Source organism: Paenibacillus humicola, from assembly GCF_028826105.1.
Lineage (GTDB): Bacteria > Bacillota > Bacilli > Paenibacillales > Paenibacillaceae > Paenibacillus_Z > Paenibacillus_Z humicola.
The window spans coordinates 832,501-887,857 of sequence record NZ_JAQGPL010000001.1 but is presented as its reverse complement, the minus strand read 5'-3'; the positions used below and the strand labels follow the sequence as shown (position 1 = coordinate 887,857).

56 protein-coding genes, 9 tRNA genes and 1 rRNA gene (1 of these 66 cut by a window edge) are annotated in these 55,357 nt (G+C 59.1%); 20 read left to right on the top strand and 46 right to left on the bottom strand.

Annotated features, from left to right (window positions below; all coding sequences use genetic code 11):
• From alr to PD282_RS04155, 14 genes are all read right to left on the bottom strand, one after another.
• Positions 1-1,134 carry the 5' portion of an alanine racemase gene (gene alr, locus PD282_RS04220; protein ID WP_274649122.1) on the bottom strand. Its footprint begins 48 nt before the window's first position, so only the first 1,134 of its 1,182 coding nucleotides appear in the window; the start codon lies at positions 1,132-1,134; its stop codon lies beyond the left edge, outside the window.
• Positions 1,135-1,317: 183 nt separating this feature from the next.
• A complete protein-coding gene (locus tag PD282_RS04215) occupies positions 1,318-2,679 on the bottom strand; it encodes an outer membrane lipoprotein-sorting protein (protein WP_274649121.1) in 1,362 nt (453 codons plus the stop codon).
• A gap of 339 nt (positions 2,680-3,018) precedes the next feature.
• Positions 3,019-3,573, bottom strand: a complete 555-nt coding sequence (locus PD282_RS04210; protein WP_274649120.1) for a hypothetical protein — start codon at positions 3,571-3,573, stop codon at positions 3,019-3,021.
• 110 nt (positions 3,574-3,683) lie between these two features.
• Positions 3,684-4,748: a CobW family GTP-binding protein gene (locus PD282_RS04205; RefSeq protein WP_274649119.1), complete on the bottom strand. Its 1,065-nt coding sequence runs from the start codon at positions 4,746-4,748 to the stop codon at positions 3,684-3,686.
• 212 nt (positions 4,749-4,960) lie between these two features.
• A complete protein-coding gene (groL, locus tag PD282_RS04200) occupies positions 4,961-6,589 on the bottom strand; it encodes a chaperonin GroEL (RefSeq protein WP_274649118.1) in 1,629 nt (542 codons plus the stop codon).
• A 181-nt stretch (positions 6,590-6,770) separates the two neighbouring features.
• Complete coding sequence (groES, locus tag PD282_RS04195) at positions 6,771-7,055, bottom strand: co-chaperone GroES (RefSeq protein WP_274649117.1); 285 nt, start codon at positions 7,053-7,055, stop codon at positions 6,771-6,773.
• A gap of 240 nt (positions 7,056-7,295) precedes the next feature.
• Positions 7,296-7,796 carry a DinB family protein gene (locus tag PD282_RS04190; RefSeq protein ID WP_274649116.1) on the bottom strand — a complete coding sequence of 167 codons (501 nt, stop codon included), beginning with the start codon at positions 7,794-7,796 and terminating at the stop codon, positions 7,296-7,298.
• Between the two features lie 72 nt (positions 7,797-7,868).
• Positions 7,869-8,834, bottom strand: a complete 966-nt coding sequence (locus PD282_RS04185; protein ID WP_274649115.1) for a helix-turn-helix transcriptional regulator — start codon at positions 8,832-8,834, stop codon at positions 7,869-7,871.
• 128 nt (positions 8,835-8,962) lie between these two features.
• Positions 8,963-9,700 carry a twin-arginine translocase subunit TatC gene (gene tatC / locus PD282_RS04180; RefSeq protein ID WP_274655012.1) on the bottom strand — a complete coding sequence of 246 codons (738 nt, stop codon included), beginning with the start codon at positions 9,698-9,700 and terminating at the stop codon, positions 8,963-8,965.
• 115 nt (positions 9,701-9,815) lie between these two features.
• Positions 9,816-10,052, bottom strand: coding sequence for a twin-arginine translocase TatA/TatE family subunit (locus PD282_RS04175; RefSeq protein ID WP_274649114.1), 237 nt, complete (start codon positions 10,050-10,052; stop codon positions 9,816-9,818).
• 110 nt (positions 10,053-10,162) lie between these two features.
• Complete coding sequence (locus PD282_RS04170) at positions 10,163-11,188, bottom strand: molybdopterin-binding protein (RefSeq protein ID WP_274649113.1); 1,026 nt, start codon at positions 11,186-11,188, stop codon at positions 10,163-10,165.
• Positions 11,185-11,679 carry a MogA/MoaB family molybdenum cofactor biosynthesis protein gene (locus tag PD282_RS04165; protein WP_274649112.1) on the bottom strand — a complete coding sequence of 165 codons (495 nt, stop codon included), beginning with the start codon at positions 11,677-11,679 and terminating at the stop codon, positions 11,185-11,187. The genes PD282_RS04170 and PD282_RS04165 overlap by 4 nt, the downstream gene beginning before the upstream one ends.
• A 25-nt stretch (positions 11,680-11,704) precedes the next feature.
• The gene (gene moaC, locus PD282_RS04160) at positions 11,705-12,178 is read right to left on the bottom strand and encodes a cyclic pyranopterin monophosphate synthase MoaC (RefSeq protein ID WP_274649111.1); all 474 of its coding nucleotides are present in this window, start codon (positions 12,176-12,178) and stop codon (positions 11,705-11,707) included.
• A gap of 52 nt (positions 12,179-12,230) precedes the next feature.
• On the bottom strand, positions 12,231-12,890 hold the full coding sequence (locus PD282_RS04155) for a 5-formyltetrahydrofolate cyclo-ligase (protein WP_274649110.1): 660 nt from the start codon (positions 12,888-12,890) through the stop codon (positions 12,231-12,233).
• Positions 12,891-13,144: 254 nt separating this feature from the next.
• Here PD282_RS04155 and PD282_RS04150 point away from each other — a divergent pair, with 254 nt between their 5' ends.
• Positions 13,145-15,076 carry an ABC-F family ATP-binding cassette domain-containing protein gene (locus PD282_RS04150; protein WP_274649109.1) on the top strand — a complete coding sequence of 644 codons (1,932 nt, stop codon included), beginning with the start codon at positions 13,145-13,147 and terminating at the stop codon, positions 15,074-15,076.
• A 1,024-nt stretch (positions 15,077-16,100) separates the two neighbouring features.
• Here PD282_RS04150 and PD282_RS04145 read toward each other — a convergent pair.
• The 9 genes from PD282_RS04145 to PD282_RS04105 form a co-directional block, all read right to left on the bottom strand.
• The gene (locus PD282_RS04145) at positions 16,101-16,985 is read right to left on the bottom strand and encodes a pentapeptide repeat-containing protein (RefSeq protein ID WP_274649108.1); all 885 of its coding nucleotides are present in this window, start codon (positions 16,983-16,985) and stop codon (positions 16,101-16,103) included.
• A 194-nt stretch (positions 16,986-17,179) separates the two neighbouring features.
• Positions 17,180-18,208, bottom strand: coding sequence for a tRNA (adenosine(37)-N6)-threonylcarbamoyltransferase complex transferase subunit TsaD (gene tsaD, locus PD282_RS04140; RefSeq protein ID WP_274649107.1), 1,029 nt, complete (start codon positions 18,206-18,208; stop codon positions 17,180-17,182).
• Positions 18,177-18,692, bottom strand: a complete 516-nt coding sequence (rimI, locus tag PD282_RS04135) for a ribosomal protein S18-alanine N-acetyltransferase (protein ID WP_274649106.1) — start codon at positions 18,690-18,692, stop codon at positions 18,177-18,179. The genes tsaD and rimI overlap by 32 nt, the downstream gene beginning before the upstream one ends.
• A complete protein-coding gene (gene tsaB / locus PD282_RS04130) occupies positions 18,689-19,645 on the bottom strand; it encodes a tRNA (adenosine(37)-N6)-threonylcarbamoyltransferase complex dimerization subunit type 1 TsaB (RefSeq protein WP_274649105.1) in 957 nt (318 codons plus the stop codon). The genes rimI and tsaB overlap by 4 nt, the downstream gene beginning before the upstream one ends.
• A complete protein-coding gene (gene tsaE, locus PD282_RS04125; RefSeq protein ID WP_274649104.1) occupies positions 19,626-20,129 on the bottom strand; it encodes a tRNA (adenosine(37)-N6)-threonylcarbamoyltransferase complex ATPase subunit type 1 TsaE in 504 nt (167 codons plus the stop codon). Before tsaE ends, tsaB begins: the two co-directional genes overlap by 20 nt.
• A gap of 74 nt (positions 20,130-20,203) precedes the next feature.
• The gene (thiL, locus tag PD282_RS04120) at positions 20,204-21,358 is read right to left on the bottom strand and encodes a thiamine-phosphate kinase (RefSeq protein ID WP_274649103.1); all 1,155 of its coding nucleotides are present in this window, start codon (positions 21,356-21,358) and stop codon (positions 20,204-20,206) included.
• A gap of 270 nt (positions 21,359-21,628) precedes the next feature.
• Complete coding sequence (locus PD282_RS04115) at positions 21,629-22,495, bottom strand: YitT family protein (protein ID WP_274649102.1); 867 nt, start codon at positions 22,493-22,495, stop codon at positions 21,629-21,631.
• 341 nt (positions 22,496-22,836) lie between these two features.
• Positions 22,837-23,031, bottom strand: a complete 195-nt coding sequence (locus PD282_RS04110; protein WP_274649101.1) for an H-type small acid-soluble spore protein — start codon at positions 23,029-23,031, stop codon at positions 22,837-22,839.
• 27 nt (positions 23,032-23,058) lie between these two features.
• Complete coding sequence (locus PD282_RS04105) at positions 23,059-23,244, bottom strand: hypothetical protein (protein WP_274649100.1); 186 nt, start codon at positions 23,242-23,244, stop codon at positions 23,059-23,061.
• A gap of 172 nt (positions 23,245-23,416) precedes the next feature.
• Here PD282_RS04105 and ku point away from each other — a divergent pair, with 172 nt between their 5' ends.
• The 3 genes from ku to ligD are packed head-to-tail and all read left to right on the top strand — an operon-like array spanning position 23,417 to position 26,352.
• Positions 23,417-24,352: a non-homologous end joining protein Ku gene (gene ku, locus PD282_RS04100; RefSeq protein WP_274649099.1), complete on the top strand. Its 936-nt coding sequence runs from the start codon at positions 23,417-23,419 to the stop codon at positions 24,350-24,352.
• Between the two features lie 3 nt (positions 24,353-24,355).
• Positions 24,356-25,456, top strand: coding sequence for an ATP-dependent DNA ligase (locus PD282_RS04095; RefSeq protein ID WP_274649098.1), 1,101 nt, complete (start codon positions 24,356-24,358; stop codon positions 25,454-25,456).
• Positions 25,453-26,352, top strand: coding sequence for a non-homologous end-joining DNA ligase (ligD, locus tag PD282_RS04090; RefSeq protein WP_274649097.1), 900 nt, complete (start codon positions 25,453-25,455; stop codon positions 26,350-26,352). The genes PD282_RS04095 and ligD overlap by 4 nt, the downstream gene beginning before the upstream one ends.
• An 89-nt stretch (positions 26,353-26,441) precedes the next feature.
• Here ligD and PD282_RS04085 read toward each other — a convergent pair whose 3' ends face one another.
• Positions 26,442-26,990 carry a general stress protein gene (locus PD282_RS04085; RefSeq protein ID WP_274649096.1) on the bottom strand — a complete coding sequence of 183 codons (549 nt, stop codon included), beginning with the start codon at positions 26,988-26,990 and terminating at the stop codon, positions 26,442-26,444.
• Positions 26,991-27,275: 285 nt separating this feature from the next.
• On the opposite strand from PD282_RS04085, the gene PD282_RS04080 reads away from it, so the two are divergent.
• From PD282_RS04080 to PD282_RS04060, 5 genes are all read left to right on the top strand, one after another.
• Complete coding sequence (locus tag PD282_RS04080) at positions 27,276-27,599, top strand: STAS domain-containing protein (protein ID WP_274649095.1); 324 nt, start codon at positions 27,276-27,278, stop codon at positions 27,597-27,599.
• Between the two features lie 27 nt (positions 27,600-27,626).
• The gene (gene rsbW, locus PD282_RS04075; protein ID WP_274649094.1) at positions 27,627-28,106 is read left to right on the top strand and encodes an anti-sigma B factor RsbW; all 480 of its coding nucleotides are present in this window, start codon (positions 27,627-27,629) and stop codon (positions 28,104-28,106) included.
• The gene (locus tag PD282_RS04070; protein WP_274649093.1) at positions 28,103-28,888 is read left to right on the top strand and encodes a sigma-70 family RNA polymerase sigma factor; all 786 of its coding nucleotides are present in this window, start codon (positions 28,103-28,105) and stop codon (positions 28,886-28,888) included. The genes rsbW and PD282_RS04070 overlap by 4 nt, the downstream gene beginning before the upstream one ends.
• Positions 28,872-29,027, top strand: coding sequence for a hypothetical protein (locus tag PD282_RS04065; RefSeq protein WP_274649092.1), 156 nt, complete (start codon positions 28,872-28,874; stop codon positions 29,025-29,027). The genes PD282_RS04070 and PD282_RS04065 overlap by 17 nt, the downstream gene beginning before the upstream one ends.
• A 92-nt stretch (positions 29,028-29,119) precedes the next feature.
• On the top strand, positions 29,120-30,346 hold the full coding sequence (locus PD282_RS04060; RefSeq protein WP_274649091.1) for a magnesium transporter CorA family protein: 1,227 nt from the start codon (positions 29,120-29,122) through the stop codon (positions 30,344-30,346).
• A gap of 94 nt (positions 30,347-30,440) precedes the next feature.
• Here PD282_RS04060 and PD282_RS04055 read toward each other — a convergent pair whose 3' ends face one another.
• Both PD282_RS04055 and PD282_RS04050 read right to left on the bottom strand, forming a co-directional pair.
• Positions 30,441-31,598, bottom strand: coding sequence for a PP2C family protein-serine/threonine phosphatase (locus PD282_RS04055; RefSeq protein WP_274649090.1), 1,158 nt, complete (start codon positions 31,596-31,598; stop codon positions 30,441-30,443).
• Between the two features lie 86 nt (positions 31,599-31,684).
• Entirely contained in the window at positions 31,685-32,248 is a 564-nt protein-coding gene (locus PD282_RS04050; protein WP_274649089.1) for a DUF948 domain-containing protein, read from the bottom strand.
• A 242-nt stretch (positions 32,249-32,490) separates the two neighbouring features.
• On the opposite strand from PD282_RS04050, the gene PD282_RS04045 reads away from it, so the two are divergent.
• Positions 32,491-33,258, top strand: a complete 768-nt coding sequence (locus tag PD282_RS04045; RefSeq protein WP_274655010.1) for a lipase family protein — start codon at positions 32,491-32,493, stop codon at positions 33,256-33,258.
• Between the two features lie 47 nt (positions 33,259-33,305).
• On the opposite strand, the gene PD282_RS04040 is transcribed toward PD282_RS04045, so the two are convergent.
• A complete protein-coding gene (locus tag PD282_RS04040) occupies positions 33,306-33,653 on the bottom strand; it encodes an MmcQ/YjbR family DNA-binding protein (protein ID WP_274655008.1) in 348 nt (115 codons plus the stop codon).
• 400 nt (positions 33,654-34,053) lie between these two features.
• On the opposite strand from PD282_RS04040, the gene PD282_RS04035 reads away from it, so the two are divergent.
• A complete protein-coding gene (locus tag PD282_RS04035) occupies positions 34,054-34,380 on the top strand; it encodes a helix-turn-helix domain-containing protein (RefSeq protein WP_274649088.1) in 327 nt (108 codons plus the stop codon).
• A 183-nt stretch (positions 34,381-34,563) separates the two neighbouring features.
• Here the strand turns inward: PD282_RS04035 and PD282_RS04030 are convergent, their stop codons facing one another.
• From PD282_RS04030 to PD282_RS04020, 3 genes are all read right to left on the bottom strand, one after another.
• Positions 34,564-34,821, bottom strand: coding sequence for an MEKHLA domain-containing protein (locus PD282_RS04030; protein ID WP_274655006.1), 258 nt, complete (start codon positions 34,819-34,821; stop codon positions 34,564-34,566).
• Between the two features lie 123 nt (positions 34,822-34,944).
• The gene (locus PD282_RS04025; RefSeq protein ID WP_274649087.1) at positions 34,945-35,157 is read right to left on the bottom strand and encodes a hypothetical protein; all 213 of its coding nucleotides are present in this window, start codon (positions 35,155-35,157) and stop codon (positions 34,945-34,947) included.
• A gap of 103 nt (positions 35,158-35,260) precedes the next feature.
• Entirely contained in the window at positions 35,261-35,437 is a 177-nt protein-coding gene (locus PD282_RS04020; RefSeq protein ID WP_274649086.1) for a hypothetical protein, read from the bottom strand.
• Between the two features lie 179 nt (positions 35,438-35,616).
• Between PD282_RS04020 and PD282_RS04015 the strand changes: the two genes are divergently transcribed.
• Positions 35,617-36,402, top strand: coding sequence for a M15 family metallopeptidase (locus tag PD282_RS04015; protein WP_274649085.1), 786 nt, complete (start codon positions 35,617-35,619; stop codon positions 36,400-36,402).
• Here the strand turns inward: PD282_RS04015 and PD282_RS04010 are convergent, their stop codons facing one another.
• A complete protein-coding gene (locus PD282_RS04010) occupies positions 36,403-37,887 on the bottom strand; it encodes a nicotinate phosphoribosyltransferase (RefSeq protein WP_420832268.1) in 1,485 nt (494 codons plus the stop codon).
• A 183-nt stretch (positions 37,888-38,070) separates the two neighbouring features.
• Complete coding sequence (locus PD282_RS04005; protein WP_274649083.1) at positions 38,071-39,012, bottom strand: LysR family transcriptional regulator; 942 nt, start codon at positions 39,010-39,012, stop codon at positions 38,071-38,073.
• 266 nt (positions 39,013-39,278) lie between these two features.
• Here PD282_RS04005 and PD282_RS04000 point away from each other — a divergent pair, with 266 nt between their 5' ends.
• The 8 genes from PD282_RS04000 to PD282_RS03965 all read left to right on the top strand — a co-directional run bounded on the left by PD282_RS04000 (position 39,279) and on the right by PD282_RS03965 (position 47,901).
• Positions 39,279-40,865: an ABC transporter substrate-binding protein gene (locus PD282_RS04000; protein WP_274649082.1), complete on the top strand. Its 1,587-nt coding sequence runs from the start codon at positions 39,279-39,281 to the stop codon at positions 40,863-40,865.
• A gap of 15 nt (positions 40,866-40,880) precedes the next feature.
• Positions 40,881-41,825, top strand: a complete 945-nt coding sequence (locus PD282_RS03995; protein WP_274649081.1) for an ABC transporter permease — start codon at positions 40,881-40,883, stop codon at positions 41,823-41,825.
• Positions 41,826-41,841: 16 nt separating this feature from the next.
• Positions 41,842-42,741: an ABC transporter permease gene (locus tag PD282_RS03990; RefSeq protein ID WP_274649080.1), complete on the top strand. Its 900-nt coding sequence runs from the start codon at positions 41,842-41,844 to the stop codon at positions 42,739-42,741.
• A 36-nt stretch (positions 42,742-42,777) separates the two neighbouring features.
• Positions 42,778-43,560 carry a cysteine hydrolase family protein gene (locus PD282_RS03985; RefSeq protein WP_274649079.1) on the top strand — a complete coding sequence of 261 codons (783 nt, stop codon included), beginning with the start codon at positions 42,778-42,780 and terminating at the stop codon, positions 43,558-43,560.
• Positions 43,547-44,290 (top strand): cysteine hydrolase family protein, encoded by a 744-nt coding sequence (locus tag PD282_RS03980; protein WP_274649078.1) that lies wholly within the window; start codon positions 43,547-43,549, stop codon positions 44,288-44,290. The genes PD282_RS03985 and PD282_RS03980 overlap by 14 nt, the downstream gene beginning before the upstream one ends.
• Positions 44,291-44,343: 53 nt before the next feature.
• On the top strand, positions 44,344-45,315 hold the full coding sequence (locus PD282_RS03975; protein ID WP_274649077.1) for an ABC transporter ATP-binding protein: 972 nt from the start codon (positions 44,344-44,346) through the stop codon (positions 45,313-45,315).
• A 17-nt stretch (positions 45,316-45,332) separates the two neighbouring features.
• Positions 45,333-46,325, top strand: a complete 993-nt coding sequence (locus PD282_RS03970; protein WP_274649076.1) for an ABC transporter ATP-binding protein — start codon at positions 45,333-45,335, stop codon at positions 46,323-46,325.
• Between the two features lie 424 nt (positions 46,326-46,749).
• Entirely contained in the window at positions 46,750-47,901 is a 1,152-nt protein-coding gene (locus tag PD282_RS03965) for a S8 family peptidase (protein WP_274649075.1), read from the top strand.
• Between the two features lie 202 nt (positions 47,902-48,103).
• On the opposite strand, the gene PD282_RS03960 is transcribed toward PD282_RS03965, so the two are convergent.
• From PD282_RS03960 to PD282_RS03895, 14 genes are all read right to left on the bottom strand, one after another.
• Positions 48,104-48,847, bottom strand: a complete 744-nt coding sequence (locus PD282_RS03960) for a stalk domain-containing protein (RefSeq protein WP_274649074.1) — start codon at positions 48,845-48,847, stop codon at positions 48,104-48,106.
• 195 nt (positions 48,848-49,042) lie between these two features.
• Positions 49,043-50,077 (bottom strand): Leu/Phe/Val dehydrogenase, encoded by a 1,035-nt coding sequence (locus PD282_RS03955; protein ID WP_274649073.1) that lies wholly within the window; start codon positions 50,075-50,077, stop codon positions 49,043-49,045.
• A gap of 129 nt (positions 50,078-50,206) precedes the next feature.
• Positions 50,207-50,779, bottom strand: a complete 573-nt coding sequence (locus PD282_RS03950; RefSeq protein WP_274649072.1) for a ribonuclease H-like YkuK family protein — start codon at positions 50,777-50,779, stop codon at positions 50,207-50,209.
• A gap of 206 nt (positions 50,780-50,985) precedes the next feature.
• A complete protein-coding gene (locus tag PD282_RS03945) occupies positions 50,986-51,165 on the bottom strand; it encodes a small acid-soluble spore protein H (RefSeq protein ID WP_274649071.1) in 180 nt (59 codons plus the stop codon).
• A gap of 214 nt (positions 51,166-51,379) precedes the next feature.
• Positions 51,380-51,456: transfer RNA gene (locus tag PD282_RS03940), tRNA-Arg, on the bottom strand.
• Between the two features lie 5 nt (positions 51,457-51,461).
• A tRNA-Gly gene (locus PD282_RS03935) sits at positions 51,462-51,536 on the bottom strand.
• A gap of 4 nt (positions 51,537-51,540) precedes the next feature.
• Positions 51,541-51,627 (bottom strand) — tRNA-Leu (locus PD282_RS03930).
• An 8-nt stretch (positions 51,628-51,635) separates the two neighbouring features.
• Positions 51,636-51,721: transfer RNA gene (locus tag PD282_RS03925), tRNA-Leu, on the bottom strand.
• 9 nt (positions 51,722-51,730) lie between these two features.
• Positions 51,731-51,803 (bottom strand) — tRNA-Lys (locus PD282_RS03920).
• A 27-nt stretch (positions 51,804-51,830) separates the two neighbouring features.
• A tRNA-Asp gene (locus tag PD282_RS03915) sits at positions 51,831-51,907 on the bottom strand.
• 35 nt (positions 51,908-51,942) lie between these two features.
• A tRNA-Met gene (locus tag PD282_RS03910) sits at positions 51,943-52,019 on the bottom strand.
• 23 nt (positions 52,020-52,042) lie between these two features.
• Positions 52,043-52,118: transfer RNA gene (locus PD282_RS03905), tRNA-Val, on the bottom strand.
• A gap of 3 nt (positions 52,119-52,121) precedes the next feature.
• A tRNA-Glu gene (locus tag PD282_RS03900) sits at positions 52,122-52,196 on the bottom strand.
• Between the two features lie 131 nt (positions 52,197-52,327).
• Positions 52,328-55,256 (bottom strand): 23S ribosomal RNA (locus tag PD282_RS03895).
• Positions 55,257-55,357: the final 101 nt, after the last annotated feature.

The window sequence follows — 55,357 nt, the reverse complement described above, 5'->3', positions numbered from 1 at the left end:
GTAGACGCGCGGAACGCGCGCCGCAATCATGCAGGCCACTTCGTAGTTAATCGTGCCGAGCTTCGCCGCCACTTCATCGGCGGTGATCGTCTCTCCGCCCTGCGAGCCGATCAGGACGACCTGCTCGCCGTCTTCGACTTCGCCGAATTCCGCATCCGCGGCCGGGTCGAGCGCGATCATGCACTGATCCATGCAGATCGTGCCGAGCACCGGCACCCGGCGACCGCGCACGAGCGCCTCGGCTTTGCCCGTCAGCATCCGGCTGAAGCCGTCCGCATAGCCGACGGGAACGGTACCGATCCGCTCCTCGCACTGCGTCACATAGCGCGTCCCGTAGCTGATGCCCCAGTCCGCCGGCGCCCGTTTCGTCATCACGACTTCCGAGATCAGCGAAAGCACGGGCTCGAGCCGGATGCGGCGCTTGTTTACCTCTTCGGACGGATACAAGCCGTACATGCTGATGCCGAGCCGCAGCATGCCCCCGCCCCATTCCGGCGTGTCGATGCCGGCGGCGCTGTTGGCCGCGTGAATGATGGGAACGGCCATGCCGGCGCGTTTCACTTCCTCGACGACGGAGGCGAAGCGCTCGTGCTGCAGCCGCGTATAGCTTTTGTCGCCTTCGTCGGCCCGGGCGTAGTGCGTAAACAGCCCCTCGACCTCGAGGTTCGGCTCCATGGCCGCCCGGCCGATAAAACGAACCGCTTCCTCGCCGGGAAGCAAACCGAGCCTGCCCATGCCGGTATCGATTTTGACATGTACCTTCAGCCGCTTGCCGGTTGACGGGAGCGATGCGGCCGCCTGTAAAATGTCCTCGCGGAAAAGCGATATCGATATATTCCGATCGCGGGCGATGCCGAGCCCTTCGGGAGGCACATAGCCGAGCACCAGGATCGGCGCCGAAATGCCTGCTCTCCGCAGCTGCAGCGCTTCGTCCAGGAAGGCGACACCCAAATAATCGACGCCGCACGCGGCCGCCTCCCGGGCAATCTCCACCGCTCCGTGGCCATAGGCGTTAGCCTTGACGGAAGCCATCAGCTTCATGTCCTGCGGAATCGCCTTGCGAAACGAAAGCAAGTTGTGCCGCAGCGCGTCGAGCGAAATTTCCGCCCGCGTCGGACGGTAGTAATCGTTCAAACCTTCCACCTTCTTCTCATCCCAAACGTAAACGCCGCCCCCGGCGCCATGAGGGCGCACAGGGACGGGCGTTTGTCGTCTTAAACCCGTAACCTTTATGTTACCTGCTCGGGCTTGAGGCTGTCAATGAAACGGAAGGCGGAATCCGCCGGGTTGGCGGTGGAAAATATACCCTTATCTCGTCTATTTGCCCATTTCGTCGAGTACGGACTGCGCGACTTTCACCATCTCGGGCTCCGGCAGCGTACCGCTCGTCAGCCGGTATTCCATCCCGTTGTAGGTCCAAATGAGCGTCTTCTGATCGTCTCCGCTGATGGAGCCCATCGTAAAGCCGAGATCGACCATGGTGCCCGGTATAAGCGATGCGGCGGTATCGCCGGGCTGCGTTTCAATCAGCGTGTAATCGTAAGCGCCTGTATAACGGAACATGATGCCGGGATTGCCGCCAAAGGTGATGTCGTCGTAATCCTTCATCGACACGCCGTCCGGCAGATAAGACGGCTCCATCGCGGTGAACGTGCCGTCGGGCTGTCCGCCGCCGGCCGGCGCAAGGGTATCCTGGGCATTGTCATCGGACTGCGCGTTATTGTCGCCGCTTGTCTGGCTGCTGTTGTCGTCTGCCGAATTATTCGCGTTGCCGTTCGCCGACTGGTCCGGATCCGCTCCCGTATTGTCGTCGGACTGCGGCGCGTTGCCGTCGGCATTGTTGTCGGGCGCGCTCATATTCGAGTCGTCCTGCGCGTTCGCGTTTGAGTTATCGGCATTCATGTTATTCGTCGAACCGTCATTCGAATTGTCCGCCGCGTTGGCGTTGGCGTTGGCGTTGGCGTTGTCCGGCGCGTTCGCCGTCCCGTTGTCGGACGAGTCGTTCATGCTGTTATCCGGCTCGGCGATCGTCGGTTTGTCGCTCGCTCCGCCCATGTTGCGCTGCGTGTCGAAGACGCTTTTATCCAGCTTGGAATCGAATTCGAACTTGTCGAATTTCACCTCCACCATGACGGCGGCGTTGGCGTCGCTGACTTCCACCTGCTTCGGCGCGTAGTCGGCTTTGTTCAGCCAAATCTTTTGCCGCGCGAGCGAGCCGTTCTGGTAGTTGGCCATGACGTCGAAGACGTATGCGTCCTTGTCGGTCGTGAACTGGCGGGAATTATCTAGCAGGATGCTCTGCACGAGCGTCTGGTACAAATAAACCTGCCCCTGGTTGGCCGGCCAGTCGCTCTGGAAGCGGAACACCTTGTTGAGGCGCGGCGTCAGGACGAACACGCCCTCATCGTTGCGAAGCACGATTTGCGTAATGTCCTTCTTGGCGTTCGTAAGCTCGATCCGGTAATAGTTCGGCTTTTGGTAGGAGACATCGACATCGTACTGGAGCGGCTGCTGGCCGGTGTGCAAAATCATTTTGCCGCTGCCGTGGTAGCTTTCCATCGTGTTTACCGTTTTGTCCAAATCTTTGACGACCGAATTCGCGTCTTTGGTCCCGCACCCGGCGAGCACCGCCGCTGCGAGCAGCAGGAAGGCCGCGATGAAACCGACTCGACGACGCATGAGATCAACCCCTCATCACATGATTTAAACGTATCCGGTTTCGTACGGACCGCCGCGCGGCGGCATCGGCCTGGAGACCGGCTCCGCCTGCGGCGCGGCCCCGTACGGGACGTGGCCGTTTACGCTTGACTTGTACATGTCTATGAGGGGACTTGGACATTTATGCAGACTAGCCCCGGCTTGTTTGGAATCGATGTTTTCCAGCCGCAGTGAAGGAAAACAGGTGCTGCCAGGGAGCGAGCCTCATTGAATGGGCCGAGTCGTATAACGGCCTATATAGCGCAAAAAGAGGCTGCCCGAAGTCCGCATTGCCTTGCGGCTCGAGCACCTCTTATGCGATTACATATGCGAACCGCTCCCGCCGGCCGACTGTTCGGCCTTCTTTCCCGAGCGTTGATCCTGCTTTGTTTCCTCGCCGGACTTGCCGTCCCGCTTGGCCGCGTTCCGCTTCTCGCGGCAGACGGCGCGGATTTCCTCGCGCAGCTGCTTGGCCGATTTGCCCTCGGTCGAGATGCCGAGCTTTCTCGCGATTGTCTGAAGCCTCTCCAGCCGTTTCGCTTTATGCTCGGCTTTGAACCGTTCCCACTTCGCGGCATCCTTTTCTTTCGCGGCTTTCAGCTCGGTACGAAGCTGATCCGCCGTTTTGCCTTCGGTCGCAATGCCGAAATACTCGGCCGCTTCCTTCAAATGCTTCAGCTTGCGCGCTTCATGATGCTCGCGCCAATGGCCGCGGTCGTCCTTCCAATCGTGCCCGGCTTGTTCGTTCTGACCGGACTGGCCGCCGGGCGCCGCCTCTGGCGCACCGAACGCCGGCACCGGAACGGCCGCAAGGAGCAGCGCACCTGTCAGGAGGGCGGCGAGGGCGGCATTCCGCTTGATGTTCACCCATTTCATTCCAACTGTCATCTCCTTCGGTAGTGTGAAATCGATCAACAGTTGGATAGTTTACCCAATTGGGGTCCAATGTAATCCGAGCCCGGCGGCCGGCCGGTTTATCCTTCGTTTCACGCGCCGTTCCCGTTTCCCGCGCTTGCGCCGGCCTCTTCCAGCCGCTTCAGTTCCTCCAGCAGCCGGTCCTTCGCAAAATGCTCGCCGATAAACACCGCTACGTCGTTCACCTCGCCCTGCGGCGTAATCCGGATAAAATCGGACTCGCGGTAAGCGTATTGAAACAGAAACCGGCTGCGCGTGTCCGTCAACGTAACAATCCCTTTGGCACGGTACACGTCATTCGGCAGCCGTTTAAGCAGCGCCTCGAACGCTTCACTGTCGACAGGTCCGTTAAAATAATGCGTCAGGGTCATCACATGCTCGTGCGAGACGTAGTGTTCGCCGCTCTGCTCCTGACCGTCGCGATGAAGTCCGTGGCTGCAATTTGCGCCGCACAGATGCGCTTCGTGGACGTCCCGCCCGCCGCGGGCGGGAATGCGGCCTTCCGCCGCGTCCGGAGCGAAAATGCCGAGCTCCGTCATGCAGCGGACCGTAACGGTCATCGGTGCGTATTCGTTCAACTCCCGGACCAGCTGCTGCACTTCGATCAGCTCCTCGGAACCGAGCCGGTCCGCTTTATTGACGATTAAATCGGTCGCGCAGCGGATTTGATCCTGCATCAGCTTGAACGTTCGTCCGCCTTTTCGGCTGCGCGCAAGCAGCTCCGGGCCGTCGACGACCGTCGCCACCGTACGCAGCTCGACGCGCGCCAGCATCGAAGCTTCAGTGACCGCGTCCATCATTTCGATCGGATTGGCCGCTCCGGTCGCTTCAATCAGCACGACCTCCGGCCGATGCTCGTCCACGAGCCGCTTCAGCTCCGAGCCGAGATCGCCGCGAATCGTACAGCAAATGCAGCCGCCGAGCATCTCCGCCATCGGCACGTCCCCGGCGATCAGCTGGCCGTCCAGATTGACCTCGCCCAGCTCATTCATGACAACGGCCGCTCTCACGCCCGCCGCCTTATAATGATCGACAATCCGATTCAGAAGCGTCGTTTTGCCGCTGCCGAGAAATCCGCTCAGCAGGTGCACCGGGACCGTGCCCGGTTCTTGTTGCCGCATTTCTTTGTCCGTCATCAGCCGTTTACCTCCCAAATGAGCCATAAAGCCTGCCGGAAAAGCTTCGGATTACCCGATTATACCGCGTTAAGCGAGACGGGAAAAGCAAAGCGGACAGGCTTCCCCGTCTGCAGCCAGTATGAAGGGGCTTTTATGGGCTGCAGGCACAAAAAAACGGGACCCCGTAAGGTCCCATTTTCCTTGGTAATGCTTGGTATTGGGCTGATGGATTACATCATGCCGCCCATACCGCCCATGCCGCCCATGTCAGGCATAGCCGGTTTTTCTTTTTCCGGTTTATCGGCAACAACCGCTTCGGTCGTCAGGAACATGGCCGCAACGGAAGCCGCGTTTTGCAGTGCGGAACGCGTGACTTTCGCCGGGTCGACGATACCGGCGGAGAACATGTCAACCCATTCGCCCGTAGCGGCATTGTAGCCGATGCCGAGCTCTTCGCCTTTCAGGCGCTCGACGATGACGGAGCCTTCTTGGCCGGCATTCGCCGCGATCGTGCGAACCGGCTCTTCCAGCGCGCGCAGCACGATGTTGACGCCCGTTTGCTCGTCGCCGTCGGCTTGAACGGCTTTCACCGCGTTGAACACGTTCACGAGCGCCGTGCCGCCGCCGGAAACGATGCCTTCTTCAACGGCAGCGCGCGTCGAGTTCAATGCGTCTTCGATGCGCAGCTTGCGCTCTTTCAGCTCGGTTTCGGTCGCCGCGCCGACTTTGATGACGGCTACGCCGCCGGCCAGCTTCGCCAAACGCTCTTGCAGCTTCTCTTTGTCGAATTCGGAGGTCGTTTCTTCCAGCTGCGCGCGAATTTGGTTGACACGAGCGTCGATGTCGGACTTGTTGCCTGCGCCGTCGACGATGATCGTGTTTTCTTTCGTCACGCGGATTTGACGCGCGGAACCGAGCTGATCGATCGAAGCCGATTTCAGTTCGAGGCCGAGCTCTTCGGTGATGACTTGACCGCCGGTCAGAGCGGCGATATCCTGCAGCATCGCTTTGCGGCGGTCGCCGAAGCCCGGAGCTTTAACCGCTACGCAGGTGAACGTGCCGCGCAGCTTGTTGACGACGAGCGTCGCTTGCGCTTCGCCTTCGACGTCTTCTGCGATGATCAGCAGCTGCTTGCCGGATTGAACCACTTTCTCCAGCACCGGCAGGATTTCCTGAATGTTGGAAATCTTTTTGTCGGTGATGAGGACGTACGGATTTTCCAGCACAGCTTCCATTTTGTCCGTATCGGTAATCATGTAAGGCGACGTATACCCGCGGTCGAACTGCATCCCTTCGACAACTTCAAGCTCCGTTACGAAGCCTTTCGATTCTTCGACGGTAATGACGCCGTCGTTGCCGACTTTCTCCATCGCTTCCGCGATCAGTTGGCCCACTTCGTCGTCTGCGGAAGAAATCGCGGCCACCTGTGCGATCGATTGTTTGCCTTCGATCGGCTTGGCGATGTTTTTCAGCTCTTCAACAGCGGCGCGAACGGCTTTCTCGATGCCTTTGCGGATAACCATCGGGTTTGCGCCAGCCGTTACGTTTTTCAGCCCTTCGCGGATCATTGCCTGCGCGAGAACCGTAGCCGTCGTCGTACCGTCGCCGGCAACGTCGTTCGTTTTGGTCGCAACTTCTTTAACGAGCTGCGCGCCCATGTTTTCGAATGCGTCTTCCAGCTCGATTTCTTTCGCGATGGAAACGCCGTCGTTCGTAATCAGCGGGCTGCCGAATTTTTTCTCCAGCACCACGTTGCGGCCTTTCGGGCCGAGCGTTACTTTTACTGCATTTGCAAGCGCGTCAACCCCGCGCAGCATCGCGCGGCGGGCGTCTTCGCCGAATTTGATATCTTTTGCCATCGTTTTGACCTCCTAAAAGTTTTGTGTAGCTATGCTTCCTGAATAACTTCGCAACAAAACTCGCTTCGTAAGCATCCGCTATGTTTTCTGCGAACCTTCCAAACGTCCGTCTAACGGAAACCGCCGTAGAAGCATTCGCTCAAATCAAGAACGCACATGTATATTCGTATCCAATACGGGCTTAGCCCAAAATGGCGTGGATGTCGCTTTCTTTCATAATCAAGTACTCTTTGCCTTCGTATTTCACTTCGGTGCCGGCATACTTCGAGAACAGTACGCGGTCGCCTTCTTTCACTTCCAGGGCAATGCGAGAGCCGTCCTTGTTGAGCGCGCCGCTTCCGACTGCAACGATTTTGCCTTCTTGCGGCTTTTCTTTCGCCGTATCCGGCAGCACGATGCCGCTAGCGGTAGTTTCTTCTTTCGCGATCGGTTCGACCAATACGCGTTCACCCAAAGGTTTGATCATGAAAATAGCCTCCTTTTGATTGTAGTTGCCGAAAAAGTTTTTATTAGCACTCGCAACTGGTTAGTGCTAATAACCATTTTTAATAATACCGATTTTGCTATTGGATTTCAAGTAGGCGAAAGCAATTTGCGTGAATTTTACATCAGCCTGCGCAGCGCTTCGGACAGGTCCGCAGAATAAACTAAAGACGCCCTCCGCACGGCGGCGGAAGGGCGTCTTCATTCGATGTGCTGCAGGCGGTTAAACGAGCGGCTGCATGCCGCGCTCGAGCCAATCCTCGCGGGTCGGACCGTAAATGTCGGGCGCGCGCAGCCCGGCTTGTCGGAGCAGCACGGTCATCTGACCGCGATGGTGGATTTCGTGCTGGATCAGGATGCGCAGCGTCAGTCCGTTCGGCCAATCCTCGCCGTACATGTTGGTTACTTGACCAAGCGACGCATCGGTCCACTGCGTTTCGACCGCACGAAGCATATCGGCCGAGGCACGTTTATACGCATCCGTGACTGCGGCGGCCGATTCAGGCGCCTGCTCCCCGCCTTCGAGCGGAGGAAATTCAAGACCTGTACGGGACAGCATTTCGTGCATCGTTGTCGCCAAGTGCCAGCCCAGCTGGCCGAGCGTGCGGTGGTTCGGAGCAATTCGCTGGCCGAGAGACGCATCGGTCATCGCCTCCAGCACTCTTGCGGTCGATTTCGTCTCCATTTTCCATTCGGCTGCAAACTCCTGTACCGTTTTGAACATGTTCGGCGTCCTCCTCGATTTTCTTACGGATCACTAGCACATGTTCAGTATAGCGGCCTCCCCCTGACAGCCTTATGTCAGTGAAAAAAAAGCCGATTTCTCATATAACCGGACGATCTCTCCGGCGAGCGCCGTGACTTTGCGCGCAACGGATTCGGGCTCCAGCACCTTCACGTCGGGGCCATAGCCGAGCAGCATGCCGTAAAGCCAGTCTTCATCCGGCTGCTCCGCCGTCACGAGCAGCGAACCGTCCGCCTCCGTTTCGATCCGGCTAGGATCGAAGTAATCCCGGACCCTCGCTTTTGCCCGCGGGTGAAAACGAAGCACGAGCCGCACAAGCTCCGGAGGATCATCGGTGCGGTTCCACCGGTAATCGAGCTGCTCCAGCGTCTTCTCCCGCCTTGTGAACGTCTCCTCCAGCACCGTTAAGCGGTCGATGCGCGATAAGCGGAAAATCCGGTAATCCCGGCGAAGCAGGCAGTAGCCGTACAAATACCATCTATACCCTTTCAGCACGATGCCCATCGGCTCGCACATCCGCTCCGAATCTTCGCCTTGCGTCGTCGTATACGAGAAACGGATCAGCCTCGTGCTGCGAATCGCCGTTTTCAAATCGGCCAGCATTTCTTTGTCCTCCCGGCTGCCGGCATGCCACGGATTGATATCGACGATAAGCTGCCCGTGCGGATCGGTCACGGCGCCCGGTTCGGCTTTGGCTGTCAATGCGCCCACCTTGTCGAGCAGCGCGCCGATATCCTGCTCATCGTAGGACGACCGCATGCCCTGCAGGGCAATAATAATCGACTGCAGCTCATCCAGCGACAAATACTGGCGTTCGATGCGGTACTGGTCCATAATTTCATACCCGCCGTTCGCTCCCGCGTAGGAGACGATCGGAATACCGGCCTGATTGATCGTTTCTAGGTCGCGGTAGATGGTCCGCAGCGATACCTCGAAGCGGTCGGCCAGCTCCTTGGCGCCGACGCGGCGGCGGTTCAGCAGCAGCATCGTAATCGCGAGCAGCCGGTCAAGCTTCATGACGCATTCCTCCCCGAACGCTTTCCTGTCAAAAGGATACCACTGCAGCAGCCGCTCCGGCAAAAAATTCGGCTTCGGCAGTCACTGCTAAGCAAAAAACCGGCCCAGAAGGCCGGCATCCGAACGTTTTACGTGCTGTACTGCTCCTCCCAAGCCTCGTCGGCAGCAAGCTGCTTCCGGTATACGACGCCGGACAAAAACACGCTGAGCTCGTAGAGCAAAATAAGCGGAACCGCCACCAGCGAGTCCGAAATAAAATCGGGCGGGGTGACGACGACCCCGATGAAGATGAGAATAAAATAAGCGAGCCTGCGCATCTTGCGCAGCCGCATCGGCGTCAAAATCCGCAGCTTCGTCAAAAACATGATCGCGACCGGAAGCTCGAAGAGCAGCGAAATCGGGATCAGAATGTTGAACATAAACGAGAAATATTGGGTGATGCCGTACGTTTCCTCCAAATTCAAATGCCGCGCCACTTCCGTCGTGAAACGGAATGCCATCGGAAAGACGACGAAATACGAAAACGCGAGCCCGATGAGAAACATAAGGAACACGAACGGCACAAACATCAGCGCCGCGCGCTGCTCGTTCTCCTTCAGCGCCGGCTTGATGAACGCCCACAGCTGGAAGGCCGTGAACGGCAGCACGACGACCATCGCGATCACCAGCGCAAACTTCATATAAATGCCGATGCCGTCCCAGAGCGAAAATGCGTGCAGGGACATGCCTTTAACCGGCTCCTGATCCATCAAATAATTGTACAGCGGGAACGTCAGCAGCAGCCCGACGATCATGGCAAGCACCAGCACAATCAAAATATATACGATTCTGCGCCGGAGTTCGCCGAGATGTTCGAACAGCGTCATCAGCCCATCGCCGGGAGAAGGCGTGTTGGATTCGGACGGAGTCACCGTTTCCGCGCACCTCACTTTCGGTAATCCGAGTGGAATTTTCCAAGCCTTAAAAAAAAAGCGGGTTCCGTTATTCCGGAAGCCGCTTATCGTCCGCCTGTTCTCCAGGCTTGCGGTTCGTCTCGATCCGTGAAACCTCTTTGCGTTCCTGGCCGTCGTCGTCCATGAGGTCTTTCGCGCCCGCTTTAAATTCCTTGAGCGTCCGGCCGAAAGCGCGCCCGAGCTCCGGCAGCTTGTTCGGCCCGAACAGCAGGAGCGCGACAAGCACAAGAAGGATGAAGCCTGTAACGCCGATTCCGCTAAACATATCGTTCCCTCCTGTCATGATTCGTAAATCGTTCGTAAACGTAAATTCAATACGCAAAAGCGTTTAATGACCAAAAAACCGCCTGAAAAGCGGCCATACTGTTATTCGTTTCAGCGGACGTGAAGACCGCCATAGCCCATATGCACGATGTCCGCCTTCGTTATCGTATCCCCCGCCAAAATCCGGGGAAGCAGCACGTCGAAGGAGGTGTACGGGTCGTGCATGACGCAGCCCGGAAGCCCCATGACGGGGACGCCGGAAATATATCCGACCAGCAGCATCGAGCCGGGCAGCATCGGCGTTCCGTAGCTGACGATATCCGCGCCGGCCGCTTGAATCGCGCCGGGCGTGCGATCGTCGGGATCGACGGACATTCCGCCCGTTACCAGTATCATATCATACCGCTGCGCCAGCAAGTAGTGTATTTCCTTGACAATTGTTTGTCGGTCGTCCGGGGCGAAACGCTGCTCCGCCACCTCCGAGCCGAGCGACTCAACGATGCGCCGCACGGCCGGGCCGAATTTATCCTGGATGCGGCCGGAGAATACCTCGCCGCCGGTCGTCAACAGCCCGATCCGATGGCGGCGAAGCGGCTTCAACCGCAGCGGCCCCCGGCCGTCGTGAAGCTCGCGGTACCTCGCCGCAGCCGCCTCCGCCTGCTCCACCTTCGCTTCCGGCACAACCAGCGGAATGACGCGTGTCGCCGCCAGTTGGCCGCCTGCCTGGACGACGGTGTTCGTCCGCACCGTGGCCAGAGCGATTTCGCCGAGCGCATTGATTTCATGCACGAGCTCGGCATCGATTTGCGCAAGCGCCGGAGACTGCAGCGCCGATTTAATGGCGACCTTGCCCTCATGCGGCTCCGTCGCCGTGAGACCGTCGCCGCCGAGCGCCGCGGCAAGCCGGGCCGCCGCATCGTCTTCATGAAGCTCGCGTTCGCCGAGCTCCAGAATATAAATATGCTCCTTGCCGATGTCGAGCAGCTTCGGAATATCGCTTTCCGTCACAATATGGCCTTTTTTGAACAGCCGTCCCTTGAATTGTCCGGGAATGATTTGCGTCAAATCGTGTGCGAGCCGCAGGCCGACCGCTTCCTGAACCGGAATTTCCTTCAGCACCGTCTTGGTCGTTTTCATTCGCTGTGCTCTCCCGTCCGGCCGGACAAGATGCTGAGGGCATGCGGCAGCTGGTCCATAATGGCCATTAAATTCTCGTGTACGCCCTTCGGACTTCCCGGCAAATTGATAATAAGCGAACGTCCGCGGATCCCGCAGACGCCCCGTGAAAGCATTGCCCGCCGCGTGCGCTGCATCGCGCCGAGCCGCATCGCTTCAGCCAGGCCCGGAACGTTGCGGTCGATAATTCGGAGCGTCGCCTCCGGCGTCAAATCGCGCGGCGCGAGACCCGTTCCGCCCGTCGTGATGACGAGATCCGCCTGGTAATAATCGGTCATTTCAATGAGGGCGGCCATAATTTCATCCTGCTCGTCCGGCACGATGCGGTAGTCGACAATGTCGCCGCCCAGTTCTTCCTCCACCAGTTCCCGGATGACCTGTGCGCTCGTGTCTTCCCTTTCGCCGCGCGAGCCTTTGTCGCTGGCCGTCAGTAATGCCACTTTCCACCGCATGAGCTTCTTCCCCCGCTTTCGCCGATTATTCCTCGCGAATATAATCGCCGCTTTTGCCGCCGCTTTTGGCCAGCAGCATGGTCGGGCCGATGACCATATCCTTCTGAAGCGCCTTGCACATGTCGTACACGGTAAGCGCCGCCGCCGAAACCGCCGTCAGCGCCTCCATTTCGACGCCCGTTTTGCCCGTCGTCTTCACGGTTCCTTCTATATAAAGCTGATCTGCTCCGTTGTCGCCGAACGATAAATTCACGCCCGTGAGCGGAAGCGGATGGCACATCGGAATCCAGTCCGACGTCTTCTTGGCCGCCATGATGCCGGCGATTTGGGCAACCGCCAGCACGTCGCCTTTGCCGATCGTGCCCGCCTTGATGCGGGACAGCGTATCCGGCGCCATCGTCACCGTCGTCCGCGCCGTCGCGGACCGCGACGTAACCGCCTTCTCCGTCACGTCGACCATCTTTGCCCGGCCCTGCTCGTTAAAATGCGTCAGTTCCATACGCTGCTCCTTTCGGGATGCGGCCATCCATCCGCCTTTCGCGCCGACAGCATTAGTTCGCCGCGCTCCGGATTCGGCAGACGCCTTGCTCCGTAATCACCAAGTTCATCCTTGCGTCGTGCGCTTCCATCGGCACCGAATCCAATCGCTGCGCCTCGAAAGCGAGCCCGGCCCACAACGGAGGAACGCCGCCCGCTGCGGCGGCAATGCCGAGAGCCCGGCTTTGAAACCGGTCATAATACCCGCCGCCGTACCCCAGCCGGCCGCCTGCCGAATCGAAGGCCAGCCCCGGCACGAAGACGACAGCCGGGAGCTCGCGTTCCGCAAGGAGCCGCGCCTTCGCCGGTTCGGGCTCGCGAATGCCGTAAGCGCCAGCCGAGAGCTCGTTCCAGCTCCGGACGGCGTACAGCTCCATGCTTCGGCTTGAAGGGTCGATTCTCGGCAGGATGACGTCCATTCCCGTTTGCCATGCCCATTCGACCAGGCGAGCCGGATCGAGCTCGGATCGAAATGCGGCATAAGCCATGATGGCCGCGCCGGGACGGGCGATTCCCTCGTCCGCCAGCCACCCCGCGGCCGCCGCGCAGGCCGAGGCCGACCAGCCGGCACGGCTTTCGGACGGCAGCGCATCCCGCCTGGCCGCCGCTGCCGCGCGAAGCGTCTTCTTCAAGCCGGCCGTCTCGCCGCCGCTCGGAACATCCTGTCGCTTCATCTTTCGATTTTCGCGCCTCTTTCCCGCTTTTGTTTATCTAGTTTACCACTGTTGCCAGCAATTCGCCAATGGCTTGGCGGCGTCTCGGATGCGGAATGCGGGTCCGGCCGCGTCTTCGAATTCCGGCTCGTCGGGGGCGGATTCGCCGGCAAATTTGCCGGCGAATCGTCGCGAATCGGCCGCTTCCTGTGGTAAACTGATGGAAGTGCGCCCTGTATGCGCCAGCTTTTACGGCATGGAGGTTTCTTCATCATATGCTTCTTCAAGTATCGGACATTTCCAAAAGCTATGGGACGACCGTCATCTTGTCGTCCATTACTTTTCAGGTTCAGGCGCGCGAGCGGGTCGGACTCGTAGGCGTCAACGGCGCCGGCAAATCGACCTTGCTGCGCATCATCGCCGGCGAGCTGTCGGCCGATTCCGGTTCCATTTATAAAGCGAAGGAGACGACGATCGGGTATTTGGCCCAGTCGAGCGGCCTGCAGTCGGAGCGGACCATCATAGATGAAATGCGTGCGGTATTCGCCCATTTGACTGAGGCTGAACGGGAGCTCCGCGCGCTTGAGCAGCAGATCGCCGATCCTTCCCTGCAGCGGGACGAAAAAGCGTATCAAGCCATTTTGGACAAGTATTCACGACTTTCCGAATGGTTCCGCCAACATGGCGGCTTCGAGACGGAGACGCGCATCCGCAGCGTGCTGCACGGCATGGGCTTTGGGCATTTCTCTCCGGATACGAGCATTTCGACGCTGAGCGGCGGCCAGAAAACGCGGCTTGCGCTGGCCCGGATCCTGCTGCAGGCGCCCGACCTGCTGATGCTCGACGAGCCGACGAATTATTTGGATATCGAGACGCTGACGTGGCTCGAAGATTATTTGCGCGGATATCCGGGCGCGATTCTGGTCGTTTCCCACGACCGCTATTTTCTCGATGCCGTCGTTCAGTCGATTGTGGAAATCGAGCGCAATAGCGCCAAGCGGTATACGGGCAATTACAGCCGGTACATCGAGCTGAAGGCCGCCGATTACGAATCGCAGATGAAGCAGTACGAGAAGCAGCAGGATGAAATCGCGAGGCTTGAAGATTTTATCCGCAAAAATATCGTCCGTGCCTCGACAACGAAACGTGCGCAAAGCCGCCGCAAAATGCTCGACAAGCTGGAGAAGGTCGACAAGCCGGCCGGCGAGCTGAAAAAAGCGTATTTCGCCTTTGAAATCGACCGCCAGACCGGAAACGACGTGCTGGACGTGCGCGATTTGTCGATCCGCTTCGACGGAAAGGGCGAACCCCTGTTCGCGAACGTTTCGTTCCGTCTCGAAAGGGGCGAGAATGTGGCGCTGCTCGGTCCGAACGGCATCGGCAAATCGACGCTGCTTAAAGCGCTGCTGGGCGAGCAGCCGGTCGCCGCCGGGACGATTCGCTGGGGAACGGGCGTCAAAATCGGCTATTACGACCAGGAGCATCGCGGACTTCACCCGGGCAATACGGTGCTGGAGGAGCTTTGGAGCGCCTATCCGCATATGGAGGAGGCCCGCATCCGCACCGTGCTCGGCAATTTTTTGTTCAGCGGCGACGACGTGCAGAAGCGCGTCAGCACGCTCAGCGGCGGCGAGCGTGCTCGCGTCTCGCTGTCGAAGCTGATGCTGGCCCGCGCCAATGTGCTCATTTTGGACGAGCCGACAAACCATCTCGATCTGTACAGCAAGGAAGTGCTCGAATCGGCGCTGATCGATTACGAAGGCACGCTGCTGTTTATTTCCCATGACCGTTACTTTCTAAATAAAATGACGGAGCGCATTGTCGAACTGACTCCGCAGGGAATGCATCATTTCCTGGGAAATTATGACGAAATGGTCGAGAAAAAACAGGAAATCGAGCAAATCCGGCTGGAAAACGCACAGGACAAGCAGGTCGCTGCCGTACCAATTCCGGAAACGGCCGCGCCAAAATCGTACGAAGCCGACAAGCAGGCCAAACGAGACGAGCGCAATCGACAGCGGAAGCAGGAGCTGCTTGAGCAGGAAATCGCCCGTTTGGAAGAGGAAATCGCCGAATTGGAGATTGAACTGGCCGATCCTGACATTTACAACGATTATGTAAGAGTACAATCGATTCAAACCGACATCGACACGAAAAAAGCGCAGCTTCAGACCGCCTACGACGCCTGGGAGGAGCTGCTGTCGTAACGGCGCGCAATCGGCGGAATCGTGTGCGATAACGTTTCAAACGGAAAGCCTTCACCCGAGTGACCGGGGAAGGCTTTTTCGCATTGTTCCGTGATTTAATCGCCGTTAAGCAGCAGACTCAGGCCGGCCGTTCAACGCCTGGCACCTATCCGTGCCGAGCCTTCTTTTCCATCCACAACAATTCGGATTCGGTGCGATATCCACCTTTTCCACAGCTTTATCCACAATAAACGGTGAATTGTTCGGCAATTCTGGCACTAAACCGATGCTTCAAATGCTGATTTTCTTTACGAATTGTTCATAGTCAGCTCTCCTGTGGACGGAAGCAGGCGATTATACTCCCATTATCCACATTGTCCACAGCCGCCTGTGAAAAACTTATCCCGTTTTTATACACATTGTAAAGACAAGCGGACACTGCGTTTTATTGTGTTATCCACAATCAGCACACCGGCCTGTGGATATTGCTGTGGATTACAAAATGAACCAGCAGAGGAACCGCATAAAATATGGCGGTATGTTGGGAAACTTGGCGTCAGCTGCAAGCGGTGAAAAAATGAATCGGCATCGCCGCCGTCGCAGTCTCGCCTCTAAACGGGCGGCTCTTGCGAGCCGTAGATGTGCGTTCGCAGCGAAAGCTTCGCGCTTGTCGGCGATATCGCCGCTCCTGAAGTGATGCTTAAAGCCGCTTGTCGGCGATGTCGCCGCTCCTGAAAAGCTGCTTTAGGCTGCTTGGCGGCCATCCTGCCCGCACCAACCCGTCTTCGCAAAAGGAGCGATTGTTTACCGTGTGAACGGTTAACGCTCCGAATGATTGACGGGCCGAGGAACCGGCTCCAGAAGCGGTAAAGACCAAAAAAGCAGCCCGCCGGAAACGAACTGCACCTCCCACCTCCAATGGCTGGATGGTTTCTACAATTGGAGTGCAGTTCAAACGAAGGCAGGCTGCTTTCTTATGACGGCGGCGGCGGTGCTGCATGTCCCGCACCTCTGTACCAGTGCGCGGTGCAGCGAAGCACCGCTCTTATGCAAGGGTTCCGGGTGCGTTCCAGTGCTCGGGGCGGATCAGGGACGGCGGCAGCTTGGTCCCGGCGTCGCCTTTAGCGGCGTTAATCTGGGGCTGGGTAAGGAAGATCGCGCCGGTGAGGTTCGCTCCGCCAAGATCGGCATCGCGCAAATCTGCCCCGATCAGGTCGGCCGCTCGCAAATCTGCTCCGCGCAGATCGGCCGCGATCAAATAAGCCCCCCGCAGATTGGCGGCTCGCAGGTCCGCTCCTCGCAGATTGGTGCCGATCAGATCGGCGCCCCGGCCGAAAGCTTTTCGCCGCTTGGAAGGGACCTTCAGGGAACGGATAGCTTCGGACCTTACAAGCTCGCTCGTCCGCAGCAGCAGCGCATTCGCCCGCTCCCGGCAGGACGCGATATCGACCTGCAGGAGGGAAGCCGCATCCAGCCCGGTAAGCTGCTCCGTCTCCTCCAAGACCCGGCTCAGCTCGTCCCGGAATGGCCGGGTGGCGAGATGCGCAAGCGCCTCGTTCAAATACCACAGCAGCTCGTGAAGATGACGCATGACCGCAAACGACTCGAACATCGCTTCTGCGGAAGCCGGAGCCTGCCGCCAGTCGCGGCCGCCGAACGTGACCTGCGAAACCTTCTGCCCCGCGCCAAAGCATTCATAAACCGTGCAGCCCTTAAACCCCTGCCGTCTGAGGCTGTCGTGAATGCCGCAGCGAAAGTCCGGCTGCAAATTGGGACAGGGGCGCCCTGCCGCCTTGTCCAGGGCAAAATCGGCCGAAGCGGCAAAGGGCAGCGCAACGCAGCAAAGACCGAAGCAGCTTTCGCAGTCGGCCCGAAGAGCGGTACGGTAATCGGACGGGTCAGTCTTTGCATGTTCATAGCGGCCGGACATCGGATATCTCCTCCCCGAATCGGATGAATGATAATGAAGAACGTCTATGCAAAAAGCCCGCCGTCTCCGCTTACCGAAACGACAGGCCGGGCTGTATACGTCAAGTGCAAATGCGATACGCGGGCAGCGCCTCTGCATTTTCGCCGCCCTCCCGGCCGGAATAGCCGCAAAACGGCTTCTCCGCGAAGGAAACCTCAGTCCTTCACCGACCAGTCCTCGAGCGACAGCATCGGCTCCGCCTTCATGTCGAGCGGGGTGAATTCGCCGCGCTTCCATTTCAAATGCGCCGCTGCGGCAATCATCGCCGCATTGTCCGTACACAGGGAAAGCGGCGGCACGAGCAGCGGTACGCCTTCGGCTTCGCAGCGAGCGGCCAGCGCGGCGCGCAGGCCGCGGTTGGCGGCTACTCCGCCGCACAGCAGCAGCTGCTTCGCTCCGCATTCGCGAACGGCGCGCAGCGCCTTCTCCGTCAAGACGTTGATGACCGATGCCTGGAAGCCGCGCGCCAGGGCAGCGCGCATCGGCGGCTCGCCGCGCATTTTCGACTGGTTGATCGCCGCCAGCACAGCCGATTTCAAGCCGCTGAAGCTGAAATCGAACGAGTCCGGCTCCAGCCAGGCGCGCGGCAGCTCGATTTCATCGTCGGCGTCCAGAGCCAGTCGATCGATATGCGGGCCCCCGGGGTACGGAAAGTGCAGCGCCCGCGCCACTTTGTCGTACGCTTCGCCGACGGCGTCGTCGCGCGTTCGGCCGATAATCCGGAACGCCCCTTCGCGTTCGAGCGTTACAAGCTCGGTATGCCCGCCGGAAACGACGAGCGCTACCGCCGGGTACGTGATTTCGTGGACGAGTGCGTTGGCGTAAATATGCCCGGCGATATGATGCGTGCCGATCAGCGGCAGATCGAGCGCCATGGCCAGCGTTTTGGCGGCGACGATGCCGACGAGCAGCGAGCCGACGAGTCCGGGGCCCTGCGTCACGGCAATCGCCGACAAATCCGCAAGCGGAATGCCGGCCGCCTGCACCGCCTGCTCCATGATGACGGTAATCGTCTCGACATGCTTGCGCGAGGCGATTTCCGGGACGACGCCGCCGAACATCTCGTGCGTCTCGATCTGGCTGGATACGAGATTCGTCAAAATGTCGCGGCCGCCCCGCACGATTGCGACCGACGTTTCATCGCAGCTCGTTTCAACGGCCAAAATAATTTCGTTTGTGGTCACGCTTGTTTTCCGCTCCTGCCTGTTCGAGCTCCGCCCACATGATGAGGGCGTCCTCCTGATTGTCCGAATAATAGCCCGGCCGGATGCCGGAAGGTTCGAAGCCGAGCTTCCGGTAAAGCCGCTGGGCGATTTCGTTGCTGACCCGAACCTCCAGCGTCATGCGCGCCGATCCGAAAAAGACGGCCGTGCGCTGCAGCTCCGTCAGCAGCTTCTCGCCGAGCCCGCGGCCGCGGTAATCGGAGCGCACGGCAATATTCGTCACGTGCGCTTCGTCCATTATCGTCCACATGCCGCCGTAGCCGATAATATCGCCGTCCAGATCCATAACCATATAACGGGCGAAATGATTATTCGTCAGCTCGTTCACGAACGCTTCGCCGGACCACGGGCTCGTGAACGCTTCCCGTTCGATGTCGAGCACGCGGGGAATGTCCGCAAGCGTCATGGACCGGAAAACGACGCGGCTTTCCAACGACTCCTTCATCGGCCGCCCGCCTCTCCCGCCTGCCCCGCCTGCCGCGCCAGCAGCTTGACCTCTGCTTCGGCCAGCTGCGTGTAGTTCGGGACGAACGTATGCGCTTCGTCGCGTTCGCCGCGGGCGATCCGCCGCATGCCAAGCGCGGCAACCGCGCTGCCGTTCAGGACGGCCGGCAGCAGCCGGACTTCCGTGTGCCTGCTGCCGGCATAGGAAATTTCCGCCTCGCACAGGCTGCGAAGCCGCTCGCCTTCCGCCTCATGCAGCGAGAAGTCGCCGACGATCCAGATGCGGAAAGGCGCTTCGCCGTTTCGCCGCGCCAGCCGCAAACCGTTCACCCGGTCGACCCAATCCTTCATCAGCCGGATGCCGTCGTCCTCCAGCCGGCTCCAGCTTTCCCTTCCGCCTTGCGAAGCGAAAGCCGCGGTATACACCTGACCGCGGCGGGCGTCCATAATCGGAATATACCATTCTTCCGGCGAAACGATCCCGTCCGCCTGCGCCGGATGGGTGCGCCCTACAGAAACCTCGCCTAAATCCGCAGGCCGTCCGAACTCGCCGCCAATGTCGCCGGCGGCCGCTTCGTCCGCTCCATCCGCCGCTTCGCACATCGCGCCATAGGCGAGCGCTTCCAGGCTGGAAACGCCGACAAGCGGCTTGTTCCAAACCCAAGCGAGCGTTTTGCCCACCGCCACCGCGATGCGCATGCCCGTATAGGAACCGGGCCCCCGCCCGACCGCCAGGCCGTCCAGCGACTCCGGAGCGACGCCGCTCCGCTCCAGCAGCGCCTTGATTTGCGGTACCGTTTGGACGGAATGGTTCCGCTCCGCCATCGTCTGCAGGGAGGCGAGCGTCGTTCCGCCGCGAACGACCGCCGCAGCCAGCGCCGCCGTCGACGTATCGACGGCGAGCATAAGCGGCCCGTCCGCAGCCTCCCGGCCTTCAGCTTGCTGACCCGTCATTTCCTTCCGCTCCCATCGTTAGAAGTTGCCGGCACCAATCCGCATACGGGCTGCCGATGCCCGTCAAGTTGATGCGTCTTCGTTCTCCGCCCAGGTGCTCGATAAACAGCTGCAGCCGCTCCTCGGGGAGCAGCTCCTCGATCAGGCTGGCCCATTCGACGAGCGTAATGCCGGTGCCGTAAAAATAATCGTCCAGCCCAAGCTCGTCCGCTTCGGCCACCGACAGCCGGTACACGTCCATATGATACAGCGGCATCCGCGCGCCTTCGTATTCTTTAATCAGGGTAAACGTCGGACTGTTCACGGTTGCGGTTACGCCGACGGCCTTCGCAAACGCTTGCGAAAACCGCGTCTTGCCCGCGCCGAGATCGCCGTCCAGCGCAAGCACCGCGCCGGGGCCGGCCATGCCGGCGAGCAGTTCCGCAAGCCGGACCGTATCCGATTCGCTTTCCGCCGTCCAGACGGCCTGTCCTGTATCGACCATCGCATTAACCACCCGTCAATCTCCGTCTTCCTGCGGCGTCCGTCGGCATTCGCCGTACAAGCCGGACGCCGCGGCTATGCAAAATGATTGTAGCCCCGCTTCGCCAGCGGCTCCCGTCGCTGCGCGAGGCTCTGCGCGCCGCGTCCGGCCGCGGGGGCACGGATCAGCTCGACGCCGGCGGGACCGGCCTCGACTTCGCCGATCACATAGAACGGCAGCCCTGCGGCGGCAAGCGCCGCTTTGGCCGCCGGCGCGTCGCCGGCGGCCATCGTGCCGAGCAGCGTATAATCCTCGCCGCCGTACAGCATCCATTCGAGCGGGTCGGCGCCGGCCCAGCGCGCGTAAGCGGCGAGACTGCCGGCGAGCGGCAGGTCCGGCTCCCGCAGCGCGAGCTTCACGCCCGACGCTTCGGCGATTTCCCACGCCTCGCTGGCGAGTCCGTCGCTGACGTCGTTCAGCGACGTTACCGTGCCGCGCGCGGCAAGCATACGCGCGGCGCGCAAGGACGGCGCCGGGCGGCGGTGCGCCTGCACAAGCGCCGCCGCGCCGGCCGCCTCGGCCGCGGCCAGCGGCACGCACGGCGAGCCGGCGCCCGCCGACGCCGCCGCGAGCAAAAAATGCAGACCGGCCGCGGCCATGCCGACCGGCCCGGTTACAAACACGGCGTCGCCGGGCCGCGCTCCGGCCCGGCTGACCGCACGGCCGGCCTCGACGGTGCCGACGGCCGTCACGGCCACCACAAGCTGCGCCGGCGACGAGGTCGTGTCGCCGCCCACGATCGCGACGCCGTAATGCCCGGCGCACGCGTACAGCCCGTCGTAGAGCCGGCGGATGCGCGCCGGCTCCCAAGCCCGCGGCGCGCTCACGGAAACGAGCGCATGCCGGGGCACGCCCCCCATCGCCGCGATATCGCTTACGTTCGCGGCGAGCGCCTTCCAGCCGACGTCGGCTTCGCCCATCGTCGCCTCATTGAAATGGACGGTCTCCACCATCGTGTCGACCGCCAGCAGCCACTGCAGCGCGCCGCCCTCGCCCGGCGGCGCCTCCACGACGGCGGCATCGTCGCCGATGCCGATGACGACGCCCTGCTGCCTAAGCAGCTCCGCGTTTTGGCGGCCGTGCGTCCAGTGGCGGATGCGCGCGAATTCGTCCAGAGGGGCCCGCCTCCATTCCCAGAACCGCGTTGATTTTCCCCTTATTATATCGGTCCGCCCGCACGGTCGCAACAAAACGTCCCGGATTGTCCTACTTTGCGGCTCGCGGGGAACATCCGGGCTGAGGAAGCTTGACGCGAACCGGAAACGAAAAACGGAAAGGGACTCCCTGCGCCGTTTAAGCGCATGAAGTCCCTCCATGTAACGGCGGGATTCCCCGCGTCTATCCCGCGCACCATGCGCAGCTCGAGCCGGCGGTCGTTCGCCGATCGGCGACGGTCCGAGATCGGCTTTTCTGCCGGGCTGCCCCAAGCCGCCGGGTATCCCGGCCCCGCCGGTCCCGAGCTAATGGATGTCCCGCTTCTTGAACCGGCCGCCCTTGACGTCGTGGATATTGCCGACGGCGAGAAAGGCGGCGGGATCGAGCTCCTGCACGATCGATTTCAGCTTCGCTTCCTCGAGACGGGTAATGACGCAGAAGATCACTTTTTTCGCCCCGCCCGTAAAACCGCCTTCGCCCTGCAAATACGTCACGCCCCGGCCGAGCCGGTCCATGATCGCGTCGCCGAGTTCTTTCGCTTCCTCGCTGATGATCCATACCGACTTCGACTCGTCGAAGCCTTCAATTGTGACGTCGATCATTTTGAAGGCGATATAATACGCAATGAGCGAATACATCGCGCTGTCCCACGTAAAGACGAATCCCGCGCTTCCCAGAATGAACAGGTTCATGAACATGACGACCTCGCCGACCGAGAACGGCAGCTTCTTGTTGAACAGGATGGCGATAATCTCCGTGCCGTCCAGCGAGCCGCCGTTACGGATCACCAATCCCACGCCGATGCCGAGAATTACCCCGCCGATAACCGGAGCGAGGAACGTGCTGTACGTCAGCGGCTTGACCGGATGCAGCAGCACCGTGCCGATCGACATGATCGTAACCGCATAAAGCGTCGACAGCGCGAACGTCTTGCCGATTTGCTTATACCCGATAATAAGGAACGGAATGTTGAGCAGGAACAAGAATAAGCCGAGCGGCAGGTGCGTCACGTGGGCGATCATAATGGAAATGCCGGTGATGCCTCCGTCTACGATGCTGTTCGGCACCAGAAAAATTTCAAGGGCGACGGCGACCAGCGCCGCGCCGATCGTCAAAAACACGGTCCTGATGAGCAGTTCCAGCTTCGTCAGCCGAAAATGCTGTTTCCCCATGGTTCCCCCTCCTCTGTCTGTAAATCCGGAACGGTTCCGCCGCGTTCGGGACGGAACTCCGAATTTAAGCTTATAATTCCATTATACATGTTTTTTTCTTCATCTTCCAACTAAAAACCATGGTTATCTTTTGTTTTCATGATATTTCATTCAACTATCACGAGATTCCGCTATAACCTTTCACTCCTTCACCGGATAAAAGCCGTCGTCCTCAGCATGAGGCTGCATTCGCCCAAGCCAATCAAACGCGATTCGGCGACGCCTTCCGTCCGGCCTGCAAAACGAAAGCTCCCCCGCCGCCGTTTCCGGCCCGATCGGAGGAGCAGTAGGATTTTCGTAATTTATACGGTTGATCCGAATCCCTCTTGCAGCTGGTCGACCGGCACATTTTGCGTCCGTTCGGGGTTCGATTCGATTTTCACGGCGGCGGTTCCGCTCGTCTCGTCGACCTTTTCGATCCAGACCGGCCTGCCGTCCAGATGGACCGGAATCGTTTCCTCCGCATTGTAAATTTCCAGCGCCCGCTTCGTATCCATTCCCAATCTCCCTCCTTCCGGGTATCGTTATTCCTTCGTTTCCGGCTCCATCGTGTCGGTCGTCGATTCTTCGATCAGGCCGTTTTGCTCGGTCACCTGGCCGCCGCCCAGCCCTTCGTTGACCATCCGGTCGATATCCATGAAATAATCCTCGCGTCCTTCGTGCCGCGCGTCGGTTTTCGAACCGGCCGGCGAGTTGCCCGCTTCGGACATGCGATCCCCTCCTGTCAGGTTGTGCGGTTTAACGAAAATATGCCCGAATCGGTTGAGTTTCATGCATTCGGGGAACGCTGATAACATAACCTGCTAGTGCGAACGAAAATGCGGTTTTCGCCCGGTTTCGCAAGAGCCCGGAAGCGAAATAGGAATAAAGGGAGGGGAACAAATGCATACCGTCTGGAAAGGGGCGATCAGCTTCGGCCTCGTACACGTCCCGGTCAAAATGTTTTCGGCCACGGAGGATAAAGACATCTCGATGCGGCTTATCCACCGCGAATGCGGCAGTCCGATCTCGTACGTCCGGCAGTGCCCGGCCTGCGAGGTGACCGTCGATTGGGATGCGATCGTGAAGGGCTACGAATACGACAAAGGCCGGTTCGTGCTGTTCGAAAAAGAGGAGCTCGAGCAGCTGTCGGACGACGCGACGAAGACGATTAAAATATTGGATTTCGTGGCTCTCGAGGAGATCGATCCGATTTATTTTCAAAAAACGTACTATTTGTCTCCCGATCAGGCCGGCGGCAACGCGTATAATCTGCTTCTTGAAGCAATGCGGCTGTCGGGGCGGATCGGGATCGCGAAAATTTCCATCCGTTCGAAAAGCTCGCTCGCGGCAATCCGCGTCATCGGCGACTGCCTGGCGATGGAAACGATCTTTTACCCCGACGAAATCCGGCCGGTGCAGCAGGTGCCGGGGCTTCCGGAAACCGTTCAGGTCAACGAGAAGGAGCTCACGATGGCGCGGATGCTGATCGAGCAGCTGTCGACGCCGTTCGAGCCGGAGAAATATACCGACGATTACCGCGGCCGCCTGATGGATCTCATCCAAAGCAAAATCGCGGGCGAAGAGGTTCGCGTCGCTCCCGAGCAGCCGCGCACGAACGTGCTCGATCTGATGGCCGCCCTGCAGGCGAGCCTGGAGTCGGTACGGCTCGCGCCGGAAGCCGCCGGGACGCTGGATACCGGAACCGCGAGCAAGCGCGCGGCGGACAAGAAGGGCGCTAAGAAGGAAGCGCCGGCGGACGGCGCAGACGAAACGGCAAAAGCGAAAGCACCTTCGCCCCGCGCCAAGAAAGGCCTCAATTCGAAGGAGATTTTGTAGCGTATGGAACGGTCTGCTGATGCTTCTCCCCTTTCCCTGCTGCCTCTCGTTCCGATGGCGCCTATCTCCGCGGACACGCTTCCCGAAGGCAGGGACTGGGGCTACCAGCTGAAGTGGGACGGCGTCCGGATTTTGGCCGAGCTGGACGGGCAGGGATCGGTCAGGCTGTTTTCGCGTACGATGCTGGCGAAAAATCACGTTTATCCGGAAATCGCCGCCATCCTGAAAGGATTGTCGGACGAGCTCGGCCCCTGCCTGCTGGACGGCGAGGTGATTTGGTGGGACGGCCGCCGGCCCAGCTTCCAGCAGGTGCTGAAGCGGGAACGATCGCGCAGCCGGTCGGCGGGGACGATAGCAGGCGCATCGCCGGGGGCCGACGCCGCTTTGACAGTGCCAGAGTCGCATGCGGCGCATGAGCAGACGCCGGCTTTCGATCCGGCGAACGGTCCGGAAGCGGCTGCCGGAAGCAGGCCGGCGGTGTCCGGACCGTCTCTCGAAACCGGACTGCATTACGTCCTGTTCGACCTGCTTGCCGACGAGAGCGGCGATCTCCGGGAGCTTCCCTATTCGGAGCGGAACCGCCGGCTCGCGCGCAAATGTCCGCGCCGTCACCCGCGACTCTTTGCGACAGACCTGTATCTCGACGGCGGAAGCTTGTGGAGCTGGGTCGAAGCCGGCCGATGGGAAGGCGTTGTCGCCAAACGGCTGTCCAGCCCCTACCGCGAAGCCAAGAAGCACCGCGACTGGTTCAAGAAAAAAACGGCGCTGCTGCTTGACGTCGAAATCGTCGGCCTCAAGTGGCGAAACGGGATTGTCGCCAGCCTGGTGATGGCGTACGGCGGCGGCTATTTGGGCTCGGTGTCGCTCGGGCTGAACGACGAGCTGCGCGGCGCGCTCGCCGCGGCTTTCCGGCCCGACCGCACGAAGCCCCCGGCGGCGGGCGTCTGCCCGTTCGAACGGCTTCCCGACGATCTGAAGCGCGAGCAGGTGCAGTGGCTGCCCGTTCCTTTCCTTTGCCGGGTTACCGGGCTTGAAATTACGGCGGCGGGACAGCTTCGGCATCCGAAGCTGGTCACCTTCCTGCCGAAGGAGACGCAGCCATGAGCCGTACCGTGAAGGGCACCGTCATGGTGGACGGCCGGGAAGTGACGATCAGCAATCCGGACAAAGTGTTATGGCCCGACATGGGGATCACGAAGGCGGTGTTCCTGGAACGGCTTGCCGGTCTCTCGCCTTGGCTGCTGAAGCACTGCGCCGACCGATATTTGACGACGATCCGGTTTCCCGACGGCGTGCGGGGCAAATCGTTTTACCAGAAAAACTGTCCCGAGCCTGTACCCGATTTCGTCCGGACGTCCGAAGCCGGCGGCATCCGCTACGTCATGCTCGATTCGCTTCCCGTACTGCTGTGGCTCGGAAACCTGGCTTGTCTCGAGTTTCATGCCTCGTTCGACCGCATCAGCGATCCGGTCCGTCCGACCGAATGGGTTCTTGATCTCGACCCGTCGCGGGAGGTGGAGCCGCGCATTATGGAGGCGGCGTCGCTCGTCGGGGATTTGCTCGAATCGCTCGGCATCGCATCGGTCCCGAAGACGTCAGGGGCTACCGGCGCGCAGATCGTCACCCCCGTCATTCCCGAGCTGACGTTCGACGAGCTGCGGCAGATCGGGGAGTTCGTCGGGGCTTATCTGGCGGACAAATATCCGAAGCTGTTCACGATCGAGCGGCTGAAAAAGAACCGCGGCGATCTGATCTACGTCGATTATTTGCAGCACTACCGGGGCAAAACGATCATCGCGCCCTATTCGCCCCGCGCCAGGGACGGCGCCGCCGTCTCCACCCCGCTCCACTGGCGCGAGGTGCGCGCCGGCGCCCGGATCGAGGACTTCAATCTGCTCAACATCGCCGACCGGCTGCGCCGCGAAGGCGATCTGCTGGACACCGTCAGGCCGCAGTCGCTGAAGCCGATTCTGGCGTTCATCCGCGGCGGCCGGCGATGAAAGCAAACGCGCCGAAGAGACTGCGGACGTCCGCAGTCTCTTTCATTCATCCGGGCTTGTCTTCATTCTTCGCACGTTGGCCTCTCGGATTAGAGGATCCGCTCCGCCCCGCAGCGGCGGAAAACGGCTTCGGCCCGGCCGCCGCTCGACAAGTCGGGGCCGCCGTCCGAAGAACCGCCATCGACATCGGCGGCTACGACGATGCTTCCTTCGGCAATCGCCTTCCCGCATACGCCTGCCGTCTCCTCGTCCAGTCCAAGGGCGCGCAGCGACTGTTCCATGTTCGACTCGCCGTCCAGCATGCCGGCGGCGGCGAATACCCCGGCTCCGTTATACGGCGTGGAGCTGCTCACTCCGGGAGAGTTGCCGAGAAAGGCGAATCCGGCAGCCGTGCTGAGCGGCGCAGAAACGAAGCCGGGCAGCCCGTAACGGCCGCCTTCGCCGGACTCGTCGCGCGTCTCCGTCAGCTCCTGCACTTCGTCGGCGTGCACATCGGTTTCGCTCTCGATCCGCCGCGTATGCTCAATATTTTTGGCAAAGACATGAATACCGGTTCGGGCGAAGCCCTCCGCCTCCAATGCCTGTACGGCCTCGATCGCCTGCTGCTCCTTACGGAAAACGCCGGCTTGTAACGCCATCGCCATCTCCTCCTTGCAGATTGGGTTTACGCAGTCTTCGGCATGGCCGGCTTCGCTTTCCGGCTCATTCCGACGACCTCGCGCAAACTTGCTTTATCTTTGTTATGGATAAAGCTTGTTTACGTTTGGTATACCCTATCACGCCCCGCTTCAATCGGTTAAAATGAAATCACTCCCGGCCGTGTTTCGAAGCGCCGGAGGGCGGGTATACAGTAGTTAATATGAGCCTCGGCAAGCCGGACACGGCGGCCGCCGGGACTTTATAACGCCGTAGGAGAGGGTTCTATGAAGCAGACGGATAAATTATATTTGCGAACCGAGAACAAGGACGGACAATGCATCGTTTATATCGGCGGAGAACTCGATCTGGAATCCGCTGCGCAGATGAGAGCCGCGATGACCCCGCTTGTCGAGCTTGAAAACTGCGAGCTGACGCTGAATTTGCGCGAGCTCCGTTATGTCGACAGCACCGGAATCGGTATTCTCGTATCGATTCTCAAAGCGCGCCATGCGATGAACGCGCCCTTTAATGTTGAAGCCATTCCCCCAAATATCCGCAAGCTGTTCGATATGACGGGCATCACGCCTTTTTTGCTCGGGCATGCCTGATCGCCATCAGAAAGGGACGGAAAGCGAATGAAAGTGAATGAAGAACTGGTTACGTTGCAGGTTCCGGCATCGGCCGAATATATCGATCTCGTCCGGCTGACGCTGTACGGGCTGGCGGTGAAAATCGGATTTTCCTACGAAGAAATCGAAGATATGAAAGTCGCCGTTTCCGAAGCGTGCAACAACGCGGTCCTGTACGCCTACGGCGACCCGCTTCAAGGCGAAGCGGTGCAGGCTCCGCAAAGCGCCCCCTTTATCGAAATCCGCTTCGTGAAACGGACCGACGCTCTTTCCATCATCGTAAAGGACGATGGACGAAGCTTCGACGCCGCCGAAGCCGCCCGCAAGGCGCAGTCGCTCCACGGCAAAACCGTCGATGAGCTCGAAGCCGGCGGGCTCGGTCTCTACCTGATGCAGGCGCTGATGGATCAGGTTGAAGTGAAGAGCGAAGACGGTACGGAGGTCGTATTGACCAAACGGCTGGCAAAAAGCGGAGAGTTAGCATGAGTATGCAGCCGGCCAAGCAGCCTTTTACCGCGGCCGAGTGGATTCTGGACTATCAGAAGGACCCGACCGAGGAAAAAGCGACCATGCTGATCGAGCATTATGTACCGATGGTACGAATGGCGGCCGGTAAAATATCGCGCAATCGTCCCGATCTTTACGAAGATCTCGCACAGGTCGGCCAGATCGCGCTTCTTCGTCTTTTCCGGCAGTTTGACGTATCGCTCGGCGTCCAATTCGAACCGTTTGCGATGAAGAGCATCATCGGCCATATGAAAAACTATTTGCGGGATAAATCCTGGTACATCCAGGTGCCGCGGCGGATCAAAGAGAAAGGGATCGCGGTCCAGCAAGCGGTCGACGATTTAACCGTGCGTCTTGAACGGTCGCCCAAGGTGGAGGAAATTGCCGCCCACATGGAGCTCTCCGTGGAGGAAACGCTGGAAATATTGGCCGGGCGCGAGCTGTACCATTATGTGTCGCTCGATACGCCGATCTCCGAAGAGGAAAACACGACGACGCTCGGCGATTTGATCGGCTCGCCGGCCGACGACTACGATGCGGTGGACAAAAAGCTGGACCTCGAGGCCGCTATGGCCCAGCTGAAGCCTCAGGAGCGGCAGGTGCTCGTTATGGTTTATCAGCAAGGCTTGCCGCAGCGGACGATCGCGAGCCGTCTCGGCGTTTCTCAAATGAGCATCTCGCGCATTCAGCGCCGGGCGATCGAGAAGCTGAAGCAGCTCCTGGTGAAAAAAGAACCGGACGAGCATGACGGCGGCGGTTGACGCCGAATGCCGTGTCCGTGAGAGCGACAGCACGCCGAAGATCGGGCTATACCGGCCGAACGGCGTGCTTTTTTATTCGTATTCCCGCCAGGCGGCCGCTTCGGGTACGGATGCCGTTTCCCGGATCGCGTCCGAATAGGGTCTGCCGACGGTTGTGATCGGGGAGCGTTCGCGTTATGATAATATGAATAAGGAATCTACGAACGGACAAGCAGGAGGACTCGTAAACCCATGATGCATCGGATGCTGCGCTTCCCCGCCGAATGGGAGTGGCATGCGCTTTACGAACAACGTCCTGAAACTTCCGGACTCAGCCGCCGAAGAAACGCCTCCGGCCGCCTTTCCGAGACGAAAGGGGCGGAACGCGAACGCAACCGCAGCGAAGGCAGTCCGGCAAAAGACACGCTGCTGACAGCCGGCGTTTCCAAAGAAGCGGTGCGGGAGCTGGTCCGGGAGCACCCCGAGCTGGCCGGATGGCCGCAGGAAACATCCGGCCGCTCCTATAACCATATTTTGGTGACCGAGCTCCCGGGCGGCGAACCCGTCCTGCAGGGCACGCTGCTGTTCCAGGTGTCGGAGGACCGCAGCGATATTTCGCCTTTGCATTTTTGGATCTCCGACCGCAAGCTGTTTACGATTCATAGCGATTTGCGCTTGTCGGTCCGGCTGCAGCAGGAGCCTTGGGACGACAAGCTGGTCCGGTGCGACACGGCGCCCGAAGGTTTTTTTGTCATCGTCAGCCTCATCCTCGAGACGTTCCATCAAGGGCTGGACGCGTTCGAGATCAGCCTGGGCGGGCTGGAAGAGCAGATGCGCCGCGGCAACCGGACCGGCCTCATGAACGTCATTTTCGAGCGGCGGTACGATTTGCTGCACTGGAACCATCTCTTTATCCCGGTCCGGGAGCTGCACGGTGCCGCCAAGGAAGCGTTCATGAGCGCCCTGACGGAGCGCGAGGAATTCAAACGCATGGAGTTCAAGCTGCTGCGCATCTCGGAGCTGCTCGATCATTACGCGCATGAAATCGATACGCTGCTATCGATGGACGAGGCAATCGCCGATTTCCGCGGCAACGATATTATGAAGACGCTCACGATCTTCACCGCCCTGTTCACGCCGGCCGCGGTAATCGGAAGCATCTGGGGCATGAATTTCAACCGCATTCCCTGGTCGGACGAGCCTTGGGGGTTTGCGGTCATCGCGTTCATCATCGTCCTGTCGATGGCGGCGATCTATTGGTGGCTGTGGCGCAAAGGCTGGACGGGCGACATTCTTCACGGCCGCCATCCGAAGGAAATCATTACGCCCGTACCGCAGCGCGAAGTTGCCGAATCGATCCCGCCTGGCGAAGATATGCCGCTGCCGAGCCGCAGCACCGCGATCCAGCGGACCCCGCCGCCGCAGCGGGCCCCGGCCCCGGACGACCCGCTGCCAAGCCGCAGCAGCCGCAAAGCCTGAATCGCATGCGAGGCAGACTCTCGCACCACATAGCAAAAGCCACAACCAAAAGTCCGGTTGTGGCTTCTTTATTGCCCCGAGGAACGGCAGCCGGCTAGCGGATATCTACCAGGACGATGCATCGGTCGTCGGGCCTCGACTCGCTGTCGTCTTTGAACAGCCTCTCCTCGACCTGCTCACAGGACATCCCGCTTAGGGTCCGCAGCGCTTCCTGAAGCTTCGCGACCTGGTCCTCTCCGGCCGGCGCAGCCAGCTCCAGCATGCCGTCGGTGAAAAGGATAAGCCGGTCGCCGGAAGCGAGCTGCAGCGCATGCTTCTCCACCGTCACTTCCTCGAACATGCCGATCGCGACGCCGCCTCCGGCAAAGGACTCGACGCTGCCGTCTCCGCGCAGCAGCATCCCCGGCGGGTGGCCGGCGTTTACATATTCGACGGTGCCGTTTTTCAGATCGACAACCATGTACAGCGCGGTAAAATAATACTGGATCAGCTGATCGGCAAAATGCAGCTGCAGCGCGCGGCGGTTCAGTTCGCGGATAAGCCGCCGCGGCTCGACGATTTTGACCATCGCGTCCTTCAGCACCGAAGCGATGAACATGCAGACGAGCGACGAGGAGATGCCGTGTCCCATCGCATCGATGACGGCGACGCCGTACCGGTGATCGTCAATCCGGTTCCAGGCGTATAAATCGCCCGACAGCTCCTCCGAAGGCCGGAAGATCGCCTGGATCGAAATGCCTTCTTCCTCGACGGGCTGCGGAAGCGCCGCGAGCTGCACCTCCCGCGCGAGCTGCAGCTCTTCTTTTACCCTGCGGTCCCGGTCTTTGTGCAGGTCCATCTGCTCCTTCAGCCGCAGCGCAACCCGGATTCGGGCAAGCAGCTCAATCCGGTTGATCGGCTTCGTGACGTAATCGATCGCTCCGGCGTCGAGCGATTCGGCCAGCTTATTCGAGTCGCCGATGGCCGTCACCATAATAATCGGAATGTCGCGCAGCCGTTCCGACCGCTGGATCGCGCGGCACGCCGAAATGCCGTCGATTCCCGGCATCATCATGTCCATCAGAATCAAATCGACGTCCGGCCGGCTTAAATCCGGTTTCTCCGGCTCATCGCCGAACGGGGTCAGACCGAGCAGTCTGAACAGCTCCGATCCCGATGACGCCGGGCTCATCTTCTTGTACCCCGCCCGTTTCAATATTTCCTGCACGACCGTTATATTCATCGGATTGTCGTCCACGATTACAATGCTCATCGTCCATCTCCCAAATCCTTCGTTTCCCGGCTGCGGCAATCCAAACGCCGGATTCCCTTCATTGTACCCGCTCCCGCGGTTCGCCGCTACCTTCGCCGAGCCAGCCATTTGGCGGCATGCAGACCGGTCTCCGCCCAGACCAGCCAGGCGGGAAGGGCGGCTTGCTCCGGGGACGCTTCCGATTCCGTCCCCGGACCGGGATACGCCGGCCGCTCGGCGGCAGCCGCGGCTTCCAATCTCGCCGCTGCCGTTCCCGGTGCCGCCGCTGCGGACGTCATCTCCGCCGTACGCCGGGCCGCGGCTTCCTTCTCCGCCGCAGTCCTCGCTTTGCGCTGCAGCTTCGCCGACCAGACGGACGAGATCCCCCGGGCTGCGGCGGCCAGCTCGTGCAGCGCCTCGCCGGTTTCCCGCACCGTTTCGATTGCCGGCTCGGCGGCGGCGAGCTGTCCCTGCACCTGGTCGGTCAGCTTCCGGGCGCTGCGGACAAGCCCTTCAATATCGTCCTTCCAAATATGGACGGCATCCCGGACCTCCCGCAGCGCAAGGCTCGCGGCATTGAACGAGGCCTGCGCCTTCCGCAGCATCAATATGGCGAACACGGTCAGAACCGCAACCGAAATCCCGATCAGCAGCATCGCAATGTCAAGCATGGCTTCCACCTTCCCGTCGCAATATTGGTTCCGGCTGCCTCACGGCGCCGGAGTCGTGCGTTCAACCGACCTTCGCATGTAATTTGTTACCCTGCGCCTGAACGGTTGAATCGCCGGCGGCCATGCGTTCGGGGAAGATGCGCCGGTTTGGGCATACGCCCGCACCCATTCCGCGGCAGCCCGCATACACTGCTGATAAGAAGTACGAATGCGCGAAGGAAAGCGGGCGATGGGCAGTGGATATGCGAACGGCAATCTATTTGGCCGCGGTATGCGGGCAAGCCTATGTACAATCCGACAATCCGGACGGCCTCTATTTGGTGCCTGCCGGTTACCGCCCGATCGGCTCGTTCGAAGCGGGCGCTTTCGAAATCGCGCTGCAGCCGTTCGGTTTCGTTCTCGAATCCGACGATGCGGCGATTTTGGCCTTTCGAGGGACCCGCTCGGCCGTGGACTGGGTCACCGATTTTATCGCTCGCCAAATTCCGCTGAGCATCGTCCGGAACGGAGGCAGGACGCATCAGGGCTTCACCGAGCTGTACCTGTCGGCCCGCAGCCAAATCTTCGGGCTGCTCGACCGGCTCCCGGAACGCAAGCCTCTTTTTGTCACCGGGCACAGTCTTGGAGGGGCGCTGGCGGTCCTGGCCGCGCTCGACATTGCCTCGAACCGCCGGCAGACGCCCTACGTGTATACGTTCGGCGCTCCTCGCGTCGGCGATCCGGCATTCGTCCGCACCTACAACAAGGCCGTCAAAGCGACATACCGGGTACAGAACGAATTCGATGTCGTCCCGTACCTTCCGCCCCTCGTCTACCGCTCGCCGAAAACCGATAAAACCTACTATTATCTGCACGTCAAAGGAGAGGTAAAGCGAAGCTTCCGCATGGGCTCGATCGGCGGCAATCACGTGCTCAGCAGCTATTTCGCCGATTTGGCCAAAGAGGATCCCGGCTTCGCCGCCTTCATTTGCCAAGATCCGCCGGGTTTGTGCCCGGTCGGCGCGGGCTGAAAGGCAAACGGGCGCATGCCGCGGATTGCGGCAGGCGCCCGTCAAAGTCAGGAGGAATGTGACGTGATGCTGACGCGCTCCGACTTCGGAATTCGTTTCAGCACCAGCTCGTAGGAATGGTCGATCATATCCGTCAGCTCATGCTCCGGGATCGAGCCGTCGACCCGGACCGTGTTCCAATGCTTTTTGTTCAAGTGATAGCCGGGCGTAACCGCCGCGTACTGCTCCCGCAAATTTTCCGCGATCACCGGATCGCATTTCAGCGAGAGGCTGGAGCCCGTGATCAGCGCGAATATTTTGCCGCCGACCTTGGCGACGAGCGGCTCGGATCCGAACGGATGGTCCTCTTTGGCACCCGGCTTGGACAAGCAGTATTCGGCCAGCATTTCCATCATCCGCCGTCTCCCCCTTTCCGCATCGGCGTCATCGTCCTTCTCCCAAACCTTCGGCTCCTTCGACTCCCCGACCCAATGCTGAATCGCCTGGATCGATTTTCGGTACCTGATCTGCATGAAGGTCAAGATCAGCAGACAGAACAATCCGATGGCCGCCATGAGCAGCGGATTCATATCCTGGGTCACATACACCCGGGCGCTCTCCCTTCCATTACAATCTCCTCCTCATATTACCATTCACGAATAATGAACTTTTCTCATATTTTACCGTCTAAATTTGGAAAATTCAACCCATAATTACATGTATCATGAACTTCATCCGGCAAATAGCCGCGTTTACGCGCCATCCGTGTACAATTTAATAGCAGCGACATCCACTTTCGGAAGAGTTGAGGTTCACATGATCGGCAAACGACTTCGCGAGCTGCGCAAGCTGCGCGGCATGACGCAGGAACAGCTCGCTTCTTATTTAAAAACGGCGAAATCGACGATTTCCCAATACGAGAACAATATCAACGAACCCGATCTCCGAACGCTGATCCGCATTGCGGATTTGTTCGAGGTGACGATCGACGGGCTCGTCGGGCGCGAGCCGGTCTACCCTGCCTCCAAAGACCGTTCAGGAGCCGGTCTCTTCAAGGAAGAGCTCACGGAGAACGAGTCCAATTATTTAAAAGAAAGCCTCACGATGTATCGCAAATGGATCTCCGGCAGCAAAAACGATTGACGGACGAGCCGGCCTTGAAGGGCGCCCTGCCTCCCTCCGCTCCCCGGCGGCATTGCCGCGCCTGCAGCGGAAACCGCTTCCGATTCCGGACGTTCCAATTGGCATGGACGGCTTGTCGGTCCATGCGAACCGCCTTTTTAGGTCCCTACCTCTCGTGCTGAATGTTTCCGCAGCACCGGTCGTTCACGAGCTTCCCCCTTCCTGATTATGGGATTTATGTTTAGTATAAACGATATTCCCGGCGCGAACCATATGATTTTGCAAATAAAAAGAGGCAAGCCGCCTCGCCTGCACGTACCTGTAACGTGTAAACGCCGCAGCCTGCCCGCACAGCCGGCCTTCCTCATTCTGTAAATTCCAGACCCCGGCATCCCGCATTTCGAAGCGGCGGCCGCTCCTGGAAATGCGTACGCCCGCGTACCCGTCCCTATACCCGCGCACGGTCGAGCCAACGCTCCACAGCGGGAGCTCGTTCCCGGCATTTTCCGGCACTGCGTTCAATCTTCCCAGCCCTGCACATAAAAGAACCGGGGGCGGCTAGCGCCGCATCCCCGGTTTCGTTCGTTAAACGCCCATCTTTTTACGCTGGTTGTTGACCTTCTTCGTATTCTGGCTTTTCAGCGTCTGCTGGTTGCCGCCCGGGCTGAACTTTTGCTGTTTGCCCTCCGCCTGCGCCTGCTTCTTCTGGGCAAGCTTCTGCTTGACCGCTTCCGCCAGAGAAATTTTCTTCGTTTCCTGCTTCTCCTCCGAAGCCGGAGCCTTTTGTTCGTCTGACATAAGATCACCCCGCAATGTGTACTACTCGTATTGTAGCGTTTTTTCGGACGTCTTGCCAGAGCCGAATTGCCGCCGGTCTCCCGGATGCGGCATCCGGCTGCCGCTACTCCCGGAGCGCATCGTACAGCTTCGTGGACATCGTCTCCGGCCGCCTGGTCCGAAGCAGTCCGCGCAGCCTCGCATTCTCGCGCTCCAGCCGCTCCTTCTCCGCCCGCAGCGTTTCGATTTCCTGCAGCGCCCGCTCCAGACGCTCGTCTGCAGGCTTGCGATCATCCGGCATTTTTCGTTCACCGCCTTGTCCTTTCGTTTCGCGCACGGCCGCGTCTTGAACTCTATTGTACCATTTGGAAGGATCGCCTGCGCTTCGCAAGTAATCTATTGGAAATTACAAGTTTGAAACCCTTTTGTAACAATCGGTCTGTATACTGACTCTATCAACCGTTATATGGAGGGGCAAAAATGGGGAATTCCCGAAAAAAGATTTACGCTTCGATCCTGCTCTGCCTGGCGGGAGCGGCGCTCGTCGTTTCCTCCGCCTGGCCCGCATCCGGCAGCGCGGCGGCTGCAGCCGGAACGAGCGGCTTGACCGCGTTCCAGCAATTTTTGTATGACAACGCTCCGCAGCGGACGGTGAAAAGAACCAATACGGGTATTAAGGTCGTCATCAATACGGGAAGCACCGTCGTGCTCGTCAACAAAAACCGGCATTTATCTTCTTCCTACGTACCCGGCGACCTGGTAGTACCGAATGTGCCGTTTTCGTTCTCGGGCTCCAATCCGAAGAAGCAGATGCGCCGGATCGCGGCGAATGCGCTCGAGAACCTGTTTGCGGGCGCGAAGAAGACCGGCGTATCGCTGAAGGCTGTGTCCGGCTACCGGTCCTATGCCACGCAGCGGGCCATCTTTAAGCGCAACGCGCAGCTGAAAGGCGCCGAGGTCGCCAACCGCACAAGCGCCCGCCCCGGCGAGAGCGAGCATCAGACGGGGCTGGCGATGGATGTCTCGAGCGCAAGCGTGAAATACGCGCTGGAGCAGAGCTTCGGCAAAACCAAAGAAGGCAAATGGCTGCAGGCCCATGCCGCCGACTACGGCTTTATCATCCGTTATCCGCAAGAAAAAGAGAAGATTACGGGCTATTCCTACGAGCCATGGCACGTTCGTTATGTCGGCGTCTATGTCGCGCAGCAGGTGGCAAAATCGGGACTGACGCTGGAGGAATATTTGGCCCGGCACGCAAACGGGTAGCTACAGCTTCTCCTGCACGCTGCGGATCATAACGAGCTTCAAATCCCAGGCCGCCGGGCTGACGTTTACCCGGTACTGCTCGGGGTTCAGCTTGCGCAAATATTCCGGCCAGAACAGCTCCAGCTGACCGGCGTGGTACTTGCGGATATCATCCAATCCGGGCAGGGCGTAAACTAGCTCCCCTTGCAGGAATACGGGCTGCAGCAGCGGAATCGCGTCATAGTCCTCCACCGTTTTGCTGCGATACGGATGCAGCGGGTCGAAGAGGCGGAGCGGACGGCTCGGATCGACGCCTCCCTCTTCTTTCAGAGCGAGATAATCGGCTTCCGCCTTGCCGGTTCCGGCGTTGACGATACGATAAACGTCCTTCGCGCCGGGACTGGTGACCTTCTCCGGATTGCCGGAAATTTTAATCACCGGCTCGAGCCGGCCGTTTTTTTCGATCGCCGCGAGCTTGTACACGCCGCCGAGCGAAGGCTGGTCGGCCGCGGTGATGAGCTGCGTGCCTACGCCCCACATATCGATTTTGGCGTGCTGCGCCTTCAATTCGGCAATGACATGCTCGTCCAGATCGTTGGAGGCCATAATTTTGACTTCGTGCAGTCCCGCCTCATCGAGCATTTCCCTTGCCCGGATCGACGTATACGCAAGGTCGCCGCTGTCGATGCGAATCGACTGTACCCGCTTCCCGGCGGATGCGAGCCGTTTCGCCGTCCGGATGGCAGCCGGGACGCCGCTTCTCAGCGTATCGTAGGTATCAACCAGCAGGGAGACGTGATCCGGCAGCGCCCCGGCGAACTTGTCGAAGGCCTCTTCCTCCGATTCGTGGGCCTGGATCCAGGAATGAGCGTGGGTTCCTCGTGTCGGAATGCCGAACATCATACCCGCTCTAACGTTGGATGTCCCGTCGAACCCGGCAATATACGCCGCCCGCGCTCCCCATACGGCCGCGTCGGCTTCCTGCGCCCTTCGCGTCCCGAATTCCAGCAAAATATCCCCGGGTGCGGCGCGTTTAATCCGGGACGCCTTCGTGGCGACCAGCGTCTGATAATTGATAAAGTTGAGCAGCGCTGTCTCGATGAGCTGCGCCTCGAAAATGCGCGCCTCGACCCGGATCAGGGGCTCCCCGGGAAAAACGGCCGTACCTTCGGGAACGGCGTACAGATCGCCCGTAAACTTGAACGACCGCAGCTCCCGCAAGAAACCCTCGTCGTAATGCTCTTCCTGATGCTTCAAAAATTCGATCTCATCATCGGTAAAAGATAACCCGCGGATGTAGCGGACGACCCGTTCCAGGCCGGCGAACACCGCATACCCGTTGCCGAACGGCAGCTTGCGGAAGAACGCCTCGAACACCGCCTTCCGGTTGAGCGTCCCCTGCACCCAGTGGGCGTACATCATATTGAGCTGATATTTATCGGTATGTAATGCCAGATGCTCGTCGTTCACCGCTTTCCACTCCCCGAAGCCGGGGACGGACCGCATCCGGTCCGCCCGCCGCAGATATGCCTTCCCGTTTAGTTATAGCATATCCGCCCGGACGATAAAACAATGCCGCCCTTTGAACGAGGCCCGCCGCACCCTGCGCCGCGTCGTGCTGAGCGCGACCCCGCGGGAATCGGCGGAGCGGACGGCGAAGTCGCTGCAAGCCCCGGCACAGTCAGCCGATCATGCCCGCCGCGTCTCGCTCTCCCCGATGACCGGCGGCAGCATCCCTTCCGCTTCAATGGGCATCATCCGTGCGAGATGCCGGACGAAGAGCTGCTCCAGGCGATCCAAATTGCCTTCCTTATAAATCAGAAACACTTTGTCCGGCGGAAACGGATTCCGTTCGATCGGCACCGCCGCCAAATCTCCGCGCATCAGGTCTTCTCGGAACAGCAGCGCCCCCGACAGGAACACGCCGCTGCCCTCCTTGATCCAATGCTTGATCAGCGACAGGTTGTTACTCTCCATCTTGATTTCGTGGCTCAGGTTCAGTTGGCTGAGCGTAAGCTCCAGCGTTTTCCGGTAAAGCGTATCGGGCTCGTTGGAGATGAAGGGCTCGGCAACGATTTGCTCCACGGTAACGAAACGCCGCTCCGCCAGCGGATGACGGCGGGAAACGATCAGACGCACGTCCTCCTGAAAAATTTGTTCAAAGATAAGCGCCGGCACGTTCAGCGAATATTTGCTGATACAGAGCCGCAGCTCGTTGTTGTTCAGCTTGCGGATCTGCTCGCGGGTCGTCATGCCGTGTACGCGAACCGACACGTCGGGGAAGCGGACGCTGAAATCCTTCAGCATACGGGGCAGAAACGAATCAGCGAACGAATTGTTGCAGCCAACCGTCAGCATGCCGGACAGCCCGCGCTTCAGCCGGACGACGGCGAGCCGGCCTTCCTCGATCGATTTGGCGGCATTTTGCGCAAACGGAAGAAAAACGGTTCCTTCATCGGTCAGCAAAATGCCGGACTTGCTGCGGACGAACAGCGGCTTGTTCAGCTCGCGCTCGAGCTGCTTGATGCGGTTGGAGACGGTCGACTGCGGCAAAAACAGCTGCTCGGCCGCTTTTTGGAAGCTCCCCGTTTGATAGACCGCCAAAAATGTCAAAATCTGATCCATCGTCATACCGATCCCTCCTCAGTTAACATCATACTAACACATATTGCTTTTAAATAGTACACTTACATCCATTTTTTGAATGCTGTCACCCAAATGACGTTATTTACACGTAATGTTTATTTACATAGAATGAACATATAGACGAGACTTTTGTTTTTAATGTTACCTATTATAACAGTTATTAAGCGAGGTGGGGACGGCAATAACCTTGAAGCGGTAAAAAGGCCAACACGAGTGAAAACGAGTCAATTTCCAAGGAGGATTCGGTGGGTATGAGAGAAACGATCATAAAGAGGGCTGCTGCCTCCCTGCTTACGGCTTCGATTGTTATTGCTCTGCTGTCCGGCTGCGGCAAATCGTCGGACCCGGCTCCGGCGGCTTCCGGTACGTCCACTAACGGAGCTTCGGCCTCCGAGGGCTCCGCAGGCGGCAAGCTGCGCGTCGGAATCATCACCGATTTCGGCACGATGGACCCGGCCAAATCCACGCTTCTGATCGATGAAGAATTATACAACAACATCTACGACGATCTCATTATGACCACGCCCGACGGCAAGCTGGTCCCCGGCCTGGCCAAAAGCTGGACGGTCAGCGACGACGGCTTGACGTATACGTTCCGGCTGGAGCAGGGGGTCAAGTTCCATGACGGCACCGATTTCAATGCCCAGGCCGTCATCGACAACTGGAACTGGATCATGGATCCGAAGAACGCTTCGCCGCGGAGCACGGACCTTAATATGGTCGCGAGCCTTTCGACTCCCGATCCGTACACGCTTGTCGTCAAGCTGAAAACCCCGTTCACGCCGTTTCTGGCCACGCTCAGCGACCGGACCGGGCTGATCGTCTCTCCCGCCGCAAGGAAGAAATACGGCGACCAGTACGACATGCACCCCGTCGGCACGGGTCCGTTCGAGTTCGTCGAGTGGAACAAGAACGATCATTTGACGATTAAGAAAAACCCGAACTATTGGCGCAAAGGCTACCCGCTGCTGGACGAAATCGAATTCCGCCCGATCGTCAACCAATCGCAGAAATTGAACGCGCTCATCTCCGGGCAGGTCGATATCGTCGATTCGATTCCGTTCCAGGACATTCCGAAGGTCGAAAGCATGAAGGACCAGTTTACGATGACCAGCGGCACCTCGTACGGTTTTTCGAGGATTTACATGAATCTTGCCAAGCCGCTGTTCCAGAACGTGCATCTTCGCCGCGCGATGAACTACGCCGTCAACCGCGATGAAATCAATCAGATTATTTATTTCGGCAAATTCGTTCCCGGATACTCGTTCTTCTCTCCGGCAAGCTGGGCGAACGACCCGAGCGTCAAATACGAGTATTCGATCGACAAAGCCAAGGAAGAGCTCAAGCTCGCCGGCATGCCGAACGGCTTCTCCTTTACATTCCTGAGCGCCAACGATCCGCAGAGCATGCAGCTGAGTCAGCTGTTCCAGAGCCAGTTTGCCAAAGCGGGCATCAAGATGAACATCGAAGCGCTCGATTCTTCCGCGATCACGAAAAGGACGATCGACGGCGATTTCGAGGTCGCCGGCGGCGGCTGGAGCGGCATGGTCGATCCCGACCAGAACAGCTACGCCTTCGCCGTGACGGGGGCGCCTTTCAACCGCGGCAAATACAGCAACCCGCAAGTCGATAAGCTGCTGCAGCAGGCGCGCGAAATGTCCTCGAACGACGAGCGCAAAAAGATTTATACCGAGGCGTCCAAAATCATCAACGACGACGCGCCGTTCGTTTTCACGGGCTTTCAGCCGGTTTTGGACGTATGGAGCAATAAAGTGAAAGGCTTTGAGGTTTATCCCGACCAGCTGCTGCGCTTCTACAAAACGTCAATCAGCCATTAACGGAGGGAGCATGCCATGGCCAGTTATATCGTCCGCCGCCTGCTGTCGTTTGTGCCGGTCGCGCTGATCCTGATCGTCTTTACGTTCAGCCTGATCCACCTGACGCCGGGCAACCCGGCCTACACGATTCTGGGCGACGAAGCGAGCCCGGAGAACGTGAAGCTGATGGAAGCGAAGCTGGGGCTCGATCAGCCGCTGTCGGTGCAGTTTCTCCATTACGTATCAAATACGATGCACGGCGATTTCGGCAATTCGCTGTTCGGCGGCCAGCCGGTGCTGGAGCTGATCGTCACCCGGATTCCGGTCACGCTGGAGCTTGCCGTGCTGGCGATTCTGCTCTCGCTCTGCATCTCGCTTCCGCTCGGCATCCTGTCCGCCAACAAACCCGGCTCGTGGATCGACCATGCCGGCCGGCTGCTGGCGCTCGCCGGGGCCGCGGTCCCGACGTTCTGGCTGTCGCTTATTCTGGTCTTCCTGCTCTCCGTAACCGTTCGGCTGCTCCCGGCCCTCGGCTGGGTGCCGCTGACGGAAAGCGTCGGCGGCAATCTGATCCGGATGATCATCCCGGTGTTCGCGCTGGCGCTCCCGCTCTCCGCCATGGAATCCCGGATGCTGCGGGGCGAAATGCTGGAGGTGCTGAGCCAGGTGTACATCCAGGTCGCCAGGGCGAAAGGCATCCGCCGGAGAGCCGTGCTGATGCGGCATGCGCTGCGCAACGCGGTGCTGCCCGTCATTACCATCATAGGGCTGCAGATGGGCTCGCTGCTCGGCGGAGCCGTCATCGTCGAATCGATTTTTTCGCTGCCCGGCATGGGCCAGCTCGTGTTCAACTCGATCGTGCAGCGCGATTATTCGGTGCTGAACGGCTGCGTCCTGTTTATGGGCGGGACGATCCTGATGACGAACCTGATCGTCGACGTGCTGTTCGCGTTGTTGGACCCCAGAATCCGCTATTCGTAAGGGGGATTGATTGCCGATGTCCATCGATTTAACGAGACCGGAAGTTGAAATGGGCCGTGTGAAGGTGAAGCGAAAGCAGCGTGTGCTGCTGAACAAAATCGTCCGCAACCGGCTGATCGTGTCCGGCCTGCTGATGGTGCTGGTTTTCATCGTCATCGCGCTCGTCATGCCGCTGTTCGCGCCTTACTCGCCCTTCGCGACCGATTTCAGCGCGGCGCTCAAGGCGCCGGGCGCGGCGCATTGGTTCGGCACCGATAACCTCGGGCGCGACGTGTTCAGCCGGGTCGTCTGGGGCGCCAAGGAATCGCTTGGTTCCGGCATGATTATCGTGGCGATCGCCATCCTGATCGGCGTGCCGCTCGGCCTGATCGCCGGCTACTACGGGGGCTGGATCGACGAGGTGCTGATGCGCATCGTCGATGCCGGGCTGGCGTTCCCCGGTCTGGTGCTGACGATGGCCCTCTCCTTTATTTGGGGCCCGTCGTTTATTAACGCCTGCTTCGCCGTGGCCATCATCATGGCGCCTCAGTTTATCCGGATTACAAGAGGCCAGGTGCTGGCGCTCCGCGACCGCGAATTCGTGCTTGCGGCCCGAAGCCACGGGGTGCCCGACTGGCGCATTCTGCTCGTGCACATTTTGCCCAATGCGGCGACCCCGCTCATCGTGTCCTGCAACCTGAACATCGGCCATGCGATTATGGTCGTCGCCAGCCTGTCCTACCTCGGTCTCGGGACGCCGCCGCCGTTCCCGAGCTGGGGCGAGATGCTGCAGAGCGGCTCGATGTTTCTGACGCAGGCGCCGTGGATCTCGTTTGCGCCGGGCCTTGCGATTTTCCTGCTGGTGCTGGCGTTTACGCTGCTCGGCGAAGGCATCCGGGACGAATTCGATCCGCATTCGAAGATCAAAGGCAGCTGAAGCGTTAGGTTCGCCATACCATAGGGAGGGATAGCCGTGAAATACGGAAACGGAGCCAATTATTGGCTTGTCGAAGGCTCGCATGCCGATATCAGCCGCGGCGCCATGTCGACCGCTACGATCGAGCTCGACGAGCAGCGCGGCACGCTGGAGTTTGATCCCGCCCGGTCGGCGCTGATCATTATCGACATGCAGAACTTTTTCTGCTCCCCGCTGCTGGACCGCCCGGACGGGACGCTGAAGCTCGTACCCGCGATCGCCTCGGCGGTGAAGAGCGGCCGGCGGCTCGGCATGAAGATCGTCTGGGTTAATTGGGGGAACCGGCCCGATACGGCCAACCTTCCGCCCAATATGCTGTATTCCTTGCGGGCGAACGGGCCCACCCACATCGGGCGGCCGCTGCCGGGCGATATGGGCCTCGCGCTCGTGAAGGATTCCTGGTCAGCGGCCATCGTCGACGAGCTGAAGGATTCGTGCGACGAGTCCGATTATGTGATCGAGAAATACCGCACGAGCGGGTTTCCCGGGACGATCCTCGACCAGACGCTGCGCGCGAGCGGAATCAACACCCTTTTCTACGCCGGCGTCAATCTGGATCAATGCGTCATGTTTACGCTGCTGGATGCGGCTTTCCTGGGCTACGACAACGTCCATCTGAAGGACTGCACCGCAACGACGTCCCCTCCTTACGCCGCCGAAGGGGCTTTGTATAACATGCGGAACCGGACGTTTACCGCAAGCTCCGAAAGCCTGCTGGCAGCCGTCGTGACCCGAAAACAACCGAATGCGGAGATGGAGGCAGCCCATGAAGTACGGTAACGGATCGAATTATTGGATTGTGGAGGGCGATCATTTCGACGTGAGCCGCGGCTCGGCCAATGCCGTCACGATCCCGATGGAAGAGAACCGCACGCTGAGGTTCGACCCGGAACGGTCGGCGCTGATCGTTATCGATATGCAAAACTATTTCTGCTCCCCCAAGCTCGAACGCCCGGACGGCGCCCTGAAGCTTGTGCCCGCCATCGCTTCGGCCGTGAGCGCCTGCCGTCAGCTCGGCACGAAAATCGTTTGGGTCAACTGGGGGAACCGGCCCGATACGGCCAACCTTCCGCCGAGCCTGCTCTATGCCTGGAAAAGGAACGGCAGGCCGGGAATCGGCGAGCCGCTGCCGGACGATCTCGGCCCCGTACTCGTGAAGGATTCCTGGTCGGCGGCGCTTGCCGATGAGCTGGCCGCCTCGTACGAGGAACACGATTATTGGGTCGACAAATACCGGATCAGCGGGTTTCCGGGAACGGTGCTTGACCAAATTCTGCGCGCGAACGGCATCAATACGCTGTTCTTCGCAGGCGTCAACACGGACCAATGCGTCATGAGCACCGTACAGGATGCTTCTTTTCTCGGGTACGACAGCATTTTGCTCCGCGACTGCACGGCGACGACCTCGCCCCAGCACGTATTGGAGGGCGCGCTCTACAATATGAGATTCATGGCGTTCCAGGCGACCTCGGCCAGCCTTCAAGCGGCCGTCCCCGTCGCGTCCGCATGAACCGGCGTTAATGCCGGGTACTCCACATCCTTTCGACAAGGCGGTGCATGGTGATGGAAGCGGTGCTTAAGGTGCGCAACCTGAAAACGTATTTTTACAGCGGCAAATCGGTCATTAAAGCCGTCGACGGCGTCGATTTCGAGGTGCAGCCCGGCAAAGTGCTGTGCATCGTCGGCGAATCCGGCAGCGGCAAAAGCATGACGTCCTTGTCGATCATGGGGCTCGTTCCGGGTGCTCAAGGGCGGATTGTGGACGGAGAGGTGCTGTTCGACGGCGACGATTTGGTGCGGATGAACGAAGATCGGATGTCCGATTTGCGGGGCAACAAGATCGCCATGATTTTTCAGGAGCCGATGACCGGACTTAATCCGTTGTTCAAAATCGGGGAGCAGATCGTCGAGGTGCTGACCCGGCACCGGGACATTCCGAGAAACGAGGCGCGCGCCATCGCCGTCCGGCAGCTGCACAGCGTCGGCTTCCCGAAGCCCGAGATCATCGCCCGCTCGTACCCCCATCAATTGTCGGGCGGGATGCGGCAGCGGGTCATGATCGCCATGATGATGGCCTGCGAGCCGAAGCTGTTGATCGCCGACGAGCCGACCACCGCGCTCGACGTGACGATCCAGGCGCAGGTGCTCGATTTGATGCGCGGCTTGAAGGAGGAAAAAGGCACCTCCATTATTTTCATCACCCATGATCTCGGCGTCGTTGCGGAAATGGCCGACGATATGGCGGTCATGTATGCCGGCCAGATCGTAGAGTCGGGACCTGCGGACATCGTGTTCGACAACCCGCTTCATCCGTACACCCTGGCGCTCATGGGCTCAATCCCTTCCCTGAACGAGACGAACGAGCGGCTGACGGCGATTCCCGGTACGGTGCCGAGCGCAGCCAGCTTCCCGCCGGGCTGCCGGTTCGCGGAGCGCTGCCAGGTCGCCCGCGCCAGCTGCTTCCAAACGATGCCCGAGCTGCGCGAAATCGGTCCGGGACATTTTGTCAGGTGTGCGCTGATATCGAATCCATAAACGGGGAGGCCGAGCGGATGACCGAGGAGCTTCGAAACGGCGGCGCAGCCGAGCAGCTGCTCGAGGTGCGCGACTTAAAGATGTATTTTCCGATTACAGGCGGCATTCTGAAACGAAAAATCGGCGAGGTCAAGGCCGTCGACAACCTGTCGTTCAGCATTCGGAAAGGAGAAACGCTCGGCTTGGTCGGCGAATCCGGCTGCGGCAAGTCGACGACGGGGCGGGTCATCATGCGCCTGTACGATCCGACGGAGGGCACCATCGTGTTCGACGGCCACGATATTACGACGATGAAAGGCGACCGCCTGCGGCAAATGCGCCAAAATTTCCAGATGGTGTTCCAGGACCCGTATTCGTCGCTGAACCCGAGGCTGAGCGTCGGTTCCATCATTGCGGAGCCGCTGCTGGTCAATACCCGGTTAAGCCAGCGCGAAGTCCGGGAACGCGTCGCGGGTCTGCTGAAGGTCGTCGGACTGCCGCAGGAGGCCGGCTTGAAGCATCCGCACGAATTTTCGGGCGGTCAGCGCCAGCGGATCGCCATCGCCCGCGCGCTGACACTGAATCCGAAACTGATCGTGCTGGATGAGGCCGTCTCCGCGCTGGACGTATCGATCCAGGCGCAGATCATTAATTTGCTGGACGATTTGCGGGCCCAGTTCGGGTTGTCGTATTTGTTCATTTCGCATAATTTGTCCGTCGTCAAGCATGTCAGCCATAACGTCGGCGTAATGTACCTGGGCAGAATGGTCGAAATTGCGCCAAGAGCCCAGCTTTACGGCTCTCCGCTCCATCCTTATACGCAGTCCCTTCTGTCCGCCGCTCCGGAAGCGACCCGCAAAGCGCGGCGCGAAAGGATCGTGCTGACGGGCGAAGTCCCAAGCCCCTCCAAGCCACCCTCGGGGTGCGCTTTTCATACCCGCTGCCCGCAAGCGACGGATCGCTGCCGCGAGGAACGTCCGGAGCTTCGGGAAATGCTGCCGGGTCATAGAGTCGCCTGCCACTTGTACTGACACGAGTACAAGGCGGCGCCAAAACGCGTACGGCTCCTGCATCCATCCCCTATGCAGGAGCCGTGCCTTTTTTGCATGTTCACTAACAATCGCATTCCGGAGAACTGCGAAGCCTGCAGCTCGGCGTCCTGCAAGGCCGCTCATTGCAGCGGCCTTACAGCAGTGGCCTTACAGCAGCGGCTTGCAGCCGAGGACTTACAGCAGCAGCGTTGCGGTAAATTTAATCCGCTTCCTGCCGGGGTGCGTTTTCCCCTTTCGGCCTGCCTCTTTGCTTCCAATCGTCCATTTTGATCCTCTTTCCCTGCCGCCGGACACCTGTCCAATCCTTTTCGATCGTACAAGCATAGCCTGTCTCAAGAGGAAACGTATAAGCCCGATCTTATACGCTTTCTTCTATGTCAACTAGAGACAGGGAGGCGTTAACGTGGTCAGTATCCTGATCGCAGTCGGCGCGCTGGTCGTTCTGACCATCGGCTGGTTTTTCGTATTTGGACGGCCCGATGATGAGGAGGATCATTATGCCCCCGGCGAGCTGATCGTGCAATTCAAGCCGAACCTTTCCGAAAGCCAAAAGCTGGGCATCCATGCCAAGCTGGGCTGCGAGCTGGTCAGCTGTTCGCCGCTCGGTCATCATGTGGTTCGCGGCGTCAAAAGCACCCGCAAGCTCATGAAGGCTTATAACGAGCGAAGCGAAATCGAATATTGCGAGCCCAACTACCGGTTTAAAGCGCTGGCGGAACCGAACGACACCTATTACGCCGATTTCCAGTACGGTCCGCAAATCGTGCACGCGCCGGACGCGTGGAACGTGACGCAGGGCGCCCCGAACGTCGTCGTCGCGATCGTCGACTCCGGCGTGCAGCCGAACCATCCCGATCTCGCCGGCAAGCTCGTCCCCGGCTACGATTTCGTCGGCGGCGACCATCAGCCGGACGACGGCAACGGCCACGGCACGCACGTCGCGGGCATCGCCGGAGCGGCCACCAACAATGCGCGCGGCATTGCCGGCATAGCGCCGCTGGCCGGCATCATGCCGGTCCGCGTCCTCGACGGCAGCGGAAACGGGAGTCTCGGCAGCGTAGCGAGCGGGATCGTGTTCGCCGCCGATAACGGCGCGAAGGTCATCAACCTGAGCCTGGGCTCGGCCAACCCCGCTTTTACGCTTCAGAATGCCGTCGAATATGCTTGGCACAAAGGAGCGGTTATCGTTGCCTCGGCGGGCAACGACGGTACGAGCGCCCCCACCTACCCGGCCTATTACGATTCAGTCATCGCCGTCGCATCCACCGATTCGAACGATCAAAAATCGCCGTTTTCCAACTTTGGAACGTGGGTGGACGTAGCGGCGCCAGGCTCCAACATATTGTCCACGTATCCGGGAAGCCGCTACGCTTATATGAGCGGCACTTCGATGGCATCCCCGCATGTGTCCGGCTTAGCCGCTCTGCTTGCAGCGCAGGGCCGGAGCAACGCCGACGTCCGGACAAGCATCGAAGCAAACTGCGACCCGATACCCGGCACCGGCGTATATTGGGCATTCGGACACATTAACGCGGACCGGGCGGTTCGCAGCTGACTTCGGGCATACTGTACCGCACCTCTTCCGCATGCATTTCGAATGCCGCCTGCCGAATCCAAAAAACGCTGTTGACTCTATTAACCGATGAATCCATTCCCCGCATGGCGTTAAAGCCTGTGTAAAATGCGAATCGTCCTCATCGCGGCCGTCATGGCCGGAGAGGACGATTCTGTTTACATGCTTATTTCGAACGGGTCAATTAACTGTGCATGGCCAGATACGTATCCACAAACGCTTCGGTTACATAGGTTTTTCCCATCATCATGACCGGCGCAAAAGTCAGCGTCTTTTTGTCCATGCCAATCATAATGTCTTTGCTGCCCGCTTTCAGCATAATCGTATAAGCCATGTTCTTCATGCCCGACATATCTTTCATATCGGTCATATCCTTCATGCCCGACTTATCTTTCATGTCGGTCATATCCTTCATGTCCGACTTATCTTTCATGTCAGTCATATCCTTCATGCCTGACTTATCTTTCATGTCGGTCATATCCTTCATGTCCGACTTGTCTTTCATGTCGGTCATATCCTTCATGCCCGACATGTCCTTCATGTCGGTCATATCCTTCATGCCCGACATATCCTTCATGTCGGTCATATCCTTCATGCCCGACATATCCTTCATGCCGCTCATGTCCTTCATGTCGGTCATATCCTTCATGCCCGACATATCCTTCATGCCGCTCATGTCCTTCATGCCGGCTCCCATCATGGGCCGTTTTGTCAGTGTAATATTCGTTTTGCTCCAGTTTACACTGTAGCCAAGCGACTCCGCGATCTGACGAAGCGGCACGAGACTTTGGCCGTCTTTCTGCACGACCTTCACTTTACTGTAGTCAGGCATCATGCCTTTGCCCATATCCGCAGCCGATGCCGCTCCCGGGATCATAATAGCCGCCGCCAATAAAGCTCCTGTCGTCAATTTCATCATTTTATTCATGTCATATCCTCCTAACGTTATTGCGGAACCTCTTGTGTACGCTTCCATGTACTCCGGGTTTCCGCCTCTTCGGTTAAAAGGATACAAGAGCGTTATTAACGCCCACGAACAAAAAAATAAACAAACCATTACAAATGTCTAACATTCTAAATTTATCCAGGACAAAGCCGTTCGGAACGGGGATCAACGGAACATTTATAAATTTCGCTCCGCCAGCTTTTCAGCCGCCGACCATGTCGAAACGCCGTTCCTTTGCGCATCGGCGAGCACCTCGGTTACGGCATCGTACACCCGCTCTACGCTCCGCTTCATGTCAGCCGCAGACAAGCCGTCCAGCTCGCAGGCCGTGACGATCAGGCCGCCGGCATTCACGACAAAATCCGGCACGTATACAATTCCCCGCGCGCTCAAAAGATCTCCGCAGCGCTCCTCTGCAAGCTGATTGTTGGCGGAGCCGGCCACGATTTTACAATTCAGCAGCGGCACCGTACGCTCGTTCAAAACCCCGCCAAGGGCGCACGGCGCGAAAATATCGCACGAGGCCGAGACGATATCCTCCGGCGGCACAACGGCTGCTCCGTAGGCTTGCACTGCTTTTGCCGCACGGGCGGCATCGATGTCGCTGACGATCAGCCGCGCGCCCGCGGCGTGGAGATACGCGCAGAGGAAGCTCCCGACCTTTCCCAGCCCCTGAACGGCCGCGGTTACTCCTTGCAAATCGGCGGAGCCCAAGACTGCGCCGGCTGCCGCTTTCATGCCCAAATACACGCCGCATGCCGTCATCTCCGCCGTGAAATCGCCTTCTGCCATCATGGTGCCGGTCGTATCCGTCACATACGGCGTCTCCAGGCGGATGAGATCCATATCCTGTACGGTTGTCCCCAAATCGACGCCGGTCATATAGGTACCCTGCAGCTGACCGATGCGCCTCCCGAGCGCGCGGAACAGCGCCTCGCTTTTATCCGTGGCCGGATCGCCGACGATCACCGCTTTGCCGCCTCCGTAGTTCAGCCCGAAGACAGCCGCTTTGTAGGTCATGCTGCGCGCCAGACGTATCGCATCAAGAGCCGCTTCCTCTCCGTCCGCATAGCGCCACATCCGGCAGCCGCCCAGTGCCGGACCGCGTTTGGTGCTGTGAATGGCGATGACCGCCTTCAGGCCGGCCGCCGGGTCCCGGCAAAATACAAGCTGCTCGAACGACAAACGTTCCATCACGTCCAAAATATCCATCGTTTTTTCCTCCCTTGCCTATCGGAGGTTCCTTGGAAACCCGGAATATCATTCCGTTGGACAAACTATCGATGAAGGGTTCACGTTTACGGAAGACGGCCCGTCCCGCAGGCTGCGACCGGCCGTCCGTCAAACGAGCCGCAGAGGCCGCTTTGTATAACGGTCCGCATAGGTGGAAGCGGCATACGAATCGGGCTTGAAGCGTGCGGCGTACATGCCCGTCGCTTCCACCCTTTTCACCATCTCTTGTACATATAATGCCGTTTTGTTGATGATTGGCACGGCACCCGCGTCAATATCGATAAACGATTCCACCGCCGCCCCCTGGTAGGCATAGGGCAGCAGCACCTCCTCCATTCTCCGGATGGTATCCTCCTCCTCGAACAGGCAGGCGACCTCCTGAGAGAAGGTCGTTTCCAGCGCCAGCTTCTCTCTCACCGACTTCAGTTCCCGCGGCACGACCGTCTGACGGTAGCAGGCCCATGCGCCCTTGCCGATTCGCCGTATGATCACGCCGGTAACGAATTTGGTGCAGCCTCGATAAACCTGGCTGTCGGTGCCGATCGCAAATTGGTAATGGGCGGCTGGCTCCTGCTTCATAAACGCGAGCATGCGGTCGACCACTTCCTCCAGGGCGAGCCGGCTTTCGCTTATATTTTGAAAACCGCTGTCCTGCTGAGTATCGTCCTTTTGTCGTGCCATCATTATCACCACCTGTACAAACGTACACGTCTACGCCGGCATTTATGTATGTCAGAACCGAAAAACCTCCGTTTCCCTACTGAAAACGAAGGCTTTGCCATTTAAACCGTTATGAATGTCCCGACAACAGTTGGGCGCGTCTGCTTCATCTCATGCTGCCGGGACCAAGCTGTCACCGAAGTACGGACTAATTCGAGCGGGTCTAATTACTGCTCCATCAAGCTGCGCAGCGGAACCGTCTGTTCGTTTTCGGGCCGGTCCAGCGGGTAAATCCTTGCCGTTTCGTTCTCCTCGTCGACATGCTGAATATAAATCGGCGTTCCTTCGTACGTCACCTTTTCCATTACAGGCGATTCGGCGATCGCTTTCGCGCGTGCAATATCCATTGCGGATGACCTCCCGACTAGATGTTGTCCATCATAAGGTGTGCACCGTTCGTCTTCATTATTCCGTTTTCCACCCGGACGGCAGCAAAAAAGCGCGCATCTATTCCAAAGAATAGATACGCGCTCGTCTAATCATCAAGCGATTGAAAGTCAAGTTGTTTACTTGCCCGCTAATCGTTGTCATCAACTGGTGCCAAGCCAAAAGCTCCGGAAATGGCGTGCCCAGAGAGATTCGAACTCCCGACCTTTTGATTCGTAGTCAAACGCTCTATCCGGCTGAGCTATGGGCACAAAAATGGAGCGGAAGACGGGAATCGAACCCGCGACCCTCGCCTTGGCAAGGCGATGCTCTACCGCTGAGCCACTTCCGCAAGATGGTGCGGTCGAGAGGACTTGAACCTCCACGGCTGTTACACCACTAGAACCTGAATCTAGCGCGTCTGCCAATTCCGCCACGACCGCAAAGCTTATGGTGCGGTTGATGGGACTCGAACCCATACACCCGGTGGGCACTACCCCCTCAAGATAGCGTGTCTGCCAATTCCACCACAACCGCATATTCACATGAGCCATGTAGGACTCGAACCTACGACACCCTGATTAAAAGTCAGGTGCTCTACCAACTGAGCTAATGGCTCACAATTAAAGGAGCCGTTCGGTATAAATGGCGGAGCCGACGGGATTCGAACCCGCGGTCTCCTGCGTGACAGGCAGGCATGTTAGGCCTCTACACCACGGCTCCACATTATAAGGTCTCGGATTGCTCCGAAGTAAATTTGGTTGCGGGGGCAGGATTTGAACCTGCGGCCTTCGGGTTATGAGCCCGACGAGCTACCGGGCTGCTCCACCCCGCGTCGTTAAATAAGTTATGCCATTATGGTGGAGGCTGAGGGGATCGAACCCCCGACCCTCTGCTTGTAAGGCAGATGCTCTCCCAGCTGAGCTAAGCCTCCATATGGTGACCCGTAGGGGATTCGAACCCCTGTTACCTCCGTGAAAGGGAGGTGTCTTAACCCCTTGACCAACGGGCCGAATAAACGGTGAAAACCCCACAATCGTGGGTTTCACCTACGGGCGTTACACCCTGAAAACTGGATACGAACATCCGATTAATTCTTTAGCTGGTCTTCCGAAGCGGCCTTCACGTGTCCGTGAACACCGATAGGATAAGCCCTCGACCGATTAGTATTCGTCAGCTGCACACGTTGCCGCGCTTCCACCTCGAACCTATCAACCTGGTCGTCTTCCAGGGGTCTTACATACTGGGAAATCTCATCTTGAGGGGGGCTTCACGCTTAGATGCTTTCAGCGCTTATCCCGTCCGTACTTGGCTACCCAGCGGTGCTCCTGGCGGAACAACTGGTACACCAGCGGTACGTCCATCCCGGTCCTCTCGTACTAAGGACAGCTCCTCTCAAATTTCCTGCGCCCGCGACAGATAGGGACCGAACTGTCTCACGACGTTCTGAACCCAGCTCGCGTACCGCTTTAATGGGCGAACAGCCCAACCCTTGGGACCTACTTCAGCCCCAGGATGCGATGAGCCGACATCGAGGTGCCAAACCTCCCCGTCGATGTGGACTCTTGGGGGAGATAAGCCTGTTATCCCCAGGGTAGCTTTTATCCGTTGAGCGATGGCCCTTCCATGCGGTACCACCGGATCACTAAGCCCGACTTTCGTCCCTGCTCGACTTGTCGGTCTCGCAGTCAAGCTCCCTTCTGCCTTTACACGCTTCGAATGATTTCCAACCATTCTGAGGGAACCTTTGGGCGCCTCCGTTACGCTTTAGGAGGCGACCGCCCCAGTCAAACTGCCCGCCTGACACGGTCCCTCTACCCGTTTCAGGGTAGCAGGTTAGAACTCCGATACGATCAGGGTGGTATCCCAACGGCGCCTCCACCGAAGCTGGCGCTCCGGCTTCTTAGGCTCCCACCTATCCTGTACAGATCGTACCAAAGTCCAATATCAAGCTGCAGTAAAGCTCCATGGGGTCTTTCCGTCTTGTCGCGGGTAACCTGCATCTTCACAGGTATTAAAATTTCACCGGATCTCTCGTTGAGACAGCGCCCAAGTCGTTACGCCATTCGTGCGGGTCAGAATTTACCTGACAAGGAATTTCGCTACCTTAGGACCGTTATAGTTACGGCCGCCGTTTACTGGGGCTTCGGTTCACAGCTTCGCCTTGCGGCTTACCGCTCCCCTTAACCTTCCAGCACCGGGCAGGCGTCAGCCCGTATACTTCGCCTTACGGCTTCGCACAGACCTGTGTTTTTGCTAAACAGTCGCTTGGGCCTTTTCACTGCGGCCCCCTCGGGCTATTCACCCTACCGAGGCACCCCTTCTCCCGAAGTTACGGGGTCATGTTGCCGAGTTCCTTAACGAGAGTTCTTCCGCGCGCCTTAGCATACTCTGCTCGCCTACCTGTGTCGGTTTGCGGTACGGGCACCTTCACCTGGCTAGAGGCTTTTCTCGGCAGCCGGAGCCCATGACCTTCGGTACTGTAATTTTCCCTCCCCATCACAGCCCAGCCTTATCGGTTGACGGATTTGCCGATCAACCAGCCTCACTGCTTGGACGGGGCATTCCATCGCCCCGCGTCACTGCCCTTCTGCGTCACCCCAATCGCTCATAACGGTTTACGGTGGTACAGGAATCTCAACCTGTTGTCCTTCGACTACGCCTTTCGGCCTCGCCTTAGGTCCCGACTTACCCTGAGCGGACGAGCCTTCCTCAGGAACCCTTAGGCTTTCGGCGGACAAGATTCTCACTTGTCTTTTCGTTACTCATACCGGCATTCTCACTTGAATACAGTCCAGCACTCCTTACGGTATACCTTCAACCCGTATTCAACGCTCCCCTACCACTGCCTAAAAGGCAATTCATAGCTTCGGTGGTGTGTTTAGCCCCGTTACATTTTCGGCGCAGAGTCACTCGACCAGTGAGCTATTACGCACTCTTTCAATGGTGGCTGCTTCTAAGCCAACATCCTGGTTGTCTGGGCAACTCCACATCCTTTCCCACTTAACACACACTTGGGGACCTTAGCTGATGATCTGGGCTGTTTCCCTCTTGACGATGGATCTTAGCACTCACCGTCTGACTCCCGGCGATAAGTCCATGGCATTCGGAGTTTGACGGGACTTGGTAACCCTTGGCGGGCCCCGCACCCCATCCGTGCTCTACCTCCATGACTCTTACGCCGAGGCTAGCCCTAAAGCTATTTCGGGGAGAACCAGCTATCTCCGGGTTCGATTGGAATTTCTCCCCTACCCCCACCTCATCCCCGAACTTTTCAACGTTCGTGGGTTCGGGCCTCCAGTGCGTGTTACCGCACCTTCACCCTGGACAGGGGTAGATCACCCGGTTTCGGGTCTACGTCCACGTACTCAAGTCGCCCTATTCAGACTCGCTTTCGCTGCGGCTTCGGCTCTTCACCTTAACCTTGCACGGGAACGTAACTCGCCGGTTCATTCTACAAAAGGCACGCCATCACCCCTAAATTGGGCTCTGACTTCTTGTAAGCGCACGGTTTCAGGTTCTCTTTCACTCCGCTTCCGCGGTGCTTTTCACCTTTCCCTCACGGTACTGCTTCGCTATCGGTCACTAGGGAGTATTTAGCCTTGGCAGATGGTCCTGCCGGATTCCGACGGGGTTTCTCGTGTCCCGCCGTACTCAGGATCCGTCTCGGAGAGCGCTGACTTTGGGTTACAGGGCTTTTACCTTCTTTGGCCGGCCTTTCCAGACCGCTTCGCCTAACCAACGCTTTTGTAACTCCATGTGAGACGTCCTACAACCCCAAGGGGCAAGCCCCTTGGTTTGGGCTAATCCGCGTTCGCTCGCCGCTACTGACGGAATCACTGTTGTTTTCTCTTCCTCAGGGTACTGAGATGTTTCAGTTCCCCTGGTATGCCTCCACGCTGCCTATGGATTCAGCAACGGGTGACTGGGCATTGCCCCAGCCGGGTTTCCCCATTCGGACATCCCCGGATCGACGCCTGCTTACGGCTCCCCGAGGCATTTCGTTGTTCGCCACGTCCTTCGTCGGCTCCTAGTGCCTAGGCATCCTCCGTGCGCTCTTAGTAGCTTAACCTAGTCGTTTTCCGTAGAAAACGGGCTTCGTAAGCAATAAACTCAGCTAAAGGATGTTTCATTTGTTCGTATCCAGTTTTCAAGGTGCAATCTCCTGCCGCA

Coding starts and splice junctions, on each gene's coding strand:
- PD282_RS04215 (WP_274649121.1), bottom strand. CDS start 2,679: ATGCGTCGTCGAGTCGGTTTCATCGCGGCCTTCCTGCTGCTCGCAGCG.
- PD282_RS04205 (WP_274649119.1), bottom strand. CDS start 4,748: ATGACGGACAAAGAAATGCGGCAACAAGAACCGGGCACGGTCCCGGTG.
- PD282_RS04070 (WP_274649093.1), top strand. CDS start 28,103: ATGAGTATGCAGCCGGCCAAGCAGCCTTTTACCGCGGCCGAGTGGATT.
- PD282_RS04175 (WP_274649114.1), bottom strand. CDS start 10,052: ATGTTTAGCGGAATCGGCGTTACAGGCTTCATCCTTCTTGTGCTTGTC.
- PD282_RS04155 (WP_274649110.1), bottom strand. CDS start 12,890: ATGAAGCGACAGGATGTTCCGAGCGGCGGCGAGACGGCCGGCTTGAAG.
- tsaE (WP_274649104.1), bottom strand. CDS start 20,129: ATGGTCGATACAGGACAGGCCGTCTGGACGGCGGAAAGCGAATCGGAT.
- PD282_RS04005 (WP_274649083.1), bottom strand. CDS start 39,012: ATGACGATGGATCAGATTTTGACATTTTTGGCGGTCTATCAAACGGGG.
- PD282_RS03950 (WP_274649072.1), bottom strand. CDS start 50,779: ATGGCACGACAAAAGGACGATACTCAGCAGGACAGCGGTTTTCAAAAT.
- PD282_RS04065 (WP_274649092.1), top strand. CDS start 28,872: ATGACGGCGGCGGTTGACGCCGAATGCCGTGTCCGTGAGAGCGACAGC.
- PD282_RS04185 (WP_274649115.1), bottom strand. CDS start 8,834: ATGAAGCTTGACCGGCTGCTCGCGATTACGATGCTGCTGCTGAACCGC.
- PD282_RS04085 (WP_274649096.1), bottom strand. CDS start 26,990: ATGGCGTTACAAGCCGGCGTTTTCCGTAAGGAGCAGCAGGCGATCGAG.
- PD282_RS04050 (WP_274649089.1), bottom strand. CDS start 32,248: ATGCTTGACATTGCGATGCTGCTGATCGGGATTTCGGTTGCGGTTCTG.
- PD282_RS04110 (WP_274649101.1), bottom strand. CDS start 23,031: ATGGATACGAAGCGGGCGCTGGAAATTTACAATGCGGAGGAAACGATT.
- PD282_RS04080 (WP_274649095.1), top strand. CDS start 27,276: ATGAAGCAGACGGATAAATTATATTTGCGAACCGAGAACAAGGACGGA.
- PD282_RS04020 (WP_274649086.1), bottom strand. CDS start 35,437: ATGCCGGATGATCGCAAGCCTGCAGACGAGCGTCTGGAGCGGGCGCTG.
- tsaB (WP_274649105.1), bottom strand. CDS start 19,645: ATGACGGGTCAGCAAGCTGAAGGCCGGGAGGCTGCGGACGGGCCGCTT.
- PD282_RS03990 (WP_274649080.1), top strand. CDS start 41,842: ATGTCCATCGATTTAACGAGACCGGAAGTTGAAATGGGCCGTGTGAAG.
- PD282_RS03995 (WP_274649081.1), top strand. CDS start 40,881: ATGGCCAGTTATATCGTCCGCCGCCTGCTGTCGTTTGTGCCGGTCGCG.
- PD282_RS04035 (WP_274649088.1), top strand. CDS start 34,054: ATGATCGGCAAACGACTTCGCGAGCTGCGCAAGCTGCGCGGCATGACG.
- PD282_RS04045 (WP_274655010.1), top strand. CDS start 32,491: ATGCGAACGGCAATCTATTTGGCCGCGGTATGCGGGCAAGCCTATGTA.
- PD282_RS03980 (WP_274649078.1), top strand. CDS start 43,547: ATGAAGTACGGTAACGGATCGAATTATTGGATTGTGGAGGGCGATCAT.
- PD282_RS04040 (WP_274655008.1), bottom strand. CDS start 33,653: ATGATGGAAATGCTGGCCGAATACTGCTTGTCCAAGCCGGGTGCCAAA.
- PD282_RS04060 (WP_274649091.1), top strand. CDS start 29,120: ATGATGCATCGGATGCTGCGCTTCCCCGCCGAATGGGAGTGGCATGCG.
- PD282_RS04010 (WP_420832268.1), bottom strand. CDS start 37,887: ATGCGGTCCGTCCCCGGCTTCGGGGAGTGGAAAGCGGTGAACGACGAG.
- groL (WP_274649118.1), bottom strand. CDS start 6,589: ATGGCAAAAGATATCAAATTCGGCGAAGACGCCCGCCGCGCGATGCTG.
- PD282_RS04165 (WP_274649112.1), bottom strand. CDS start 11,679: ATGCGGTGGAAAGTGGCATTACTGACGGCCAGCGACAAAGGCTCGCGC.
- PD282_RS04000 (WP_274649082.1), top strand. CDS start 39,279: ATGAGAGAAACGATCATAAAGAGGGCTGCTGCCTCCCTGCTTACGGCT.
- PD282_RS04150 (WP_274649109.1), top strand. CDS start 13,145: ATGCTTCTTCAAGTATCGGACATTTCCAAAAGCTATGGGACGACCGTC.
- ligD (WP_274649097.1), top strand. CDS start 25,453: ATGAGCCGTACCGTGAAGGGCACCGTCATGGTGGACGGCCGGGAAGTG.
- rimI (WP_274649106.1), bottom strand. CDS start 18,692: ATGAAGGAGTCGTTGGAAAGCCGCGTCGTTTTCCGGTCCATGACGCTT.
- PD282_RS04115 (WP_274649102.1), bottom strand. CDS start 22,495: ATGGGGAAACAGCATTTTCGGCTGACGAAGCTGGAACTGCTCATCAGG.
- PD282_RS04025 (WP_274649087.1), bottom strand. CDS start 35,157: ATGTCAGACGAACAAAAGGCTCCGGCTTCGGAGGAGAAGCAGGAAACG.
- PD282_RS04145 (WP_274649108.1), bottom strand. CDS start 16,985: ATGTCCGGCCGCTATGAACATGCAAAGACTGACCCGTCCGATTACCGT.
- PD282_RS04210 (WP_274649120.1), bottom strand. CDS start 3,573: ATGAAATGGGTGAACATCAAGCGGAATGCCGCCCTCGCCGCCCTCCTG.
- PD282_RS03970 (WP_274649076.1), top strand. CDS start 45,333: ATGACCGAGGAGCTTCGAAACGGCGGCGCAGCCGAGCAGCTGCTCGAG.
- groES (WP_274649117.1), bottom strand. CDS start 7,055: ATGATCAAACCTTTGGGTGAACGCGTATTGGTCGAACCGATCGCGAAA.
- PD282_RS03955 (WP_274649073.1), bottom strand. CDS start 50,077: ATGGATATTTTGGACGTGATGGAACGTTTGTCGTTCGAGCAGCTTGTA.
- ku (WP_274649099.1), top strand. CDS start 23,417: ATGCATACCGTCTGGAAAGGGGCGATCAGCTTCGGCCTCGTACACGTC.
- PD282_RS03975 (WP_274649077.1), top strand. CDS start 44,344: ATGGAAGCGGTGCTTAAGGTGCGCAACCTGAAAACGTATTTTTACAGC.
- moaC (WP_274649111.1), bottom strand. CDS start 12,178: ATGGAACTGACGCATTTTAACGAGCAGGGCCGGGCAAAGATGGTCGAC.
- PD282_RS04055 (WP_274649090.1), bottom strand. CDS start 31,598: ATGAGCATTGTAATCGTGGACGACAATCCGATGAATATAACGGTCGTG.
- PD282_RS04095 (WP_274649098.1), top strand. CDS start 24,356: ATGGAACGGTCTGCTGATGCTTCTCCCCTTTCCCTGCTGCCTCTCGTT.
- PD282_RS04015 (WP_274649085.1), top strand. CDS start 35,617: ATGGGGAATTCCCGAAAAAAGATTTACGCTTCGATCCTGCTCTGCCTG.
- PD282_RS04170 (WP_274649113.1), bottom strand. CDS start 11,188: ATGAAAACGACCAAGACGGTGCTGAAGGAAATTCCGGTTCAGGAAGCG.
- PD282_RS03945 (WP_274649071.1), bottom strand. CDS start 51,165: ATGGATATTGCACGCGCGAAAGCGATCGCCGAATCGCCTGTAATGGAA.
- rsbW (WP_274649094.1), top strand. CDS start 27,627: ATGAAAGTGAATGAAGAACTGGTTACGTTGCAGGTTCCGGCATCGGCC.
- PD282_RS04190 (WP_274649116.1), bottom strand. CDS start 7,796: ATGTTCAAAACGGTACAGGAGTTTGCAGCCGAATGGAAAATGGAGACG.
- PD282_RS04105 (WP_274649100.1), bottom strand. CDS start 23,244: ATGTCCGAAGCGGGCAACTCGCCGGCCGGTTCGAAAACCGACGCGCGG.
- PD282_RS03960 (WP_274649074.1), bottom strand. CDS start 48,847: ATGAATAAAATGATGAAATTGACGACAGGAGCTTTATTGGCGGCGGCT.
- tatC (WP_274655012.1), bottom strand. CDS start 9,700: ATGACGCTGTTCGAACATCTCGGCGAACTCCGGCGCAGAATCGTATAT.